The 56,500-nt window shown below is 70.4% G+C and carries 55 protein-coding genes (1 of these 55 cut by a window edge); 38 read left to right on the forward strand and 17 right to left on the reverse strand.

Translation table 11 applies throughout. The features are described 5' to 3' along the window. The first annotated feature begins 20 nt into the window (after positions 1 to 20). A complete protein-coding gene (locus JI751_RS19130) occupies positions 21 to 920 on the forward strand; it encodes a hypothetical protein (RefSeq protein ID WP_201940231.1) in 900 nt (299 codons plus the stop codon). Between the two features lie 403 nt (positions 921 to 1,323). Continuing rightward, the gene (gene ileS, locus JI751_RS19135) at positions 1,324 to 4,533 is read left to right on the forward strand and encodes an isoleucine--tRNA ligase (protein ID WP_201940232.1); all 3,210 of its coding nucleotides are present in this window, start codon (positions 1,324 to 1,326) and stop codon (positions 4,531 to 4,533) included. A gap of 4 nt (positions 4,534 to 4,537) precedes the next feature. Here ileS and JI751_RS19140 read toward each other — a convergent pair whose 3' ends face one another. Continuing rightward, positions 4,538 to 6,448, reverse strand: a complete 1,911-nt coding sequence (locus JI751_RS19140) for a PKD domain-containing protein (RefSeq protein ID WP_201940233.1) — start codon at positions 6,446 to 6,448, stop codon at positions 4,538 to 4,540. 88 nt (positions 6,449 to 6,536) lie between these two features. On the opposite strand from JI751_RS19140, the gene dapE reads away from it, so the two are divergent. The 5 genes from dapE to JI751_RS19165 are packed head-to-tail and all read left to right on the forward strand — an operon-like array spanning position 6,537 to position 9,849. Further along, a complete protein-coding gene (gene dapE / locus JI751_RS19145; protein ID WP_201940234.1) occupies positions 6,537 to 7,604 on the forward strand; it encodes a succinyl-diaminopimelate desuccinylase in 1,068 nt (355 codons plus the stop codon). Beyond that, positions 7,601 to 8,371, forward strand: coding sequence for an LOG family protein (locus tag JI751_RS19150; protein WP_201940235.1), 771 nt, complete (start codon positions 7,601 to 7,603; stop codon positions 8,369 to 8,371). The genes dapE and JI751_RS19150 overlap by 4 nt, the downstream gene beginning before the upstream one ends. Continuing rightward, on the forward strand, positions 8,368 to 8,664 hold the full coding sequence (locus tag JI751_RS19155; RefSeq protein ID WP_201940236.1) for a DivIVA domain-containing protein: 297 nt from the start codon (positions 8,368 to 8,370) through the stop codon (positions 8,662 to 8,664). The genes JI751_RS19150 and JI751_RS19155 overlap by 4 nt, the downstream gene beginning before the upstream one ends. A 16-nt stretch (positions 8,665 to 8,680) precedes the next feature. After that, entirely contained in the window at positions 8,681 to 9,103 is a 423-nt protein-coding gene (locus JI751_RS19160; protein WP_201940238.1) for a hypothetical protein, read from the forward strand. Then, entirely contained in the window at positions 9,100 to 9,849 is a 750-nt protein-coding gene (locus tag JI751_RS19165) for a M14 family zinc carboxypeptidase (RefSeq protein WP_201940240.1), read from the forward strand. The genes JI751_RS19160 and JI751_RS19165 overlap by 4 nt, the downstream gene beginning before the upstream one ends. On the opposite strand, the gene JI751_RS19170 is transcribed toward JI751_RS19165, so the two are convergent. After that, a complete protein-coding gene (locus JI751_RS19170; RefSeq protein WP_201940241.1) occupies positions 9,834 to 10,631 on the reverse strand; it encodes an enoyl-CoA hydratase/isomerase family protein in 798 nt (265 codons plus the stop codon). The genes JI751_RS19165 and JI751_RS19170 overlap by 16 nt on opposite strands. Positions 10,632 to 10,805: 174 nt before the next feature. Here JI751_RS19170 and JI751_RS19175 point away from each other — a divergent pair, with 174 nt between their 5' ends. Genes JI751_RS19175 through JI751_RS19185 form a run of 3 tightly spaced genes read left to right on the forward strand, consistent with a single transcriptional unit; the run spans position 10,806 to position 12,861 of the window. Then, entirely contained in the window at positions 10,806 to 10,973 is a 168-nt protein-coding gene (locus JI751_RS19175; protein ID WP_082602897.1) for a DUF3117 domain-containing protein, read from the forward strand. Between the two features lie 2 nt (positions 10,974 to 10,975). Beyond that, positions 10,976 to 12,523 carry a leucyl aminopeptidase family protein gene (locus JI751_RS19180; protein ID WP_201940243.1) on the forward strand — a complete coding sequence of 516 codons (1,548 nt, stop codon included), beginning with the start codon at positions 10,976 to 10,978 and terminating at the stop codon, positions 12,521 to 12,523. Beyond that, entirely contained in the window at positions 12,523 to 12,861 is a 339-nt protein-coding gene (locus JI751_RS19185) for a hypothetical protein (RefSeq protein ID WP_201940245.1), read from the forward strand. Before JI751_RS19180 ends, JI751_RS19185 begins: the two co-directional genes overlap by 1 nt. A 115-nt stretch (positions 12,862 to 12,976) precedes the next feature. On the opposite strand, the gene JI751_RS19190 is transcribed toward JI751_RS19185, so the two are convergent. Continuing rightward, positions 12,977 to 13,636 (reverse strand): O-methyltransferase, encoded by a 660-nt coding sequence (locus tag JI751_RS19190; RefSeq protein WP_307814386.1) that lies wholly within the window; start codon positions 13,634 to 13,636, stop codon positions 12,977 to 12,979. Between the two features lie 200 nt (positions 13,637 to 13,836). On the opposite strand from JI751_RS19190, the gene sigE reads away from it, so the two are divergent. From sigE to JI751_RS22035, 3 genes are read left to right on the forward strand one after another with little or no spacing between them, the layout of a single operon-like run. Continuing rightward, the gene (gene sigE / locus JI751_RS19195; protein ID WP_307814387.1) at positions 13,837 to 14,406 is read left to right on the forward strand and encodes an RNA polymerase sigma factor SigE; all 570 of its coding nucleotides are present in this window, start codon (positions 13,837 to 13,839) and stop codon (positions 14,404 to 14,406) included. After that, positions 14,406 to 14,930: an anti-sigma factor family protein gene (locus JI751_RS19200; RefSeq protein WP_201940248.1), complete on the forward strand. Its 525-nt coding sequence runs from the start codon at positions 14,406 to 14,408 to the stop codon at positions 14,928 to 14,930. The genes sigE and JI751_RS19200 overlap by 1 nt, the downstream gene beginning before the upstream one ends. Then, positions 14,927 to 16,423, forward strand: coding sequence for a S1C family serine protease (locus JI751_RS22035; RefSeq protein ID WP_201940249.1), 1,497 nt, complete (start codon positions 14,927 to 14,929; stop codon positions 16,421 to 16,423). Before JI751_RS19200 ends, JI751_RS22035 begins: the two co-directional genes overlap by 4 nt. 42 nt (positions 16,424 to 16,465) lie before the next feature. Here the strand turns inward: JI751_RS22035 and JI751_RS19210 are convergent, their stop codons facing one another. After that, positions 16,466 to 16,726, reverse strand: a complete 261-nt coding sequence (locus tag JI751_RS19210; RefSeq protein WP_201940250.1) for a helix-turn-helix domain-containing protein — start codon at positions 16,724 to 16,726, stop codon at positions 16,466 to 16,468. Positions 16,727 to 16,827: 101 nt separating this feature from the next. Between JI751_RS19210 and JI751_RS19215 the strand changes: the two genes are divergently transcribed. The 3 genes from JI751_RS19215 (at position 16,828) to JI751_RS19225 (ending at position 19,723) form a co-directional block, all read left to right on the forward strand. Beyond that, positions 16,828 to 17,505 (forward strand): CpaB family protein, encoded by a 678-nt coding sequence (locus JI751_RS19215; protein WP_201940251.1) that lies wholly within the window; start codon positions 16,828 to 16,830, stop codon positions 17,503 to 17,505. Between the two features lie 4 nt (positions 17,506 to 17,509). Further along, positions 17,510 to 18,760 (forward strand): CpaE/TadZ family protein, encoded by a 1,251-nt coding sequence (locus JI751_RS19220; RefSeq protein ID WP_201940252.1) that lies wholly within the window; start codon positions 17,510 to 17,512, stop codon positions 18,758 to 18,760. An 84-nt stretch (positions 18,761 to 18,844) separates the two neighbouring features. Then, positions 18,845 to 19,723 (forward strand): calcium-binding protein, encoded by an 879-nt coding sequence (locus JI751_RS19225; RefSeq protein ID WP_201940253.1) that lies wholly within the window; start codon positions 18,845 to 18,847, stop codon positions 19,721 to 19,723. Here JI751_RS19225 and JI751_RS19230 read toward each other — a convergent pair. Further along, the gene (locus JI751_RS19230) at positions 19,686 to 21,062 is read right to left on the reverse strand and encodes a hypothetical protein (RefSeq protein ID WP_307814388.1); all 1,377 of its coding nucleotides are present in this window, start codon (positions 21,060 to 21,062) and stop codon (positions 19,686 to 19,688) included. The genes JI751_RS19225 and JI751_RS19230 overlap by 38 nt on opposite strands. After that, on the reverse strand, positions 21,059 to 21,439 hold the full coding sequence (locus JI751_RS19235; protein ID WP_236666574.1) for a hypothetical protein: 381 nt from the start codon (positions 21,437 to 21,439) through the stop codon (positions 21,059 to 21,061). Before JI751_RS19235 ends, JI751_RS19230 begins: the two co-directional genes overlap by 4 nt. A gap of 208 nt (positions 21,440 to 21,647) precedes the next feature. On the opposite strand from JI751_RS19235, the gene JI751_RS19240 reads away from it, so the two are divergent. Genes JI751_RS19240 through JI751_RS19255 form a run of 4 tightly spaced genes read left to right on the forward strand, consistent with a single transcriptional unit; the run spans position 21,648 to position 25,260 of the window. Beyond that, the gene (locus tag JI751_RS19240; protein WP_201940255.1) at positions 21,648 to 23,078 is read left to right on the forward strand and encodes a WS/DGAT/MGAT family O-acyltransferase; all 1,431 of its coding nucleotides are present in this window, start codon (positions 21,648 to 21,650) and stop codon (positions 23,076 to 23,078) included. Next, entirely contained in the window at positions 23,075 to 23,419 is a 345-nt protein-coding gene (locus JI751_RS19245) for a DUF6912 family protein (RefSeq protein WP_201940258.1), read from the forward strand. The genes JI751_RS19240 and JI751_RS19245 overlap by 4 nt, the downstream gene beginning before the upstream one ends. 32 nt (positions 23,420 to 23,451) lie before the next feature. After that, complete coding sequence (gene pruA / locus JI751_RS19250; RefSeq protein WP_201940261.1) at positions 23,452 to 25,080, forward strand: L-glutamate gamma-semialdehyde dehydrogenase; 1,629 nt, start codon at positions 23,452 to 23,454, stop codon at positions 25,078 to 25,080. A gap of 3 nt (positions 25,081 to 25,083) precedes the next feature. Further along, the gene (locus tag JI751_RS19255) at positions 25,084 to 25,260 is read left to right on the forward strand and encodes a hypothetical protein (protein ID WP_201940263.1); all 177 of its coding nucleotides are present in this window, start codon (positions 25,084 to 25,086) and stop codon (positions 25,258 to 25,260) included. Here the strand turns inward: JI751_RS19255 and JI751_RS19260 are convergent. Next, positions 25,253 to 25,894: a maleylpyruvate isomerase N-terminal domain-containing protein gene (locus tag JI751_RS19260; protein ID WP_236666575.1), complete on the reverse strand. Its 642-nt coding sequence runs from the start codon at positions 25,892 to 25,894 to the stop codon at positions 25,253 to 25,255. The genes JI751_RS19255 and JI751_RS19260 overlap by 8 nt on opposite strands. Further along, a complete protein-coding gene (locus JI751_RS19265; RefSeq protein WP_201940267.1) occupies positions 25,891 to 26,364 on the reverse strand; it encodes a DUF2505 domain-containing protein in 474 nt (157 codons plus the stop codon). Before JI751_RS19265 ends, JI751_RS19260 begins: the two co-directional genes overlap by 4 nt. A gap of 151 nt (positions 26,365 to 26,515) precedes the next feature. Here JI751_RS19265 and JI751_RS19270 point away from each other — a divergent pair, with 151 nt between their 5' ends. Further along, a complete protein-coding gene (locus JI751_RS19270; protein WP_201940269.1) occupies positions 26,516 to 31,399 on the forward strand; it encodes an NAD-glutamate dehydrogenase in 4,884 nt (1,627 codons plus the stop codon). A 79-nt stretch (positions 31,400 to 31,478) separates the two neighbouring features. Here the strand turns inward: JI751_RS19270 and JI751_RS19275 are convergent, their stop codons facing one another. Both JI751_RS19275 and JI751_RS19280 read right to left on the reverse strand, forming a co-directional pair. Further along, a complete protein-coding gene (locus tag JI751_RS19275) occupies positions 31,479 to 32,249 on the reverse strand; it encodes a sulfite exporter TauE/SafE family protein (RefSeq protein ID WP_201940271.1) in 771 nt (256 codons plus the stop codon). Further along, positions 32,246 to 32,959 carry a FadR/GntR family transcriptional regulator gene (locus tag JI751_RS19280; RefSeq protein ID WP_201940273.1) on the reverse strand — a complete coding sequence of 238 codons (714 nt, stop codon included), beginning with the start codon at positions 32,957 to 32,959 and terminating at the stop codon, positions 32,246 to 32,248. The genes JI751_RS19275 and JI751_RS19280 overlap by 4 nt, the downstream gene beginning before the upstream one ends. Before the next feature lie 115 nt (positions 32,960 to 33,074). On the opposite strand from JI751_RS19280, the gene JI751_RS19285 reads away from it, so the two are divergent. The 4 genes from JI751_RS19285 (at position 33,075) to JI751_RS19300 (ending at position 38,068) form a co-directional block, all read left to right on the forward strand. After that, a complete protein-coding gene (locus tag JI751_RS19285) occupies positions 33,075 to 34,430 on the forward strand; it encodes an SLC13 family permease (protein ID WP_201940275.1) in 1,356 nt (451 codons plus the stop codon). 16 nt (positions 34,431 to 34,446) lie between these two features. Further along, positions 34,447 to 35,622 carry a CaiB/BaiF CoA transferase family protein gene (locus JI751_RS19290; RefSeq protein WP_201940277.1) on the forward strand — a complete coding sequence of 392 codons (1,176 nt, stop codon included), beginning with the start codon at positions 34,447 to 34,449 and terminating at the stop codon, positions 35,620 to 35,622. Positions 35,623 to 35,683: 61 nt separating this feature from the next. Further along, positions 35,684 to 37,147 (forward strand): carboxyl transferase domain-containing protein, encoded by a 1,464-nt coding sequence (locus JI751_RS19295; RefSeq protein WP_201940278.1) that lies wholly within the window; start codon positions 35,684 to 35,686, stop codon positions 37,145 to 37,147. Positions 37,148 to 37,177: 30 nt separating this feature from the next. Further along, positions 37,178 to 38,068, forward strand: a complete 891-nt coding sequence (locus tag JI751_RS19300; protein WP_201940280.1) for an alpha/beta fold hydrolase — start codon at positions 37,178 to 37,180, stop codon at positions 38,066 to 38,068. A gap of 31 nt (positions 38,069 to 38,099) precedes the next feature. Here the strand turns inward: JI751_RS19300 and ku are convergent, their stop codons facing one another. Then, positions 38,100 to 39,023, reverse strand: a complete 924-nt coding sequence (gene ku / locus JI751_RS19305; RefSeq protein WP_201940282.1) for a non-homologous end joining protein Ku — start codon at positions 39,021 to 39,023, stop codon at positions 38,100 to 38,102. 96 nt (positions 39,024 to 39,119) lie between these two features. On the opposite strand from ku, the gene ligD (JI751_RS19310) reads away from it, so the two are divergent. The 5 genes from ligD (JI751_RS19310) (at position 39,120) to JI751_RS19330 (ending at position 42,487) form a co-directional block, all read left to right on the forward strand. Beyond that, complete coding sequence (gene ligD / locus JI751_RS19310; RefSeq protein ID WP_201940478.1) at positions 39,120 to 40,034, forward strand: non-homologous end-joining DNA ligase; 915 nt, start codon at positions 39,120 to 39,122, stop codon at positions 40,032 to 40,034. Beyond that, positions 40,031 to 40,939: a non-homologous end-joining DNA ligase gene (gene ligD, locus JI751_RS19315; RefSeq protein ID WP_201940284.1), complete on the forward strand. Its 909-nt coding sequence runs from the start codon at positions 40,031 to 40,033 to the stop codon at positions 40,937 to 40,939. The genes ligD (JI751_RS19310) and ligD (JI751_RS19315) overlap by 4 nt, the downstream gene beginning before the upstream one ends. Before the next feature lie 118 nt (positions 40,940 to 41,057). Next, entirely contained in the window at positions 41,058 to 41,204 is a 147-nt protein-coding gene (locus JI751_RS19320; protein WP_201940286.1) for a hypothetical protein, read from the forward strand. A 21-nt stretch (positions 41,205 to 41,225) separates the two neighbouring features. Continuing rightward, positions 41,226 to 41,921: a response regulator transcription factor gene (locus JI751_RS19325; RefSeq protein WP_236666576.1), complete on the forward strand. Its 696-nt coding sequence runs from the start codon at positions 41,226 to 41,228 to the stop codon at positions 41,919 to 41,921. Continuing rightward, positions 41,918 to 42,487, forward strand: coding sequence for a GNAT family N-acetyltransferase (locus tag JI751_RS19330; protein ID WP_201940480.1), 570 nt, complete (start codon positions 41,918 to 41,920; stop codon positions 42,485 to 42,487). Before JI751_RS19325 ends, JI751_RS19330 begins: the two co-directional genes overlap by 4 nt. Here JI751_RS19330 and JI751_RS19335 read toward each other — a convergent pair. Then, positions 42,430 to 43,959, reverse strand: a complete 1,530-nt coding sequence (locus tag JI751_RS19335; RefSeq protein ID WP_201940289.1) for an MFS transporter — start codon at positions 43,957 to 43,959, stop codon at positions 42,430 to 42,432. The genes JI751_RS19330 and JI751_RS19335 overlap by 58 nt on opposite strands. An 87-nt stretch (positions 43,960 to 44,046) precedes the next feature. Between JI751_RS19335 and JI751_RS19340 the strand changes: the two genes are divergently transcribed. From JI751_RS19340 to JI751_RS19365, 6 genes are all read left to right on the forward strand, one after another. Continuing rightward, complete coding sequence (locus JI751_RS19340) at positions 44,047 to 44,712, forward strand: TetR/AcrR family transcriptional regulator (RefSeq protein WP_201940291.1); 666 nt, start codon at positions 44,047 to 44,049, stop codon at positions 44,710 to 44,712. Positions 44,713 to 44,963: 251 nt separating this feature from the next. Beyond that, positions 44,964 to 46,214 (forward strand): TadA family conjugal transfer-associated ATPase, encoded by a 1,251-nt coding sequence (locus tag JI751_RS19345; protein ID WP_201940292.1) that lies wholly within the window; start codon positions 44,964 to 44,966, stop codon positions 46,212 to 46,214. Further along, the gene (locus JI751_RS19350; RefSeq protein WP_201940300.1) at positions 46,214 to 47,068 is read left to right on the forward strand and encodes a type II secretion system F family protein; all 855 of its coding nucleotides are present in this window, start codon (positions 46,214 to 46,216) and stop codon (positions 47,066 to 47,068) included. Before JI751_RS19345 ends, JI751_RS19350 begins: the two co-directional genes overlap by 1 nt. After that, positions 47,065 to 47,997: a type II secretion system F family protein gene (locus JI751_RS19355; protein ID WP_201940302.1), complete on the forward strand. Its 933-nt coding sequence runs from the start codon at positions 47,065 to 47,067 to the stop codon at positions 47,995 to 47,997. The genes JI751_RS19350 and JI751_RS19355 overlap by 4 nt, the downstream gene beginning before the upstream one ends. A 51-nt stretch (positions 47,998 to 48,048) precedes the next feature. Beyond that, positions 48,049 to 48,924 carry a hypothetical protein gene (locus tag JI751_RS19360; protein WP_201940304.1) on the forward strand — a complete coding sequence of 292 codons (876 nt, stop codon included), beginning with the start codon at positions 48,049 to 48,051 and terminating at the stop codon, positions 48,922 to 48,924. After that, a complete protein-coding gene (locus JI751_RS19365) occupies positions 48,924 to 49,436 on the forward strand; it encodes a Panacea domain-containing protein (RefSeq protein ID WP_201940306.1) in 513 nt (170 codons plus the stop codon). Before JI751_RS19360 ends, JI751_RS19365 begins: the two co-directional genes overlap by 1 nt. A 197-nt stretch (positions 49,437 to 49,633) precedes the next feature. Here the strand turns inward: JI751_RS19365 and JI751_RS19370 are convergent, their stop codons facing one another. After that, positions 49,634 to 50,449: a hypothetical protein gene (locus tag JI751_RS19370; RefSeq protein ID WP_201940308.1), complete on the reverse strand. Its 816-nt coding sequence runs from the start codon at positions 50,447 to 50,449 to the stop codon at positions 49,634 to 49,636. Between the two features lie 133 nt (positions 50,450 to 50,582). Here JI751_RS19370 and JI751_RS19375 point away from each other — a divergent pair, with 133 nt between their 5' ends. Further along, positions 50,583 to 50,939: a hypothetical protein gene (locus JI751_RS19375; RefSeq protein ID WP_201940316.1), complete on the forward strand. Its 357-nt coding sequence runs from the start codon at positions 50,583 to 50,585 to the stop codon at positions 50,937 to 50,939. 101 nt (positions 50,940 to 51,040) lie between these two features. Here the strand turns inward: JI751_RS19375 and JI751_RS19380 are convergent, their stop codons facing one another. From JI751_RS19380 to JI751_RS19395, 4 genes are all read right to left on the reverse strand, one after another. Beyond that, complete coding sequence (locus JI751_RS19380) at positions 51,041 to 51,940, reverse strand: tyrosine-type recombinase/integrase (RefSeq protein WP_201940323.1); 900 nt, start codon at positions 51,938 to 51,940, stop codon at positions 51,041 to 51,043. A 197-nt stretch (positions 51,941 to 52,137) separates the two neighbouring features. Then, positions 52,138 to 53,343: a hypothetical protein gene (locus JI751_RS19385; protein WP_201940325.1), complete on the reverse strand. Its 1,206-nt coding sequence runs from the start codon at positions 53,341 to 53,343 to the stop codon at positions 52,138 to 52,140. Positions 53,344 to 54,193: 850 nt separating this feature from the next. Continuing rightward, entirely contained in the window at positions 54,194 to 54,850 is a 657-nt protein-coding gene (locus JI751_RS19390) for a hypothetical protein (protein WP_201940327.1), read from the reverse strand. A 68-nt stretch (positions 54,851 to 54,918) separates the two neighbouring features. After that, positions 54,919 to 55,083: a hypothetical protein gene (locus JI751_RS19395; RefSeq protein ID WP_201940329.1), complete on the reverse strand. Its 165-nt coding sequence runs from the start codon at positions 55,081 to 55,083 to the stop codon at positions 54,919 to 54,921. Between the two features lie 581 nt (positions 55,084 to 55,664). Between JI751_RS19395 and JI751_RS19400 the strand changes: the two genes are divergently transcribed. Next, on the forward strand, positions 55,665 to 56,500 hold the 5' portion of the coding sequence (locus JI751_RS19400; RefSeq protein ID WP_307814391.1) for a DNA cytosine methyltransferase. 298 nt of this gene lie beyond the right edge of the window; the window shows 836 of its 1,134 coding nt (coding positions 1-836); it begins with the start codon at positions 55,665 to 55,667; its stop codon lies beyond the right edge, outside the window.

The raw sequence follows: 56,500 nt of genomic DNA on the forward strand, positions 1-56,500 counted from the left end.
CGACCGGGTGCGGGCTCGTCGTGCCTGCCGACGTACCGCAGACACCCGACCAGCGGGCGGTCGAGGCGGCAGCGGTGCTGAAGGACGATGAGGCCGTCACTGGTTGGGCGGCACTGCGCTGGCTCGGCGGCACCTGGTTCGACGGGACCTTCGGCGGCGTCCGGCTTCGGCCGGTGACGGTCGTGGCGCGGAGGAACGTGCGGGCGCAGACCGGCTTCGCGGTCAGTCAGGAGTTCCTGCACCCCGACGAGATCGAGGTCGTCGATGGTCTCGCGGTGACGATGGCTGTCCGGTCCGTGACCTACGAGATGCGGTACGCCGACGGGCTGGGCGCGGCTATCGAGGCGATCGACATGGCCTGCTACTCCGACTTGGTCAGCATTGCCGAGGTGACCGCGTACGTCGGTCGGCTGGGTCCGGTCACCGGCGTCCAGCAGGCGCGTGACGCGCTGCTCGAGGCCGAGGAGAACTCGTGGTCGCCGCGCGAGACCGGAATGCGTGGCATCTGGACGCGACGAGCCGCCCTGCCGCGGCCGAGGTGCAACGTGCCGGTCTTCACCCTCGACGGCCACCATCTGGGGACTCCCGACCTGATCGATCCGCTCACCGGGCTCGTCGGGCTCTACCACGGCGACAGCCACCTCAGCCTCGTCGGCGCCTCGAAGGACAACCGCCAGGATGCGGACTTCCGCGACGTCGGTTTGGAGCCCGTTGCCATGTTCGCCACGGACTGGCACGACCTCGGTGCCTTCACCCGTCGGTTGCTCGCCGCGGCGGCCCGCGCTCGTCGTCGTACCGGCGAACGTGGCTGGACCATCGACCCGCCGCCCTGGTGGACACCGACCGACACCGTTGCCCGGCGGCGGGCGCTGGCCGACTGGCAGCGGGACCGTTACCTCCGCTACCGCGACGCTGCCTGACCGCAGGGTCGGTCGGGGTGCCTCTCGCCCACCCGGCCGGGGTAGTCCAGTGAGGGATGGCTGTCCGGAAGGGGTTGCGGCAGCCATCCCTCACTGGACTACCGCGGCGGGACGGCCAATTCCCGGTGGACTACCCGGCAGGGGGCAGGGCGGGGCCGGAACCAATTGGCGGGCGCGCCCGCGGTCGCCGTACGATCGCGGCAGGCGTCTGAGCCGTCATCAGCGGTGAGCCTCGGGAAGAACGGGTACGGCGATCCGGCCGCGGCCCCAGTAGAACCCGACGGGTACGGCCCGACACAGCCGCAACGAAGCGGGGATCCGAGGGATCCCAAGCGAGGTGGTACCGCGGTCAGCCGATCGTCCTCGTGGAGACACCCCACGAGTCGAGAGTCGAGCCAGCCAGATGACGTACCCCAAGGTCAGCCACACGGACGCGACCACGGTCGCGAGCAGCCCACGCTTCCCGGCGATCGAGGAGGCGGTGCTCGCGTACTGGGAGTCCGACGACACCTTCCGCGCGAGCGTCGAGCAGCGTGCCGCCGGTGACGACGGCAGCAACGAGTTCGTCTTCTACGACGGCCCGCCGTTCGCCAACGGCCTGCCGCACTACGGCCACCTGCTCACCGGCTACGTCAAGGACCTGATCCCGCGCTACCAGACGATGCGCGGGCACAAGGTCGAGCGCCGGTTCGGCTGGGACACCCACGGCCTGCCGGCCGAGCTCGAGGCGATGCGGCTCAACGGCATCAAGACCACCGACGAGATCGTCGAGCTGGGCATCGAGAAGTTCAACGAGGCGTGCCGCCAGTCGGTGCTGAAGTACACCGGCGAGTGGCGCGACTACGTCACCCGCCAGGCGCGCTGGGTCGACTTCGACAACGACTACCGCACCATGAACCCGGAGTTCATGGAGTCGGTCATGTGGGCCTTCAAGCAGCTCCACGAGAAGGGCCTGGTCTACGAGGGCTTCCGGGTGCTGCCCTACTGCTGGCAGGACGAGACGCCGCTCTCCAACCACGAGCTGCGGATGGACGACGACGTCTACCAGATGCGGCAGGACCCGGCCGTCACCGTCGGGTACGACGTCACGACCGACGGCCCGATGAAGGGCGTCAAGGTCCTCGTCTGGACGACGACCCCCTGGACGCTGCCGAGCAACCTCGCGGTCATGGTCGGCGAGGACATCGACTACGTCGTCGTGGAGTCCGACGGACCCACCGGCGCCACCGAGCGCTACCTCATCGCCGAGGCCCGCCTGGCGTCGTACGCCCGCGAGCTCGGCGACGACCCGGACGTCACCTGGCGCGGCACGGGTGCCGACCTGATCGGCCTGGAGTACGCCCCGCCGTTCAGCTACTACGCGGGCCACGCGAAGGCCTTCCGTCTGGTCCCGGCCGAGTTCGTCACGACCACGGACGGCACGGGGCTGGTCCACACCGCCGGCGCCTTCGGTGAGGACGACAAGGTCGTCACCGACCGCGAGGGCATCGAGGCCGTCATGCCGGTCGGCAAGGACGGGCGGTTCACGTTCCCGGTCGCCGACTACGAGGGCCTGCAGGTCTTCGACGCCAACCTCCAGATCATCGACCACCTCAAGGCCGCCACCAACGGCAGCGGCGAGACGGGCTCCGTCACACCCGGCACCGTGCTGGTCCGCCGCGAGACGTACGACCACTCCTACCCGCACTGCTGGCGCTGCCGGCAGCCCCTGATCTACAAGGGCGTCTCGTCGTGGTTCGTCGAGGTGACCAAGGTCAAGGAGCGGCTCATCGCGCTCAACCAGGACATCCGCTGGGTGCCCGACCACATCAAGGACGGCCAGTTCGGCAAGTGGCTGGAGAACGCCCGCGACTGGTCCATCACCCGCAACCGCTTCTGGGGCAGCCCGGTGCCGGTGTGGAAGTCGGACGACGAGCACTACCCGCGCGTCGACGTCTACGGCTCGTTCGAGGACATCGAGCGCGACTTCGGCCGGCTGCCGGTCGACAAGGACGGCAACCCCGACCTCCACCGCCCCTTCGTCGACGACCTGACGCGACCCAACCCGGACGACCCCACGGGGAAGTCGACGATGCGCCGCGTCACCGACGTCCTCGACGTGTGGTTCGACTCGGGCTCGATGAGCTTCGCTCAGGTGCACTACCCGTTCGAGAACAAGGACTGGTTCGACAACCACTTCCCGGGCGACTTCATCGTCGAGTACATCGGCCAGACCCGCGGCTGGTTCTACACGATGCACGTCCTGGCCGGTGCGATCTTCGACCGCCCGGCGTTCTCGACGTGCCTCAGCCACGGCATCGTCCTGGGCAACGACGGCCAGAAGATGTCGAAGTCGCTGCGCAACTACCCCGACGTCCGCGAGGTCTTCGACCGCGACGGCGCCGACGCGATGCGCTGGTTCCTCATGTCGAGCCCGATCCTGCGCGGCGGCAACCTCGTCGTCACCGAGCAGGGCATCCGCGACTCGGTGCGGCAGGTGCTGATCCCGCTGTGGAACAGCTGGTCGTTCTTCAGCCTGTACGCCAACGCGGCGGGCGGCGGCAGCGGCCACGAGGCCACCTGGCGGACCGACAGCGCGGACCCGATGGACCGCTACATCCTGGCCAAGCTGCGCGACTACGTCGCCGCGATGACCGACCAGCTCGACAACTACGAGGTGGCCGCGGCGTGCGACTCGACGCGCAGCTTCCTCGACGTGCTGACCAACTGGTACATCCGGCGCTCGCGCGAACGCTTCTGGGACGAGGACGCCGACGCCTTCGACACCCTCTACACGGTGCTCGAGGTCGTCTGCCGGGCCACCGCGCCGCTGATGCCGCTCACGACCGAGGAGGTTTGGCGCGGTCTCACCGGCGAGCGCTCGGTGCACCTCACCGACTGGCCGTCGGCCGACGACCTGCCGGCCGACGACGCGCTCGTCGCGGCGATGGACGCCGTCCGTGACGTCTGCTCCGCGGGCTCCGCGCTGCGCAAGGCCGCCAACCTGCGCAACCGCCTGCCCCTGCAGTCACTCACCGTCGTCGTGCCCGACGCGTCGGGTCTCGCCGGATTCGACCGCCTCGTGGCCGACGAGCTGAACCTCAAGGAGGTCCGGCTCCTCGACCTCGACACCCCCGAGGCGGCGTCGTACGGCGTCGAGCAGCGGCTCACCGTCAACGCCCGCGCGGCCGGTCCGCGCCTCGGCAAGGACGTGCAGCTCGCCATCAAGGGATCGAAGACCGGCGACTGGTCAGTCGCCGACGACGGCACCGTGACCTCGGGCGGGCTCGCGCTGGTCGAGGGGGAGTACGCCCTCGACACCGTCGCGGGTGACGCGTCCGGTGGTACGGCGACCGGCGTGCTGCCCCGCGGCGGCTTCGTCGTGCTCGACACCGAGGTGACGCCCGAGCTCGAGGCGGAGGGCACCGCCCGCGACCTGGTGCGCGCGGTCCAGCAGGCCCGCAAGGACGCCGGCCTCGCCGTCTCCGACCGCATCGCGCTCACGGTCTCCGCGCCGGCGGACGTCCTCGACGCGGCCCGGACCCACGAGGCGCTGCTCACCGAGGAGACGCTCGCGACCTCCGTGACCTACGCCGACGCGGCCGAGGTGGGCGTGGCGGTGGCGAGGACCTGAGAGGTCAGCGCACGACCCGGAGGCGGAAGCTCGCCTTCGGGCTGGTGCCGACCGCGTTCTTCGCCGTCACCACGACCTTCCAGCGTCCCGGAGCGAGCACCTTGCGGGCCGAGAGGCGGGCACGGATCGTCACGCGGTTGCGGCCGGCGTCCAGCTTCTTCACCAGCGTGACCCGCTTGCTCCCCGCCTTGCGGAAGGTGAAGGTCACCTTCGCGGCGGTGTTGAGGGTGATCGTGGCCCTGGCCTTCTTCGCCACGCGGGCGTCGGAGCCGACGGCGCGGATCTTCTTCGGGCTGAGCCGTGCCCGGTCGATGAACGGCCTGATCCGGGTCGTCGCCCGGCAGGTGAAGGTGCTCGTGTAGGAGCAGGCCGTCGCGTTGCCGACGCTGTCGGTGAGCACGACCCGCACCGGCCTGGTGCCGGTCGTGCCGGCGTACGACACCGAGGTCCCGCTCGCGGTGGTGCCGTCGGGAAAGGTCCAGCGGGCCGACGCCACCCGCGACCACACGTCGTGCGCCGTCACGGAGAACGCCCGGCCCCGGGCGGCGATGCGCGAGGTCGTCCCGGTGATCCCGGTGACGACCGGACCGGCGGCGTCGAGGCCGCGGGCCTGGACGATCCAGCCCGCGTCTGCCTTGCGCGACCAGGCGGCGGTGACGTTGCCGGACGGGTCGACGGCGACCTGCGGGTGCTGGGCATCGCCACGCGCAGACAGCTCGATCGGCTCGGACCACTCACCCTGCGCCGGGCGGCGCGCGGCCTCGATGACGCGCCCACCGGCCAGGTCGCGTGCCCAGATGGCGGTGGCGTTGCCGGCGAGGTCGACCGCGACCTGCGGGTCCCACGAGTCGTCCGCGGGGGCGGACAGCAGGACCGGGGCGCTCCACGCGCCCCCGGCCGGTCGCGACGCGCTCGTGACGACCCACCCGGAGCCGTCGTTCTGCTGCCAGAGCGCGGTGGTGTTGCCCTGCCGGTCGACGGCGATCGCTGGGGTGTCGAAGACGTCCCCGCTCACGAGGTCGAGAGGAGCGGTCCATGCCCCGCCGGGAGCGCGCGAGGCGGTCTGCACGCCGTACGCGCCTCCCGCGAAGCTGCCCCACACCGCGGTGGCGGTGCCGGACGGGTCGACCACGACCCGCGGGTTGGCGCGCGGCCCGGCGGCCGCGGAGAGCTGGACGGGCGCGCTCCACGCGCCGCCCGCGGGGCGGGTGGCTGCCTGGAGCGTGGCCCCGGCGGACCACACGGCCGTCGCGTTGCCGGCGGGGTCGACGGTGACGTCGGTCGTACGGGCCGGGCTGCCGGCAGGCGACAGGTCGACCGGGGTGCTCCACGTGCCGTCGGCGGCCTGGGTGGAGGTCTGGACCGTGAAGCGCCACGGCTGGCCGGGCACCGCCTCGAAGCGGGACCACGTCGCGGTCGCCACGCCGGTCGGGTCGACGGCCACCTGCGGCACGTCCGGCTGCGAGCTCAGGTCACGGCTCGGGTCGCTCGACAGGGTGACCGGCTCGCTCCAGGTCCCGCTCGCGGAACGTGACGAGGCCTGCACCACGCTGCGGTCGAGCTCGGAGCTCCGCCACACGGCGGTCGCGCCACCCGAGGGGGCGACGGCGACCTGCGCGAAACCGATCTGGGCACCCGTGGCGATCACCACCGGCGCGCTCCACGTGCCTCCGACGGGCCGGTAGGACGTCTCGACGATGGTGCGGGTGCCGTCGTAGCGCGACCAGACGACGGTCGAGCTTCCGGCGGCGTCGGTGCCGATGGACGGCGTCTGGGCTCCGGGTGCCGAGAGGTCGGCGAAGAGGTTGGTGACCGGGCGCCAGGTCGGCGCCGCGCCGGCCGGTGGCGTGACGAGAGCTGCACCCAGCAACGCCGTCACGATCACCAGGACCAGTCGTGTGATGACCCGTGTCATTGAAGTTCCCCCATGCTCTCGACGCCGGTGTGCCCGGGCGCGCCACACCCTATGACGCAGCGGAGGGCCTGCTGGTTGTATTGACGCCATGAAGCTCGACCTGACCGCCGACGTCGTCACCCTCACCCAGCAGCTCGTCGACATCGAGTCGGTCTCCCACCACGAGCAGGAGATCGCCGATGCGGTCGAGGCCGTGCTGGCGACCCTCGGACACCTGACGGTGACCCGCCGCGGCCACACGCTGGTGGCGCGCACCGAGCTCGGCCGGGGCGAGCGGGTCGTCATCGCCGGACACATCGACACCGTCCCGCTCAACGACAACCTGCCCTCGCGCCTCGAGGACGGCATCCTCCACGGCCTGGGCAGCTGCGACATGAAGGGCGGCGACGCGGTGATGCTCAAGCTCGCCGCCGACCTCACCGAGCCCAACCGCGACCTCACCTTCGTCTTCTACGAGGCCGAGGAGGTCGACTCCGTCCACAACGGCCTGCGCAAGCTCACGGAGAGCGACCCCGCCCTGCTCGAGGCCGACTTCGCGATCCTCATGGAGCCCAGCAACGCCGCCGTCGAGGCCGGCTGCCAGGGCACGATGCGCGTCGACGTACGCACGACCGGCGAGCGTTCGCACAGCGCGCGGAGCTGGAAGGGCGTCAACGCCATCCACCTCGCCGCACCCGTGCTGGCCCGGCTCAACGACTACGTCGCCCGCCAGCCCGAGATCGACGGCCTGACCTACCACGAGGGCCTCAACGCCACCGGCATCCGGGGCGGCGTCGCCGGCAACGTGATCCCCGACGAGTGCGTCGTCGAGGTCAACTTCCGCTTCGCCCCCGACCGCAGCGAGGCCGACGCCGAGGCGTTCGTCCGCGACTTCTTCGAGGGGTACGACGTCACGGTGACCGACATCGCCGCAGGGGCGATGCCCGGCCTCGACCGCCCGGCGGCGAAGGAGTTCCTCCAGGTCGTCGGCGGGCAGGTCGGGCCGAAGTTCGGCTGGACCGACGTCGCACAGTTCACCAAGCTCGGGATCCCGGCGGTCAACTTCGGCCCCGGCGACCCGATGTTCGCGCACAAGCAGGACGAGCACGTGCCCACCGAGCACATCGAGCGGTGCGAGCGCATCCTGAAGGACTGGCTGACGGGGGACACGGCATGAGCGACGACACGCACCGCCGGGTCAAGGGCCGCGAGATCGAGCGACGTGGCCAGGTGCGGGAGGGCAGCACCACCGACCAGCGCCTGCTCGACTCCCGCGGACCCACGGACTGGGTGCACACGGATCCGTGGCGGGTGCTCCGCATCCAGTCGGAGTTCGTCGAGGGGTTCGGCTCGCTGGCCGAGCTCGGCCCGGCGATCGCGGTCTTCGGCTCCGCACGGACGCCGACCGACCACCCGTTCTACGCCATCGCGGAGGAGGCCGGCCGCAAGCTGGCCGAGGCCGGCTTCGCGGTCATCACCGGCGGCGGTCCGGGCGCCATGGAGGCCGCCAACAAGGGGGCGTGCGAGTCGGGCGGGGTCAGCGTGGGGCTCGGCATCGAGCTGCCCTTCGAGTCCGGGCTCAACCAGTGGGTCGACAAGGGCATCAACTTCCGTTACTTCTTCGCCCGCAAGACGATGTTCGTGAAGTACTCCCAGGGCTTCGTGGTGCTGCCCGGCGGCCTCGGCACGCTGGACGAGCTGTTCGAGGCGCTCACGCTCGTGCAGACGCAGAAGGTGACGTCGTTCCCGATCGTGCTGATCGGCACGGCCTACTGGAAGGGCATGTTCGACTGGCTCCGCGAGACGGTGCTCGCCGAGGGCAAGATCAACGCCACGGACCTCGACATGATGGTCGTGACCGACGACGTCGACGAGGCCGTGGCGCTGATGGTGGCGGCCCGCGAGGACCGCTGGCCCACTCCGGCACCGGGGCGTCCCGAATGATGTGGCTGTTCGCGATCCTGATCGTCCTCGCCATGGCCGGGGTCGCGGTCGTCGCGTCCGGCCGCGGCGGGTCGATGGCACCGGCCTACGACGACCGCCCCGACCTCGACCTGCCCGCCGACCGTCCCCTCGCCGCGCGCGACCTGCGGTCCGTACGGTTCCCGCTCGCGGTCCGTGGCTACCGGATGTCCGACGTCGACGAGCTGCTCGCGCGGTTGGCGACGGAGCTCGAGGACCGGGGCGGACCGGACGAGGGCGGGCCGACCACGTCTGGCGACCGCGACCCCGGCTAGGGCAGACTCCTCCGACATGTCGTTCCCGATCGTCGTGTGGATCCTCACGGCCCTGGCCGCCGTGGCGATCGTGCTCACCCGACTTCGCATGCGCTCCGCGGACGCCGCCGGTCGGTTCTCGATCAGCCGCCGCCTCCCGCTGGTGCACTTCGCGGCGGGAGTCGTGGCCCTCGTCCTGTGGGTCGGGGTGCTGGTGGCGCCGGAGGACAGCCTGCTCGGCGGGCCGCTCTTCGGCATCCTGGCCATCGCCGCCTGGTGGCTCACGGCGGTGTGCGGCCTGCTGATCCTCATGCGGTGGCTGCCGGCCAAGGGCCGGCACGCGCCGGAGGCGTCCGGCGACAGCTGGAGCGACGGTCCGGGGCTCTCGCTCCTGGCCCACCTCGGCATGGTCGTCGGCGTCCTCGTCTTCACCTACGCCTACCTCACCGCCGCGGTGTGATCGCCCGCAGCCTCGGGCTGGCCCTCGGGCTCCTGGTCAGCCTCCTCGCCGTCCCGGCGCCGGCACCCGCGGTGACCGTCGCAGTGGATGACCGGCCCGCGGTGGTCGAGGTCCGCACCATCGGGCACTCCGTGAGGGGCCGCCCGATCCGGGCCTGGCGGCTCGGCGAGCCGGGCAAGCGTCCCCTCGTGCTCGTGTCCACGATGCACGGCAACGAGCCGCACACCCGGCGCATCCTCGAGACGCTGCGTGACGGACGCGCGATTACCGGCATCGACCTGTGGGTCGTCCCGACCTACAACCCCGACGGGCTCGCCCGCGGGTCACGGCGCAACGCGCGCGGCGTCGACCTCAACCGCAACTTTCCCTACAGGTGGGCCGACCTCGACGGGAGCTACGAGTCCGGCCGCCGTCCGGCCAGCGAGCCCGAGACGCGCGCGATGATGGCGTTCCTGGCCGAGATCGACCCCCGGCGGGTGATCAGCTTCCACCAGCCGCTGCACGGCGTGGACACCGACACCAAGGACACCGGCTTCGCCCGGCGGCTGGCGCGTGCGCTCCGGCTGCCCCGTACGTCGCTCGACTGCGGCGGTCTGTGCCACGGCACGATGACGATGTGGTTCAACCACCGCTTCGACGGCTCCGCGCTCACCGTGGAGTACGGCGCGCGGCCCTCGCGCCACCGGATGGCGGTCCAGGCGCCACGCCAGCTGCTGGACGTGCTGAAGGCTCAGCGACCCCGGTAGACCGGCTTCTCCTTGGCCACGAACGCATTGACCGCCGCGAGGTGGTCCGCGGTGCCCCCGGTGAGCGCCATCTTCTCCGCCTCGAAGGCGAGCGACTCCTCCAGCGGGTGCGAGGCGGAGTAGGCCACGGCCTGCCGGATCGAGCCGAACGACACGGTGGGCCCGTCCGCCAGCTGACGCGCCAGCTCCTCGACGGCGCCGGCGAACTCGTCCTGCGTGACGACCCGGGTGGCGAGCCCGAGCTCGAGCGCCTCCGCGGCGGACACGGTGCGCGGGAAGTAGAGGAGCTCCATCGCCCTGGCCCGCCCGACCAGGCGCGGCAGCGTCCAGCTCGACCCGGTGTCGCAGGACAGCGCGACGCCCGCGAACGAGGTGTTGTAGCCCGCCGAGTCGACGAGGATCCGGAAGTCGGCGGCGAAGGCCAGGCTCGCCCCCGCGCCGGCCGCGACGCCGTTGACGGCCGCGATGACCGGCTTCGCCATGGTCGAGAGGGCCAGCACGATCGGGTTGTAGTGCTTCTCGACGGTGTCCGACAGGGGGACGTCGGCCTCGCCCGTCAGCCCGGCGAGGTGCTCCTTGAGGTCCTGACCGACGCAGAACGCGCGGCCGCTGCCGGTGAGCACGACGCACCGCACCTCCGGGTCGTCGGCGACCCGGGTGACCGTCTCCAGCAGCAGGTCCTTGGTGGCCACGTCGAGGCCGTTCATCGCCTCGGGGCGGTTGAGCGTGATCGTGGCGACGGCGTCCGCGACGTCGAGCAGGACAGGGGGAGAGCTGGTCATGGGACGCAGTCTGCCCGACGACGAGCGGGCGTCAGCGCGCCCTGTGGTGCCGATCACGCGGGTCATGAGGGATAATGGGAGCGTACGACGCCTATCGGGGCGGCCAGTCACGACTCAGCCGCTCCGATTCGCATGTGATGAGCCACCCAAGGCTGAACAGGAAGAGGTGCGCCGATGGCCGCCATGAAGCCCCGCACGGGCGACGGACCGCTCGAGGTCACCAAGGAAGGCCGCGGCATCGTCATGCGCGTCCCCCTCGAGGGTGGTGGGCGGCTCGTGGTCGAGCTGAACGCCGATGAGGCAACGGCTCTCGGAGACGCCCTCAAGGGCGTCGTCGGCTGATCGTGGCGTCCACGAGCCGATCGACAGCACAGCTGCCGCAGCAGGTCTCGCCGCCCCAGTTCGCGCTGAGCCCGGCGCTGCCGCACCAGATCGGCGGCGCTGAGGTCTGGGCCTTCCCGGTCGTCCCCGACCCGGCCGGACCGCTCCTCGGCCCCGGTGCCGACGAGGCGTCCGAAGCCCTCGGCGTCGACCTCCTCGCCGCCCTCGAGGCGGCCCGCGGCACCGGCCGCGCCGGTGAGGTCACCACCGTCCCGGTCGGCAGCGCCGACCGCGACGACGACGTGGTGCTCGTGCTCCTCGTCGGTGTGGGCGAGGGCTCGGCCACCGATCTCCGCCGCGCCGGGGCGGCCGTCGCCCGCGCGACCAAGGACCGCGCGAGCGTGGTGACCACGCTCGCCGCGATCGCCCCCGACGAGGGCCTCGGCGCCTTCGTCGTCGGCGCGATGCTGGCCTCGTTCTCCTTCCACTGGCGCTCCACGGGCCCGAAGGAGCGCCCGGTCGCGCGCATCGTGCTGGCCGACATCGACGACGACGGCGCTGACGACGAGCTCGCCCGGGCCATCGCCCTCGGTGGAGCGGGCTGGCGCTCGCGCGCCCTCGCCACCGTCCCGGCCAACCTCAAGACGCCCGCCTGGCTCGCCGAGCAGGCGGTGGAGGTGGGCGAGACGGCCGGCCTCGACGTCACCGTGTGGGACGAGCACGCGCTCGCCGAGGAAGGCTTCGGCGGCCTGCTCGCCGTCGGCGGCGGGTCGGTCAACCCGCCCCGCCTGATCCGCATGGACTACGCGCCGCCCGGCGCCAACCGGCGTACGCCGACGGTGGTCCTGGTCGGCAAGGGCATCACCTTCGACACCGGCGGCCTCGACATCAAGCCCAGCGAGGGCATGCTGACGATGAAGCGCGACATGAGCGGCGGTGGCGCCGTCATCGCGACGATGGCCGCGCTGCGCGACGTCGACTGCCCGGTCCGCGTGGTAGGCCTGGTGCCGGCCGCGGAGAACTCGGTCAGCGCCTCCGCGATGCGACCCGGCGACGTGATCACGCACTACGGCGGTCGCACCTCCGAGGTCAACAACACCGACGCCGAGGGCCGACTCGTCCTCGCCGACGCGATGGCGTACGCCGTCTCGGAGATCGCCCCGAAGGCACTGCTCGACATCGCCACCCTCACCGGGGCGATGAAGGTGTCCCTGGGCCAGTGGACCGGCGGCTACTTCGCCAACGACGAGGCGCTCGCCGGGCACGTCGAGTCCGCCGCCGGCGCGTCCGGCGAGAACGTCTGGCGGATGCCCCTCGTCGCTGACTACGAGGAGAAGGTGACGTCCAAGATCGCCGACGGCGACAACGCCGCCGGCGGCGCGGGCGCCATCACCGCCGCCCTGTTCCTCCAGCACTTCGCGGGCGACGTCCCGTGGGTGCACGTCGACTTCGCCTCGGCCGCAGAGTCGCCGGCCGACCGCCACGAGTGGACCGCCGGACCCAGCGGCTGGGGTCCGCGCCTGCTGCTGACCTGGCTCGGCTCCGAGGACCCGCTGGAGGGCATCGCCTGATGCTCGGGCTCACCATCCGGTGGTCCCTCGAGGGGGCGCCCGAGGGCGTGGAGGACGAGCTGGCGAGCTTCGTCGCCGAGACCTCCCACGCCCGGTTCACCGGCATGTCCGGGCTGCGCTGGAAGACGTGGCGGACGGTGCGCGGGGAGTGGTTCGAGGGGTCCTACGTCTTCGCGACCAGCGAGGCGCGCGAGGAGTTCCAGCGCACCTTCACCGAGGGTGCCGCGGAGTCTCCGGGGTCGCGGATGATCGGGTCGTCGCCGATCCTGATCGAGGCCTGCGACGTGGTCGCCGTGGCCGAGGGCTGGGACGGCTTCGAGGCCTCGCCCCGCTGCTGACGGCGGTGCGGGCAAGTCTCCGGATATCCGGGGACCTAGCTGCTTACAGGTAGAGATCTGTACCTCTAAGCGGGCAAGTCACCGGATATCCGGTGACTTGCGAGGGCGCCTGAGGTCAGGCCTCCGGGGCCCACTCCTTCTTCGCGACCAGCAGGCCGTCGCCGACGGGCAGGAGGACCGGCACGAGCGACTCGTGCTCGAGGATCGTGCGACCGAGGTCGCGGATCGTGACCGTCTCCTCGTCGCGCTGCGCCGGGTCGGCCACGCGGTCGTGCCACAGGGCGTTGTCGAACGCCACGATGCCGCCGGGGCGCAGCAGCCGCAGTGCCTCCTTGAGGTAGGCGGCGTACTCGCGCTTGTCGCCGTCGCAAAACACCAGGTCGTAGTGGCCGTCGGTGAGCCGGGGGAGCACGTCGAGCCCCGCGCCCGCGATGGTGCGGGCCCGGTTGCCCGGGATGCCGGCCTCGGTGAAGGTCTCCTTGGCGAGCCGCTGGTGCTCGGCCTCGATGTCGACCGTGGTCAGGACGCCGTCGGAGCGCATGCCGCGCAGCAGCCACAGGCCGGAGACGCCGGTGCCCGTGCCGATCTCGACGACCGCCCGGGCGTCGAGCACGGAGGCGAGGAAACGGAGCGCGGCGCCGGCGCCGGAGCCGACCGGGGTCACCCCGACCTCCTCGGCGCGGCCGCGGGCGGCGGCGAGGATCTCGTCCTCGGCCACGAACGACTCGGCATAGGTCCAGCTCGCGGGCTTGATCGGCTGCGTGGGGGTCGGCACGGACGGGACTCTAGTCGGACTTCAGCGGGAACACACCGGGCACCTCGCTCGTTGAAGGCGGTACGCCGCCGCGCGGGGCCACACGTTTCTTGGCCCTTGCGCATGAGGTTCACAGCGAACTCTCAGGCGGGGTACCTAGCGTCAGGAAGGACGGCGAGCACCCGTTGCAGCTGAGGTCGAGGAAGAACGAGGGGTCACCCGTGGGTGAGCAGGTCCAGACCGATGGGATCGTCGTACCGACGTGGGACGAGGTCGTCGAGCAGCACTCCGACCGCGTCTTCCGGCTGGCCTACCGGCTCACGGGCAACCGTCCCGACGCCGAGGACCTCACGCAGGAGGTCTTCGTCCGCGTCTTCCGCTCCCTCGACTCCTACACGCCCGGCACCTTCGAGGGCTGGCTGCACCGGATCACGACCAACCTGTTCCTCGACGGCGCCCGCCGCAAGCAGCGGATCCGCTTCGACCCGCTCTCCGACGAGCGCGCCGCGCGGCTCACGAGCTCGGCGCCGGCGCCGGAGCTGGCTCTCGCCGACCAGACCTTCGACGACGACATCGAGATCGCCCTCGCCACGCTGCCGCCGGACTTCCGCGCCGCGGTGGTGCTGTGCGACGTCGAGGGACTGAGCTACGAGGAGATCGCGGAGATCCTCGACGCCAAGCTCGGCACCGTCCGCTCGCGCATCCACCGCGGTCGCAGCATGCTGCGCAAGGCGCTCGCCCACCGCGAGCCCGCCGCCGGCCGCGAGCGCTACCGGGGAGTGGTGTCCTGATGACGCACCTCGGATCCCGCGTCAGCGCCCTCGTCGACGGTCGCCTCGACCCCGACGAGGAGGAGCGCTGCTGGAACCACGTCCACGGCTGCCACACCTGCCGTGACCTCGTCGAGCACGAGGGCTGGGTGAAGACCCAGCTCGCCCAGCTGTCCTACGGCGCCTCGCGCCCCTCGCACGACTTCAAGTCGGCCCTGGTCGGTCGCTGCTCCGAGCTCTCCACGCAGCCCGGTGCGCTCGCCGGCGCGACCTTCCCCACGGCGGGGACCCACCGCTCGCGCCGTGGGCTCGTCGCCATCGGGGGCGGGGCCGCCAGCGCCTGCGTCGTCGGCGTCCTGGCGCTCGGCGTCGCCGGTTCGCCGCGGATCGAGCCGCGGCCGCCGGCCACCGACCTGAGCCGTCCCGTCGGCCCGGTCGCCCCGGTCGGCGGGGTCGACGACCGCACGGCGCGCGGTCCCGCCTCACCCTCCCGGATGCCCCTGGCCGAGCGCCTGGTGGCGATCCGGGAGAAGATTGCTCCGTGAGCGACGAGCACCAGCCCGACGAGCCGACGTCCGAGTCCACACCGGGCTCGTCACCAGACGCCGAGGAGCCCACCCAGCCCCTCGCCGGCTGGCGCCCCACCGACGCCGACGCCCAGCCGCAGGGCCACGCCTACGGGCAGGCCGCGGACGCGCCGAGCCAGCCGAGCCAGCCGAGTGAACCCGGCCCGCCGCCCTACGGCAGCACCTACGGCGAGCAGCCGCGCGCGCACGATCCCCGGCCCGAGCCGCCCACGCAGCCCCAGCCCGTCCAGCAGGCTCCCGAGACGCTCGCCTTCGGTCGCCCCGGGCCGCCCGGACCCGCAGGACCCCCCTACTTCGGCCCCGGGCCTCGTCCCTACCCGCCGGTCGACTACGCCCGCCCGGTCCCGCCCCGCAAGGTCGCGCTCTGGGTCTGGCCCGCCGTGGCCGCGCTCGCCCTGGTCGTCGGCCTGCTCGGCGGGCTCGCCGGTGGCGCGCTCCAGGACGAGCTCGCCTCCCAGCGCGGGACCAACGACAACGGCCTCGACGGCGTACGCACCCAGTCCGCCGCGCCGCTCGACGCCGACAACGGGTCCGTCCCGGCCGTCGCGCAGGCGCTGCTCCCCAGCACCGTGCAGATCGTCGCGGAGTTCGACGGCCAGGCCGCCGGCGCCACGGGCTCCGGCTTCGTGCTCGACCGCGAGGGCCACGTCGTCACCAACAACCACGTCGTCGCCTCGGCCGCCGAGGACGACGGCCCGATCGTCGTCATCGACCACGAGGGCGTACGCCACGAGGCGTCGGTCGTCGGTCGCAGCGCGGTCTACGACCTGGCGGTGCTCGACGTCGACGGCGCCGAGGGGCTCGAGCCCGCCGCGCTGGGTGCGTCCCAGGCGCTCCACGTCGGCGACCCGGTCATCGCGTTCGGCGCCCCGCTCGGGCTGAGCCAGACGGTCACGTCCGGCATCGTCAGCGCCCTCGACCGTCCCGTCACCACGTCGGGCGAGTCCGACGACGAGTCCTCCTACATCAACGCCGTGCAGACCGACGCAGCGATCAACCCGGGCAACTCCGGCGGGCCGCTGGTCAACCTCGCCGGCGAGGTGGTCGGCGTGAACTCGGCCATCGCCACCAACGGCGGCTCGTCGGGCGAGGCGGGCAACATCGGGGTGGGCTTCGCCATCCCGATCGAGCAGGTCATCACGACCGTCGACCAGATCCTGCGCACCGGCAAGGCGGAGTACCCCGTCATCGGCGCCCAGGTCCGTACGGGCGGCGAGCCGGACTCCCAGGGCGCGACGATCACCGAGGTCATGCCCGACACCCCGGCCGAGCGCGCCGGCCTGCAGAAGGACGACGTCATCACGGCGGTCGACGACCAGCCGGTCAACGACGGCATCGCCCTCATCGTCGCGATCCGCACGCACCGCCCCGGCGAGACGGTGGAGATGTCGGTGGTCCGCGGCGGCGACGAGCAGGTCGTCGAGGTCGAGCTCGACGGCAAGGTGGGATAGGCCCCCACGTGGTGGCAGAAGGTCCTCGGGAACGGCTCGGGGCTAGTCGGACGATCCCGGCTCGGCGTCCACGAAGGGGTGCCGGTCGACGAACTCCTTGGTCTCGGCGTACATCCGCTGGATGAACTCCTCGAGCTGGACCGCCTCGACGCGCCACTGACCTCGGCCGCCGATCTTGATGGCCGGGAGCTCGCCGCGGCGGACGAGCGCGTAGACCTGCGCGCTGGAGGTGTTGAGCGCCTCGGCGACGTCGGCGAGCGTGAGGAAGCGGGGGGCGCGAGGCTCCGGGCGGTCGTCGGCCATGGGGCCCATCCTCCCACCGGCGGCCCGGTCGGCGGAGCCGCCCGGCCGCAGCCTGTGGAGAGACAGGTGTGAATTCGCGCGCGTGCGGACATGATGACCTCGTGTCTCGGAACAAGTCTCGGAGCGGTCCGCGCGCGCCCGGCGCCCTCGACGTCCCACCAGCCACCCGATCGGGGTCGGCAGGATGGCGCGACCCGCGCCTCTGGGTCGGCGTCGTGCTGGTCACCGGCTCGGTCGTCGCCGGTGCCCGCCTCCTGTCCACGGCCGACGACATGACCTCGGTCTGGGCGGCGTCGTCCGACCTCGCGGCCGGCCAGACGATCACGGCCGACGACCTGCGGTCCACCCGGCTCCGTTTCGACGACATCACCGATGCCCAGCGCTACCTCGGGGTCGACGACGAGCTCCCTGCGGCTCTCACCCTCACGCGGCCGCTCGCGGCCGGCGAACTGGTGCCGGCGGCCGCGCTGGGGGAGGAGGTCGACGACGGATCGGTCGACGTCTCGGTCGCCGTCGCCGCGGAGCACGTGCCGACCGACCTCGGTCGCGGCTCGCGCGTCGACGTCTGGGTGATCGGGGAGGACCGCGGCTCACGCTCGGAGGCCGAGCTCGTGCTCGCCGACGTCCTGGTCGTCGACGCCCCGGTGGTCACCGAGTCGTTCGCCTCGGCGACGACGCGGCAGCTGGTGCTGGCCGTGCCCCAGGACGACGAGGAGTCGCTGGGCGTGGTGCTCGCCGCCAGCGGCGACGACCGCGTGCGCGTGGTCGGGCGAGGCTGACGCCGTGATCTGCGTCCTGCTGCTGGCGGCGGGTGAGGCATGGGAGTCCCCGGCGCTGGCCGACCTCGAGGCCCACCCCGGGGTGGTGGTGCTCAAGCGGTGCGTGGACGTCGACGACCTCCTCGCCTCGGTCACCAGCGGCCAGGTGGACGTCGCCGTGGTCGCGCTCGACGCACCGGGCCTCGACCCCGCGAGCGTCGCCCACCTGCGCCGGCACGCCGTACGCCCCGTCGCGGTGACCTCGACGCGGTCCGACGACCTCGACGTGCGTGAGCACGCCCAGCGCCTCGGCATCGCAGCCGTCGTCGGCGCGGGCGAGCTGGCGACGCTGCCCGAGGTGGTCACCGCCGTCGAGGAGGGCGACACCCGTGCGCGTGGTGAGGGTGGCGACGCCCTCGCGCCGTCCGGTCCCGAGCCGGTGGTCGACTCCGGGCGGATCGTGGTCGTGTGGGGTCCCGCCGGCGCCCCGGGTCGTACGACCGTGGCCACCAACCTGGCGTGGGAGGTCGCCCGTCGTCAGGTCGGCGTGGTCCTGGCCGACCTCGACCCCTACGGCGGTTCGGTCGCCCAGCAGCTCGGCATCCTCGACGAGGTGTCGGGGATCCTGTCCGCGTCGCGACTCGCGGCGTCGGGCCAGCTCGACGAGCGCTTCGCCTCGGTGTGCCGCGGGGTGGGGGAGCACCTGGCGGTGGTGACCGGGCTGCCGCGCGCCGACCGGTGGCGCGAGGTGCGCGCGGCCCAGGTCGACCAGCTGCTGGAGCGCGCGAGCACCACCGGGCACGTGGTCGTGGACACCGGGTTCAGCCTCGAGGACGACGCCGGCCAGGACTTCGGTGGGCGTCCCGGCCGCAACGCGCTGACGCTCGCGGCCCTCGACCTGGCCGACGAGGTGGTCGTCGTCGGAGCGGCCGACCCGGTCGGGCTGGCCCGGCTGGCGCGCGGGCTGGTGGACGTCCGCGACCGGCTCGGCGGCGTCCCGGTCCGGGTCGTCGTCAACCGGATGCGCGGCTCGATCGGGTGGTCGGAGAAGGAGATCGCCGGCATGGTCGAGGGGTTCAGCCGGGTCGCCGGGCTCCACTTCCTGTCCGAGGACCGCGCCGGGCTGGACCGCGCACTGGTGTCCGGCAGCCCGCTGGCCGAGGTCGGCGACTCCGCGCTCGTGCACGGGATCACCGCGCTCGCCGACGCCGTCTTCCCGACCTCGATCCGACCTGTGAGCGGCAAACGGAGGCAACGCCGAAGTAAAAGTCGGTAGAAATTCCCCAAATCCTCAAGGTTCGTCGTACTTTTAGACCTGATCCTTGAGGAGAACCCCGTGCTGCGACCTTTTCGTGTCGGCGTGCTTGCGCTGACCGCCCTTGCCCTCACTGCGACGCCCGCCCTCGCGGCGAAGCAGGCGCGCGGCACCACGGGCAACGACATCATCAACGGTCGAGCCCGAGCGGACTTCATCATGTCGCTCGGCGGGCGTGACAGCGTCAAGGGCTTCGGCGGCGACGACAAGGTCTACGCGGGCAACGGCAACGACACGGTCTACGGCGACGACGGGAACGACTGGATCACCGCGCAGCCCGGCAACGACTGGGTCGCCGGAGGTGCCGGCAACGACAAGATCGACGGCGGCTCGGGCGACGACAGCGTCTACGGCGGCGACGGCGACGACATCCTCGCGGCCAACGTCGGCAACGACGTGCTCTACGGCGAGGCGGGCAACGACCTGCTCGGCGGCAACGACGGCAACGACCGCCTGTTCGGCGGCGACGGCTCCGACAAGCAGATCGGTGGCGCGGGCGACGACTGGATCGACGGCGGTCCCGGCGACGATGGAGCCATCCAGGGCGGAGCCGGCAACGACGTGCTGATCGACGGCGAGGGCAACGACTGGCTGGTCAAGGGTGACGAGGGCGACGACACCGTCTTCCTCGGTCCGGGCGCCGACAAGGTCTTCTCCGAGCAGGGCAACGACACCATCTACGTCCTGCCCGACGGCTTCGTCGACAAGATCCGCTGCGACGACGGCACGCAGGAGAACGGCGCCGCCGACCGCGTCGTCTTCGTCGGCTACCGGGACCCGCTCGACGTGGTCGACCCGTTCGGCAGCTGCGAGATCGTCGAGGTCGTCGAGGCGCTCCCCGGGGGCTGGCCCTACGGTCCGGTCAGCCTGTCCGACGGCCGCGTCATCACGCAGCGAACAGCAGGTAGAGACCTCCCACGGTGAATCCCACCATCGCCACGAGCAGGGGCAGCTGACCGGTCAGCTGGTGCCGCCGCGGCAGGAGCCTGATCGCGCGGTCGTGCGCGGCGACCACGCCGACGACGTGGCCGAGCGCCACGGCGACGACCTTGGTCACTGCCAGGAACGTCGGGTGCTCCGAGAGCCAGTAGTTGATCTGGAGGTCGGCCGTGCCGAGGTAGTTGTCGCCCCGCGAGAACGGGTCGCTCAGCTGCACCAGGGTGCGCTGGCCGTACTCGACGAGGTAGGTCAGGTAGTGGGCCACGATGTAGCCCACGATGATCGGCACGACCGAGTGGGCGAACAGGGACGGCAACGCTCGCCGGGGCGTGTCGCTCGTGACGCCGGTGGCCATCGTGGCGATCGTGAGGACGATCGCGACCCCGGCGGAGAACGCGATGAGCGCGACCGTGTCGGGCAGGATCCGTGACGCCGACAGCGACTGCACGAGCTTGAGCCACGGCGTGGACTCGCGGAACGAGTCGAACGCCGTGCTGCCGAACAGCACGCCCACCACGGCGACCAGGCCGGGCCGCGCCACGACCGTGTCGAGGTTGGCCAGGGGGCTGCGCAACACCAGCTGTCCCTTGCCCTGAGGAGGTCGCCCAGCGACCGTCTCGAAGGGTTCGCGGCGCCCCCAGATCGAGAGCTTGGCGACCAGCGAGGAGTAGACCTCGAACGGGTCGGCCCGCGCGAGGAAGGTCGTACCCCACACGGCGGAGCCGATGAGCATGATGCCGAGGTAGGCCGCACACCACAGGCGCACCGGACCGAGAGCCGTCGAGGACGGGTAGACCAGCTCGAGCCACACGAAGGCGAAGAGCCCGACGGCAGCGGGCCAGTAGCCGAGACGCTCGGGGTAGGGCCGCAGGCCCTCGCCGGCGGGCACCCCGGAGATCTTCGCGAAGAGCATGCTGATCGTCCGCGCCGGGCTGATGGCCTTGAAGAACGGCCCGAGGAGCAGCGACGCCGGCACGAGGCCCACCCACAGCAGGACGTAGAACGTCCCGAGGAACGGGTTGATCAACGAGTCCTTGCCGAGGACGGCCGCCGCGCCGACGTAGAGGAAGACCACCATCCCGAACACCCGGCCGGTGATCGCGAGCCCGGGCGAGGAGACGAGCCGGTCGAGCCACTCGGGCGCGGGGCGGCCGCTGGTGGCCGCGTCGTAGCGCGGTTCGCGCCACGCGATCGCCAGCACCGTGAAGGAGATGACCAGCGCGGCGACCGCGCCGGCGATCGCCAGCTCCGACGGGATCGGCAGGTCCTTCGCACCGCCGAGGCCGTGGGCGGAGATCGAGCCGCCCACGCTCAGCCCGGTCACCGGACTTCGAGCTGGAGCAGGACCACGTCGGGCTCGTGGCTCTCGACCTCGACGACGCCGGGACGGTCGATCACGAGCTCGTGCTCGGACGTGCCGGCGTCGTAGGCGATCTCCTGCTCGGGGGTGCTGTGCACGTGGAGCTCACCGGCCTCGTCGGACTCGATCGTGAGCACCAGCGTCTGGTCGACCCCGAGCTCGACCCGCTCGCCGTTGGGGGTGAACTCGTCGCCCTCGCGCGTCACCGTCACCGCGACCGTGTCCCCGTCCTGGGTCGCTCCCTGCGAGCTGCTCGGCGGATCGGCGTCGTCGCTCCCGCAGGCGGTGAGGGACATCGCAAGGACCAGGGCGAGGGGAGCGGCAAGGGTGGACAGGCGCATGTCTGCCAGAATCCCATGCGGAGCAAGATCGCCGACGAGAGGGCACGCATGAGTGAGCGGAGCGAGCGAATCATCGAGCGCCGCGTGACTTGTGCCTCAGGCGCGCACGGAGCGAAGCGAGTACGTGCATGAGTGAGCGGAGCGAGCGAATCATCGAGCGCCGCGTGACTTGTGCCTCATGCGCGCACGGAGCGAAGCGAGTACGTGCATGAGTGAGCGGCTGAGGCCGCGGGACCTGGCCATCCTGGCCGCTGAGTCCCCCACGACGCCGATGCACAACGCGACCGTCGAGATCTTCGACCCCGGTGCGTCCGGCTTCGACCACGACCGCCTCGTCGACCTGATCGCCGACCGGATCGCCTTCGTCCCGCGCTACCGCCAGCGCCTCCAGGTGGTGCCGGGTCGGCTCGCCAACCCGGCCTGGGTCGACGACGAGAACTTCGACCTCGGCTACCACGTACGCCGCTCCGCGCTGCCGCGGCCGGGGACGATGGACCAGCTCCGCGAGCTCGTCGCCCGCATCGCGTCCCGCCCGCTCGACCGGAGCCGCCCGTTGTGGGAGGTCTACTTTGTCGAGGGGCTCGCCGAGGGCCGGATCGCCCTGCTGACCAAGAGCCACCAGATCCTCGTCGACGGTCGCGAGACCGTCGACATCGGCCAGGTCCTGCTCGACACCTCGCCGGACCGGTCGACGCTCGGTCACGACGACGACTGGCGCCCGCGGCGTACGGCCGGTCCCGTCGCGGCCGCGCTCAACGCCGTCACCGACAGCATCGAGAGCCCCAGCACCCTGTGGTCGACGACGCGCGCCAACGCGGAGTCCGTCGCCCGTCAGGCCTCCGCCACGGGTGGCCGGATCGCCGAGGTCGCCAGCGCGCTCGCGGGCCGCGGCCCCGTCCACTCGACACCGGTCCACCGCAAGCTCTCGCAGCAGCGCCGGTTCGTCACGGTCCGCACCGAGCTCAAGGACTATCGCAAGATCCGCGAGGTGCACGGCGGCACGGTCAACGACGTCATCCTCGCGACGCTCGCGGGCGGGCTCCGCGGCTGGCTGATGACGCGTGCGGAGTCGATGGGCGGTTTGAGGACGATCAAGGCGATCGTGCCGATGTCGGTGATCGACGCCGAGCTCGAGGCGACGTCGCTCGGCACCCAGATCACCGGCCACCTCGTGAACCTGCCGATCAGCGAGCCCAGCCCGGTGGTGCGGCTCCACCAGGTCAGCTACGACCTCAAGGCCCACCGCGACAACGGCCGCAACGTGTCCGCGCGGCGGCTGTCGGGGATCGCCGGGTTCGCGCCCACGACCTTCCACGCGCTCGGCTCCCGGGTCGCGGCCGCCGAGCCGCGCGGGGCCTTCCACGTCTCGATCACCAACGTGCCCGGCCCCCAGTTCCCGCTCTACGCCGATGGCGCCCGGATGCTCGAGTCCTACCCGGTGCACCCGCTCCTGCCCGACCACCCGCTGGCGATCGGCGTCACGTCCTACGACGGCGGCGTCTTCTACGGCATCACCGCCGACCGCGACGCCGTACCCGACGCCGACGTGCTCGGCCAGTGCGTGCTCGAGTCGCTCGAGGAGCTCAACGACTCGGCCAGCGACTCGCGGCCCCGCGCTCCGAGGGGACGCAAGAAGTGACGCGCCGCTACCTCCCCACCACGCTCCCGCGCCTCGCGGAGGAGTGGGACGGCACCGCGCTCGACGCGACGGGCGCCATCGTGGCGGTCGACGACGGCGAGGAGACCGAGTACGCCGCCCTGATGACGGCTGCGGACGCCTCGGCCGAGCTGCTGCCGGGCCTGCCGGACGGCCGTCGTCGACGCGTCGTGGTGGTCGTCGAGACGGCGACCGCAGACGCCCCGGTCGCCTGGCGCGACGTCGTCGCCGTGCACGTCGACGACCGTGACGACGCGGATCCCGACGACGACCTCGCGTGGTGGGCGACGCAGGAGGTCGGCGACCTCATCTCCCGCCTTTGAGGGGCGCGCCCGTCTCTGACACGATCAGCCGCATGGACGCGATCACCTTCCCGCCGGCCCCGACCAACGAGCCGAACCTCACCTACGCCCCGGGCAGCCCGGAGCGCGAGGCGCTCATCACCGAGCTGGCCGTCCAGGAGAAGAAGCAGCACTCCTACCGCGCGGTTATCGGCGGCAAGCGGCGCAACGGCGGCGGCGCCGAGATGAAGGTCGTCCAGCCCCACGACCACGCCCACGTCCTGGGCACCCTGAAGAACTCGACGACCAAGGACGCCGAGGCCGCCATCAAGGCCGCCACCGCCGCCGCGCCCGACTGGCGCGCGATGCCCTTCGACGAGAAGTGCGCGATCATCCTCAAGGCCGCCGACCTGCTGGCCGGCCCGTGGCGCCAGCGGCTCAACGCCGCGACCATGCTCGGCCAGTCGAAGACGGCCTTCCAGGCCGAGATCGACGCCGCCTGCGAGCTCATCGACTTCTGGCGCTTCAACGTCCACTACGCCAAGCAGATCCTCACCGACCAGCCGATCGCCAACAGCCCGGGCATCTGGAACCGGACGGACCACCGCCCGCTCGAGGGCTTCGTCTACGCGATCACGCCCTTCAACTTCACCGCCATCGCCGGCAACCTGCCGACCGCGCCGGCGCTGATGGGCAACACCGTCATCTGGAAGCCGTCGCCGACCCAGCAGCACGCCGCGTCGTTGACGATGGAGCTCCTCGAGGAGGCCGGCATGCCGCCCGGCGTCATCAACATGCTCCCCGGTGACGGCCTCGACGTCTCCAAGGTGGCCCTGACCCACCGCGACCTCGCCGGCATCCACTTCACCGGCTCGACGCCGACCTTCCAGCACCTGTGGTCGACCATCGGGCAGAACATCGCGGGCTACCGCACCTACCCGCGGATCGTCGGCGAGACCGGCGGCAAGGACTTCATCGTCGCCCACCCGTCGGCCGACCCCGACGTGCTGCGCGTCGCGATGATCCGCGGCTCGTTCGAGTTCCAGGGCCAGAAGTGCTCGGCCGCCTCGCGCGCCTACGTCCCCCGCTCGGTCTGGAACACGATCAAGGACCAGCTGATCGCCGACACCGAGGCGCTGTCGATGGGCGACGTCACCGACCTGTCCCACTTCATGGGCGCCGTCATCGACGACCGCGCGTTCGCCAAGCACAAGGCCGCGATCGCCCGCGCCAAGCGCCGGAAGCACCTCACCGTCCTGGCCGGCGGCCAGGTCGACGACTCGGTCGGCTACTTCGTGCGGCCGACCATCGTCGAGTCGACCGACCCGACCGACCAGATGTTCTCGGACGAGTACTTCGGCCCGATCCTCGCCGTCCACGTCTACGAGGACGACCGCTTCGAGCAGGTCGTGGCGCAGATGGAGTCGTTCGCGCCGTACGCCCTCACCGGCGCGATCATCGCCCAGGACCGCGCGGCCATCGCCTGGGCCCGCAAGACGCTCCGCTTCGCGGCGGGCAACTTCTACATCAACGACAAGCCGACCGGTGCCGTCGTCGGCCAGCAGCCCTTCGGTGGCGGTCGCGCGTCGGGCACCAACGACAAGGCCGGCGCGGCGGTCAACCTGCTGCGCTGGACCTCGCCCCGCTCCATCAAGGAGACCTTCGTCCCGCCGAAGGACCACCGCTACCCGCACCAGGGCTGAGGCGTGCTCCGACCCCTCGTCGCCACGGTCTGGCACATGGGTGCGCTGCACCCGTTCGAGCAGGCGCTGACGATCCTGCTCGCCTTCGGGCCGTTCGTCGTGCTGGGAGTCGTGGTGTGGCTGCGCCGGCGTGAGGACGCCTCCGAGGAGTCCGAGCGCGGCGGCCCGCCCGTCAGCTGAAGACCGGGATCCGGGCCCCGCGGAGCTCGTCCAGCTCGTCCTGCGTCGGCTCCGCGCGCCCGGTGCCGACCAGCGCCACACGCTCGTCGCTCCACCCGAGCGCCCGATCGAGCAGCCCCTCGACCACGCACCGCACCTCGACCAGACCGGCCTGCGTGGGTGGGGCGGCACCGCCGAGGTGGGCGACGAGGTCGAGGTGGTGGAGGGTCGCCTCGACGGCCAGCGTGCTGGCGAGGTCGCGCGCGCCGATGGCGTGCCCCTGGGTCAGGACGACCGTCGCGTCGGGCAGGTCGGACACGGCCCGCACGGCTGCTGACGAGGCCTCGAGGTAGCGGTCGCGCAGCGCGGTGAAGGTGTGGAGCCCGGCCTCCACGCGGGTCATCCGCCGGTTCCGCTCGTCGGTGTCGGGGTCGCTGCCCCACGCGCGCCAGTACGCCACCGCGTCGCAGTCAGCACTCCGGTCGGCCGGCGTGTGCGCCGCGACCAGTCCACGGACGGCATCCGCGTGGAGGTGCCACACCAGGTCGTGCACGGTCCAGCCCACGCACGCGGTCGCCACCCAGGCGTGGTGCTCTTCGAGCTCCTCGACGACCGAGGCGAGCGCGGCGTAGGTCTCGCGCAGCAGGTCGGTCATGGACGGGCGAGCCACTCCCGGCCGACCTTCTGCTCGACGTCGAGGGCAGCGGAGAAGATCCCGGCGATGAGCTGCTCGATCTTCCCGCCGACCAAGGGGATCTTGACCGTAAGGTCGAGGTCGATCGTCTCCGTGGTGGTGCCGCCGGACTCGACGAGCTCCATCGTCCCGACGGCCTCTCCCGGCTTGCCGGGGATCGTGAGGCGTACGTCGGCGGACGTCGGCGAGGTCCAGTTCTCGGTCTGCACGATGAGGATCTCGTCGCCCACGAACTTCTTCGCGAAGGACGGGATGTCGTCGGCCGAACGCACCTGCTCGATGGTCACGACGTCACCGTCGATGACCGCCGATCCACGCACGACGCGCTGCCTCTCGAGCACCTCCTCGCGGAACCCGGTGTCGTCGAGCATCGCCGCGACCGCCTCGGCCGTGGCGTCGTACGTGAGCTTCTTGGTGAGCTTCGTGCTCATCGGGTCACCCGCATCTCCGTGTCGTCGTGGGTCCGTCGACAGGACCCGGATCCTGCCCCATCATGGACTGAACGACGGCCGCCCGGAGAGCGTTACGCGCCGGTAGGGACCTGTGTTGTGACCGTCACTCGACGGGTTCTATGGTCGGTGCGTGGCGACGCCCGAGGAGACCAAGGACCAGCAGCTCGACGAGGCGACACGGACACGGCCTGATTGGGGTGACCTGCTCCGTGCCTACTACCGGCACGTCTCTCCCGAGGAGGTGGCCGAGCGTTCCCCGGAGGACCTCCTCGGCGCCCTGGTCTCGCACCGCGACCTCGCCTCGTCCCGTCCCCAGGGCACCGCGGCCGTCCGGGTCGTCACGCCCACCGTCGCCGAGTCCGGCTGGTCCTCGGCCGGTCGCTCGGTCGTCGAGGTCGTCACCGACGACATGCCGTTCCTCGTCGACTCCGTGACCATGGAGCTCAACCGGCTCGGGCACAACGTGCACTCCGTCATCCACCCGCAGCTCTCGGTCGAGCGCGACATCACCGGCGAGCTCCAGCACGTCCACGCGCACGAGGTGACGGAGGACCCGAAGGACAGCGGTGACGCCGTCGAGTCGTGGATGCACGTCGAGATCGACCGCACCGACGACGAGGAGGCCGCCGAGATCACCGAGGGCGTCCAGCGGGTGCTGCGCGACGTCCGCGAGTCGGTCGAGGACTGGGCCAAGATGCACGCCCAGGTGCTGGACGTGGTCACCGGGCTCAGCGACGACCCGCCGCCGCTCCCGGACGCCGAGGTGCGGCAGGGACGCGACTTCCTCACCTGGCTGTCCGACGACCACTTCACCTTCCTCGGCTACCGGGAGTACCACCTCGAGGCCGACGAGGACGCCCCCGACGAGTGCGGCCTGCGCGCCGTCCCCGGCTCGGGGCTCGGCATCCTGCGGCACGACCAGGACCTGTCGAGCGCGTTCGCCAAGCTGCCGCCGATCGCGAAGGCGAAGGCCCGCGAGAAGGCGCTGCTCGTGCTGGCGAAGGCCAACTCGCGTGCCACGGTGCACCGCCCGGCCTACCTCGACTACGTCGGCGTGAAGACGTTCGGCCCGGACGGCGAGGTCGTCGGCGAGCGCCGCTTCCTCGGCCTCTTCTCCAGCGCCGCCTACACCGAGTCGATCACCCGGATCCCGGTCCTGCGCGAGAAGGCCGCCGAGGTGATGGCCCGCGCCGGGTTCGACCCGCGCAGCCATGCCGGCAAGGCGCTGATGGACACCCTCGAGAACTACCCGCGTGACGAGCTGTTCCACACCTCCCCGGAGGAGCTCGCGCCGGTGGTGCAGGACGTGATGTTCGCGCGCGAGCGCCGGCAGCTCCGGGCGTTCGTGCGGCGCGACACCTACGGCCGCTACGTCTCCGTGCTCGTCCACCTGCCCCGCGACCGCTACAGCACGGCCGTCCGCGAGCGGTTCTCCGACATCCTGCGCGAGCAGCTCGGCGGCGAGCACGTCGAGTTCACCGTCCGGGTCAACGAGTCGACGACGGCGCGCGTGCACTTCGTGGTGCACCCGCCCAAGGGCGGCACCATCCCCGAGATCGACGTCACCGACCTCGAGCGCCGCCTCACCGAGGCGTCGCGCTCGTGGCGCGACGACTTCATCACCGCGGTCGTCAACGAGCACGGCGAGGGCGACGGCTCCCGCCTGGCGCGCGCCTGGGCCGACGCGTGGCCGGAGGCCTACAAGGAGGACTACTCCGCGCAGCGGGCGTCCGCCGACCTGGGCCGGATCGAGGCCATCGAGGGGGAGCAGGGCATCGACCTCGCGCTCTTCGACCAGGACGAGGAGGGTGGCTCCTACCGTCGCGGCGAGTCCCGGCTGAAGGTGTTCCGCGTCGGCGAGCCGCTGTCGCTCAGCACGATGCTGCCGATGCTCACCTCGATGGGCGTCGAGGTCGTCGACGAGCGGCCCTACGAGCTCGTCGGCTTGTCGCGGCCGTCCCACATCTACGAGTTCGGGCTGCGCCACGGTCGCGTGCTGCCGCCTCACGAGCGGACGCTGTTCGCCGAGGCGCTGCGCGCCGTGTGGGACGGCTACAACGAGATCGACGGCTTCAACCAGCTCGTCCTCGCGGCCGGGCTGACCTGGCGCCAGGCCACGGTGCTGCGGGCGTACGCCAAGTACCTCAAGCAGGGCAACTCGCCCTTCGCCCTCGACTACATCGAGGAGGCGCTGCGCAGCAACGTCGACATCACCCGGCTGCTCGTCGAGCTGTTCGAGTCGCGCTTCGACCCGGGTCGCGGCGACCGCGCGCTCGACGCCGACGCCGAGGCCCGCGTCGCGAAGATCGAGGCGGTCGAGGAGCGGCTCGCGAAGGCCCTCGACGACGTGGTCAGCCTCGACCACGACCGCATCCTGCGGTCCTACCGCACCCTGATCAGGGCGACCCTGCGCACCAACTTCTTCCAGCGGACCACCTCCGCCGGCGGCGTCCACCCCGCCGTGCCCTATCACAACTACATGTCCTTCAAGCTCGAGCCGTCGGCCATCCCCGACCTGCCCGAGCCGCGCCCGCGCTACGAGATCTTCGTCTACAGCCCGCGCGTCGAGGGCTCGCACCTGCGCTTCGGTGCGGTCGCCCGCGGTGGTCTGCGCTGGTCCGACCGACGCGACGACTTCCGTACGGAGGTGCTCGGGCTGGTCAAGGCGCAGATGGTGAAGAACACCGTCATCGTGCCCGTCGGCGCGAAGGGCGCGTTCTTCTGCAAGCAGCTCCCCGACCCGGGCGATCGTGACGCGTGGCTGGCCGAGGGCGTCGACTGCTACAAGACCTTCATCTCGGGCCTGCTCGACATCACCGACAACCTCGTCGACGGCGACACCGTGCCGCCGCGCGAGGTCGTACGCCACGACGGGGACGACTCCTACCTCGTGGTGGCCGCCGACAAGGGCACCGCGACGTTCTCCGACATCGCCAACGGCGTGGCCAAGGACTACGGCTTCTGGCTCGGTGACGCCTTCGCGTCCGGCGGCTCCGTGGGCTACGACCACAAGGCGATGGGCATCACCGCCAAGGGTGCGTGGGTCTCGGTGCAGCGGCACTTCCGCGAGATGGGCGTCGACTGCCAGGCCGAGGACTTCACCGCCGTCGGCATCGGGGACATGTCCGGCGACGTGTTCGGCAACGGCCTGCTGTGCTCCGAGCACACCCGCCTGGTCGCCGCCTTCGACCACCGCGACATCTTCCTCGACCCGGCGCCCGACGCCGCGTCGTCCTACGTCGAGCGGCAGCGGCTCTTCGACCTCCCGCGCTCGAGCTGGAAGGACTACGACACCTCGCTGATCTCCGAGGGCGGCGGCGTGTGGCCCCGCTCCGCGAAGTCGATCCCGGTCTCCGCGCAGGTGCGCGAGGTGCTGGGGCTCGGCGCGGACGTCAGCGCGATGACTCCGGCCGAGCTGATGAAGGCGATCCTCGTCGCGCCGGTCGACCTGCTCTGGAACGGCGGCATCGGCACCTACGTGAAGTCGTCGGAGGAGACCAACGCCGACGCGGGTGACAAGGCCAACGACGCGATCCGGGTCAACGGCGAGGACCTGCGCGCGAGGTGCATCGGCGAGGGCGGCAACCTGGGCTTCACGCAGCTGGGCCGGGTGGAGTACGCGCGCTTCGGTGCCGGCGGCAACGGCGGCCGGATGAACACCGACTTCATCGACAACTCCGCCGGTGTGGACACCTCCGACCACGAGGTCAACATCAAGATCCTGCTCGACCGGGTCGTCCGCTCGGGCGAGATGGACGAGCCGGGACGCAACGAGCTGCTCGCGTCGATGACCGACGAGGTTGGCTCGCTCGTCCTGCGCGACAACTACGAGCAGAACCTCGCCCTCGCCAACGCCGAGGCCCACGCGCCCTCGCTGCTCCACGTCCATGAGGAGTGGATGCGGGCCCTGGAGAAGCGCGGGGTGCTCAACCGCGAGCTCGAGGGGCTGCCCTCGACCCGGCAGGTGCGGCGTCGCCTCGACCGCAAGCAGGCGCTGTCGGCGCCCGAGCTCTCGGTGCTGCTCGCCTGGACCAAGATCGTGCTGGCCGAGGAGCTCATCGACTCCGACCTGCCCGACGACCCCTACCTGCGCGAGGACCTGCTGGCCTACTTCCCGCAGCGGATGCAGGCCGACCTCGAGTCGGAGATCGAGGACCACCCGCTGCGCCGCGAGATCATCGTGACCCAGGTCGTCAACGACCTCGTCAACGGCGCGGGCATGACCTTCTGGCCGCGGCTCCAGGGGGAGACGGGTGCCAGCCCGGCCGACCTCACCCGCGCCAACTTCGTGGCTCGCGAGATCTTCGGCTCGCTGCCGCTGCGCCAGGAGATCGCGGCCCTGGACAACCAGGTTCCGGCCGAGCGGCAGACCCGGATGCGGATCGAGATGCGTACGCTCGTCGAGCGCGCCTCGCGGTGGCTGGTCACCAACCGGCGCCCGCCCCTCGACTCCCGGGCGACGGTCGACTTCTTCCGTGAGCGGGTGCAGGCCGTGATGGCCGCGCTGCCGTCGGTGATGAGCGGTCGCGAGCTGGACGACTTCCGGGCCCGCGAGTCGCGGCTCAGCGACCACGGGGTGCCGGCCGACCTCGCGTCACGGGTGGCCGTGCTCGCGTCGGCGTACGCCGCCCTCGGGATCGTGGAGACCGGCGACCGGCTCGGCATCGACCCGGTCGAGGTGGCGCGCGTGCACTACGCGCTCGGCGAGCGGCTCGGGCTCCCGGCGCTGGTCGAGCGGATCTTCGCGCTGCCCCGCGACGACCGCTGGCAGACGATGGCCCGCGCGGCGGTGCGCGACGACCTCTACGGTGTGCACCAGCAGCTCACCGCGCAGGTGCTGGAGTCCACCAGCGCCGACGACCCCGCCCCGGTGCGGGTCGCGGCGTGGGAGGAGTCCGACGCGGAGCTGGTCGGTCGCTCGGCCGACACGCTCGAGGAGATCTGCCGCGAGGAGACCGCCGAGCTGGCGCGCCTCTCGGTCGGGCTCCGGGTGGTGCGCGGCCTGCTGTCCTGAGCCCTGGAGGTCGAGTGCGCCCGCGGCACTGGTCGCCGCGAGGCCCCGCACTCGACCGGGCGAGAGTCGTCGAGGAGGGTCAGAAGAGCAGGAGCGCGGCGACGACGCCGGCCGCGACGACCGCCCAGCGGAAGACCGCGTCGGGCAGCTTGCGACCGATCCGGGCGCCGACGTAGCCGCCGACGAGCGATCCGGCGGCCAGCACGGCGGCGACGTCCCAGCGCGGGTCGGCGACGACGACGAAGATCAGGCCGGCGACGATGTTGCCCACCATCAGCGACAGCGTCTTGAGCCCGTTGACGACCCGCAGCTCGAGGTCGGTGCCGAGCCCGAGGACGGCCACCATCATCACGCCCGCGCCGGCTCCGAAGTAGCCGCCGTAGACGCCGGTGATCGTCGCGAAGAACGTCGTCGCGGGCGACATGTGGCGCCGCTCGGCGAGCTGCTCTCCGTGCTGGCGCTCGTGGCGGGCGCGCAGCCACACGGCGATGCGCGGCTGGGCACCCACGAGCAGGCAGGTGAAGAGGATGAGGTACGGGACGACGGCCTCGAACACCCCGGGCGGCAGGCCCAGCAGCAACGCAGCGCCGGCCACGGCGCCGACCGCGCAGACCAGCACGATGACGTACGCGATGCGGCCGGCCTCCTTGACCTCCGCGCGGTAGCCGACGACCCCGCCGAGGCCGGCGGGGATCATGCCGAGGGTGTTGGAGACGTTGGCGACGACGGGTGGCAGGCCGAGGGCGACCAGCACCGGGAAGCTCAGCAGGGAGGCCACGCCCACGGTCGAGGACAGGATGCCGGCGCCGAGCCCGGTCACCAGGACCAGGAGCGCCTCGACTGGGGTCACGGCTGCTCGCGGAGCAGCGCGACGTCGCTGACCATCGCCACGTGCGCGTGCATGGCGGCCGCCGCAGCCTCCGGGTCGCCGGCGCGGATCGCCTCGGCGACGGCGCGGTGACCGGCGAGCGAGTCCTGCGGACGACCGGGCTGACCGAGCGACTCGAGCCGCGTCTCGCGGATCAGGTCGCCGATCTCGTCCATCAACCGCGCCAGCAGGAGGGAGTGCGAGGCCGCGGTCACGGCGCCGTGGAACCGCTCGTCACCCTCGACGCCGCGGCCGCCGGACTCGACCTCGGAGGCCATGAAGGCCAGTGCGTCGTCGATCCGGGCCATGTCGTCGTCCGTACGGCGGGCGGCGGCGAGCGCCGCGATCTTGGTCTCGAGGGCATCGCGCGTCTCGATGATCTCGGGCAGCCGGTCGGCGTGGCTGCGGATCGCCTCGACGATGCGGGTCGACTGGCGATGGCCCGCGGTGACGACGGTGCCGTCCCCGTGGCGTACCTCCACCACGCCGATCACCTCGAGCGCGACGAGCGCCTGGCTGAGCGTGGCGCGGCTGACGCCGAGCCGCTGGGCGAGCTCGCGCTCGGGAGGCAGCCGGTCGCCCGCGGTGAGCCCGTTGTCGCTGATCCACGCCGAGATCTGGCCCGCCACCTGCTCGTACAGGCGGGTGCGCAGGAGCCGGGGAGGGAACGACGGCTGGCTCTGGTCGGACATGAGGACAGCCTATTGACTGCTGGCTCATTGTGCTATTGGCTAGGCCACTGAGCCAGCGCGTGACGAGGGTCACCCCCCGACCCAGCGGTGCCGGCACGACTCGGAGGTGTGGACCATGGGTCCGGAGTGGATTGCGATCCTCGCGCTGGTCGCCCTGTTCGTGGTGGGCACGCTGCTGCCCATCAACATGGGAGCGCTGGCCTACGTCGCCGCGTGGCTCGTGGGCATGTACGCCCTCGACCTCGACGAGAAGGAGATCCTGGCCGGCATCAGTGCCGACCTGGTCCTCACCCTCATCGGCGTCACCTATCTCTTCGCGATCGCGAGGCAGAACGGCACGGTCGACCTCATCGTGAGGAAGGCCGTGGCGTCCGTCGGCGGCCGCGTGGCGCTGATCCCGTGGGTGATGTTCGCCGTCACAGCCGTGATCACCGCCATCGGCGCCGCCAGCCCGGCCGCCTGCGCGATCATCGGCCCGATCGCCCTCGGCTTCGCGGGCCGCTACAAGATCAGCCCGCTGATGATGGGCATGATGGTCGTCCACGGAGCCCAGGCCGGTGGCTTCTCGCCGATCTCGATCTACGGCACGATCACCAACTCCGTCATGGAGGACGCCGGTCTCGGCGCCTCGCACCTGACGATCTTCTTCTCCAGCCTCGCGGTGAACACCCTGATGGCGGCGATCCTCTTCGTCGTCCTCGGCGGCCGCAAGCTCATGTCCGTCCGGATGGACGCCGACGGCGAGCTCGTCCACGCCGGAGGCGGTACGACGTCCGCTGCCGGCGAGGCGCGCGTGCACCCCGACCGGTCGGACGCCCGCTCGGCCACCGGCGCCACCCCGACCACCGGCACCCCGAACCCCGGCGACGCGGGCAGCACGCTCGAGCACACGCTGACCCTGCTCGCCTTCCTCGCGGTCGCCGTCGTCGCCCTCGTCTTCGACAAGAACATCGGCTTCGCCGCGATCACCGCTGCCGTGGTGCTCTCGGTGCTGACCCCGAAGGCCTACAAGGACACCGTCAAGCAGATCGCCTGGCCGACCGTCCTCCTGGTCGCCGGCGTGAGCACCTACGCCACCATCCTCACCACCGCGGGCTCGCCCGAGTTCGTCGGCACGTGGGCCGCCGGCCTCGGCGCGGCCGCCATCGGCGCGCTGATCCTCTGCTACGTCGGCGGTGTCGTGTCGGCGTTCGCCTCCTCGACCGCCCTGCTGCCGGTGATCATCCCGATCGCGATCCCGCTCGTCGCCGAGGGCGGCCTGTCCGCCGGCCTCTTCGTCGCCGCGCTCGCGGTCAGCTCGACGATCGTCGACGTGAGCCCGTTCAGCACCAACGGTGCGCTCATGCTGGCCAACAAGCCGGACACGATCGACGAGAACACCTACTACCGCCAGATCCTCACCTACGGAGCGATCGTGACCCTCGTCGGCCCGCTGCTCGTCTGGGCAGCCCTCGTCCTCCCGGGATGGTGACCCCCTCATGACAGAGATGACCGGACCCCTCTCCGACCTCCTCGTCGTCGACCTGACCCGCGCCCTCGCCGGGCCGCACGCCACCCAGATGCTCGGCGACCTCGGCGCCCGGGTGATCAAGGTGGAGTCGCCCGGCAGCGGCGACGACACCCGCGGGTGGGGGCCGCCCTTCGTCGGCGAGCCCGACGCTCGGCAGTCGACGTACTTCCTGTGCACCAACCGCAACAAGGAGTCCATCGCGCTCGACCTCAAGGACGAGGCCGACAAGGCCGTCCTGGTCGGCCTCGTCGAGCGGGCGGACGTGCTGGTGGAGAACTTCCGCACCGGCGTGCTCGAGCGGCTCGGCCTCGGCATCGAGGACCTGATGCGCCGCAACCCGCGCCTCGTCGTCCTCTCGATCACCGGGTTCGGCCACGACGGGCCGGAGGGCGGCCGCGCGGGCTACGACCAGATCGCCCAGGGCGAGGCCGGCCTGATGTCGCTGACCGGCTCGGGGCCCGACGACCCGCAGCGCGTCGGCGTACCGATCGCGGACCTGCTGTCCGGGATGTACGGCGCCTACGGCATCCTCGCCGCGCTCCACGAGCGCGACGTGACCGGCAAGGGCCAGGTCGTGCGTACGTCGCTGCTGGCGTCCGTCGTCGGCGTGCATGCCTTCCAGGGCACGCGCTGGACCGTCGCGGGCGAGGTCGGCCGAGCGCAGGGCAACCACCACCCGTCGATCGCGCCCTACGGGCTCTTCCGCTGCCGCGACGGGGCGGTGCAGATCGCGCTCGGCAGCGAGGGGCTGTGGAAGCGGTTCTGCGGCGGCTTCGGGATCGACCCCGAGGCCGACGGGCTCGCCACCAACCAGGAGCGGGTCGCCCAGCGCGAGCGCGTGATCGAGGTGGTCGAGACGGCCTTCGCCGACTGGGACGCCGAGCCGCTGCTGGCCCGGCTTGCCGAGGTCGGCGTGCCCGCCGGCAAGGTGCGCTCGCTCGACGAGGTCTACGAGTGGGACCAGGTCGCCAGCCAGGGCCTGCTCGTCGACGTCGAGCACCCGACCCTCGGTGGTCTCACGCTGCCCGGGCCGCCGCTCCGCTTCTTCGACGCGGCCGGCGACGAGGTCACCCGCAGGGACCACACGGCCCCGCCGCTGCTCGACCAGCACGCCGACGAGATCCGCGCCTGGGTCGGGGGCGGCGGCGCATGAGCACACCCCACGACGTTCTTCTCCTCCGCTGCGCTCCTCCGAACAACGCCGCGGGGACCCCATGACGACGCACCGCTGGACCGCCCGCGAGCTGCTCGACCTCGTGCTCGACCCCGGCACCTTCACGTCCTGGGACGAGCCGATCGACCTGTCGTACGCCGACGCGTCCCCGGATCCCGGCTACCGCGTCGTCCTCGAGGCCGCGGCGGCGAAGGCCGGCACCGACGAGTCCGTCCTCACCGGTCGCGGCGCGGTCCGTGGTCGACCGGTGGCCGTCGTGGTCAACGAGTTCGGCTTCCTCGCCGGCTCGATCGGCCGTGCCGCCGCCGACCGGATCACCAGGGCCGTACGCCGTGCCACTGCGGAGGGGCTGCCGCTCCTGGCCAGCACCGCGTCCGGTGGCACCCGGATGCAGGAGGGCACGCCCGCCTTCGTCCGGATGGCCGAGATCTCCCGCGCGCTGATGGAGCACCGGGCCGCCGGGCTGCCCTACCTCGTGCACCTGCGCCACCCGACGACCGGTGGCGTCTACGCCTCCTGGGGCTCGCTCGGGCACGTCACCGTCGCCGAGCCCGGTGCGCTGGTCGGCTTCCTCGGCCCCAAGGTCTACGAGGCCCTCAACGGCCGGCCGTTCCGGCCCGGTGTGCAGGTGGCCGAGAACCTCGCCGCCGCCGGCGTCATCGACGGCGTGGTCGCGGCCGAGGACCTGCCCGCGATGGTCGACCTCGCGCTCGCCGTGCTCGTCGACGCCCCCGGCCCGGGCGTGCTGCCCGTCCGCGCGACGCAGCCGATCGGCGACCACGCCGCGTGGGACAGCATCGAGCGCACCCGGCGTACGGACCGGGTCGGGCTCCGCGACCTGCTCGCCCACGGCGCGCGCGGCACCCTCCAGCTGCGTGGCACCGACGAGGGCGAGCGCGACTCGACGGTGATGGTCGCGCTGACCCGGCTCGACGACCAGCCGTGCGTCGTCGTCGGCCAGGACCGGGCCCGTCAGACGCCCGGCCACGCGATGGGTCCGGGTGCCTTGCGCGAGGCCCGTCGCGGCATGCGGCTCGCCGAGGAGCTCGGTCTCCCGCTGGTCACCGTCATCGACACCCCGGGTGCGGAGCTGTCGCCCGATGCCGAGGAGCGGGCCATCGCCGGTGAGATCGCCCGGTGCATCGCCACCCTCACCACGATGACGGTGCCGACGGTGTCGGTGATCCTCGGCCAGGGCTGCGGGGGAGGGGCGCTGGCCTTCCTGCCCGCACAGGCGGTCCTCGCCACCGAGCACGCGTGGCTGTCGCCGCTGCCGCCCGAGGGCGCGAGCGTCATCGTGCACGGCGACACCGACCACGCACCCGAGATGGCCACCCGCCAACGGGTGCGGGCGAGCGACCTGCTCGCCGACGGGATCGTCCAGCGCGTCGTCCCCGAGGTCGACGGCGAACCCGCCCGCGACCTCGCCGTCGCGGTGGCCGCCGAGGTCTCCGCACTGCTCCGCGAGATGACCGGACGCACACCCGTGTCCCGCGCCTCCTGACCGCCTGGGAGCGCGTGCCATGCTCGCGACATGGCGGACTACCTGACCCTGGACGACGGCCGCACCCTCGAGCACCTCGAGGGCGGCGACCCCGACGGGTTCCCGCTCGTCTACCACTCCGGTACGCCGAGCGGTGCCGTCGCGGACGAGCACCTGTTCGCCGCGGCGGAGGCCGCCGGCCTGCGGCTGGTGACGTACTCCCGACCCGGCTACGGCCACTCGACGCCCCGCGGCGGTCCCGACCACGTCATCACCCCCGTCCTAGCCGACGCCGACGACACCGCGGCGCTGCTCGACCACCTCGGCATCGGTGAGTTCGTCACGCTCGGCTGGTCGGGCGGCGGGCCGCGGGCGCTGGCGTGCGGGGCGGCGATGCCCGGTCGTTGCCGCGCCGTGTCGCTGCTGGCCGGCGTGGCGCCGCTCGACGCCGACGGCCTCGACTGGCTCGCCGGGATGGGGGAGGAGAACGTCCGCGACTTCGAGGCCGTGCAGGCCGGACGCGAGGCCTACCGCCCGATCGCCGAGGAGCAGGTCGAGGAGCTCCGGTCGGTCACCGGTGACGACATCGTCGCCTCGTTCGGCGACCTGGTCGACGAGGTGGACGCCGCGGCCCTCACCGGGGACTTCGCCGAGACGGTGGCGGCCTCCTTCCGCCACGCGGTGGAGCAGGGAGCGGTCGGGATGGTCGAGGACACCCTCCAGATCGTCGCGCCGTGGGGCTTCGACGTCCGCTCGCTCGCGGTGCCCGTCGCCGTCTGGCAGGGCGAGCACGACCGCATGGTCCCCTACGCCCACGGCCAGTGGCTGGCGTCGGCGATCCCCGGCGCGCGGGCCCACCTCTTCGCGGACGAGGGCCACCTCTCCCTCGTGGCCCGGATCGACGAGATCCTCGACGACCTGAAGGCTCTGGCCGGGATCTAGCTCGTCGGACGTGCGGCGGACGACCCCGAGGTCAGCTGGCCTTCTTGGCCTGCTTCTTCGCAGCGGTCTTCTTGGTCGTCGCCTTCTTGGCGGCGGCCTTCTTGGCCGGGGCCTTCTTCGCAGCCGCCTTCTTGGCGGGCGCCTTCTTCGCAGCCGGCTTCTTCTCGTCCCCGTCGTCCTCGCCGCGCGCGGTCTTGGCCGCGGCGACCGACTTCTGGAGGGCGGCGAGCAGGTCGACCACCTCGCCCGAGGTCTTCGTCGACGTCTCGGTGCGCTTGATCTCACCGCCGTCGATCTTCGACCTCACGAGCGCCTCGACGGCGCCGGCGTAGTCGTCCTCGAACTCGGTGGCGTCGAAGTCGCCGGCCAGGGTCTCGACGAGCATGTGCGCCATCTTGACCTCCTGCGGCTTCACGTCGCCGGTCTCGACGGAGAAGTCGGGCGTGCGGATCTCGTCGGGCCACATCATCGTCTGGAGCACGATGACGTCGTCCTTGACGCGCAGCACCGCGATGCTGGTGCGCTGGCGCAGGGCAACGGTGACCACGGCCATGCGGTCGGCGTCGAGGAGCGCCTGGCGGAGCAGGGCGTACGGCTTGGCGCCGGCGCCCTCGGGCTCGAGGTAGTAGGACTTCTCGAAGAGCAGCGGGTCGATCTGCTCGCGGGGCACGAACTTCTCCACCGCGATCTCGCGCGACGACGTCGACGGCAGCTCGGCCATGTCATCGTCGGTGAGGATGACCATCTCGCCGTCCTCGGTCTCGTAGCCCTTGGCGATGTCGGCGTAGGCCACCTCCTCGCCGTCGAGGGAGCAGACCCGCTGGTACTTGATCCGGCCGCCGTCCTTGGCGTGGACCTGGCGGAACGAGACGTCGTGGCTCTCGGTCGCCGCATAGAGCTTCACCGGGACACTGACCAGGCCGAAGGAGACGGCACCCTTCCAGATCGCGCGCATGACGTGACGATAGCCGTCACCTCGGACACTCGTCTCCCTGCGAACGGATGACCAGCGGCGACGGTCGGGGGTGCCACACTGGCCTTCGTGCGCCCGATGCTCGCCAGCAGGACCGACCGCGTGCCGACCGGCGCGCAGTGGCTGCACGAGGTGAAGTGGGACGGCGTCCGCGTGCTCGTCGACGTCCGCGACGGCGTCGCCCGGATGACCAGCCGCAACGACAACAACGTGACCGCGGCCTGGCCGGAGCTCAGCGCCCCGCCCCTCGGCGACCGCGACCTGATGGTCGACGGCGAGGTGATCGCCCTCAACGAGCGCGGCCTCCCCGACTTCCGCGTCCTCCAGCACCGCATGCACCTGCGCAACGCGAAGGAGGTCGCCCGACTCGTGAAGACCGTCCCCGCGACCCTCATGGTCTTCGACCTGCTGCGCCTCGACGGCGAGGACCTGACCGGCCGACCGCTGGAGGAGCGCCGCGCCCTGCTGGAGGAGCTGCCCCTCGGTGACACGACGTGGCAGGTCCCGGCGGCGTACGACGACGGGGACATGCTGTTCGCGGCCACGCTCGCCCAGGGGCTCGAGGGCGTCGTCAGCAAGCGCCGCGCCTCGCGCTACCGCTTCGACGCACGCAGCGAGGACTGGCGCAAGCTCGCCCACCGGCACCGCGGCTCGTTCGTCGTCGGCGGCTGGCGCCCCCAGACCGGTACGGCGAACCGGCTGGCGGCGCTGCTCGTCGGCGAGCAGACGGCCGACGGGCTGCTCTACCGCGGCCGGGTCGGCAGCGGCATCGCCGGCCTGACCAGCAAGCGGCTCGCCGACCTGCTCGCGCCCCTGGCCAGCGACACCAACCCGTTCGCCGACGAGGTGCCGCGCGTCGACGCCGACGGCACGTTCTGGGTCGAGCCGCGGGTCGTGGTGGACATCGACACCCACGGCCTGGGCTACGACCGCCTCCGGCAACCGTCCTTCCAGGGCGTGCGCGACGACCTGACCCCGGAGGACCTGGCATGACCCCCGCTGCGGGCACCGAGGTGCACGTCGACGTCGAGGGCCGCACGCTGACGATCAGCAACCTCGACAAGGTGCTCTACCCGCGCACCGGCACGACCAAGGGCGAGGTGCTCAACTACTACGCGCAGGTCTCGCCGGTCCTGCTGCCGCACCTGAAGGACCGCGCGGTCACCCGGATCCGCTGGCCCAACGGCGTCGAGAAGGCGAGCTTCTTCGAGAAGAACGCCCCGGCCGGCACGCCGTCGTGGGTGCGTACGGCCGAGGTGCCGACGACCGGCTCGCGCACGGGCAAGGGCGACGGCACGATCCGGTTCCCGATCTGCGACGACCTGGCCACGCTCACCTGGCTGGCCAACCTCGCGTCGCTGGAGCTCCACGTGCACCAGTGGACGGTCGAGGAGGACGGCACGCCGCGCAACCCCGACCGGCTCGTCATCGACCTCGACCCGGGCGAGCCCGCCGGGCTGCACGAGTGCGCGCAGGTGGCGCTGATGGTGCGCGACGCCCTGGCCGAGCGCGACCTGGGCTGTACGCCGGTCACGAGCGGCAGCAAGGGCCTCCACCTCTACGCACCGATGGACGGCAGCCTCGACAGCGACGGCACGACGGCGCTGGCCAAGGAGGTGGCCGAGACGCTGCAGAAGGAGCACGGCGACCTGGTGACCAGCGTGATGACCAAGGCGAAGCGGCCCGGCAAGGTCTTCCTCGACTGGTCGCAGAACTCCGGCTCCAAGACGACGGTCTCGCCCTACTCCCTGCGCGGCAAGGAGCGGCCCACCGCGGCGACGCCGCTGTCGTGGGAGGAGGTCGAGGCGGGCGCCGAGGACGACCTCGCCCTCGACCAGTTCACGATGGGTGAGGTGCTGGAGCGGATCGCGGAGCTGGGCGACGTCTTCGAGGCGTGACCTCACGCGGTGGGTGATGCCCGCATCGGCCCGAAGGTGTCTGTTGCCGCCCGGATCTTTGACGGGATGTGACCGTCGTGAGGGTCGGGCGTGGAGTGGTGCAACGGATCCTTGACACATGTCCCGCATCCTGCTGATCCCCGTCGCCGTGCTCCTCGCGGCCGGTGCCGTGGTCGTCGGACCCGGCGAGCAGGCTCCCGCGGTTCCGTCGCAGACGGTCGTGACGCCGTCCACCGACTTGGGGTTTCAGCACACCGCGCGCTGACAGTGCACATATGCTCTCCGCATGGTGCACGACGTGTTGGTGGTTGAGGACGAGGAAGACATCGCCGTCCCACTCATGCGCACGCTCGAGCGCGAGGGCTATGACGTCACTCGGGTCTCGGGCGGAGCGGACGCTGTGGAGTTCGTCGTCGGCGAGGCTCCCGCGGTCGTGATCCTCGACCTGGGCCTTCCCGACATGGACGGCATCGACGTCTGCCGGCAGATGCGCTCGAGCGGCTACCAGGGCGGCATCATCATGGTCACCGCCCGCGCCGGCGAGCTCGACCGCGTGGTCGGTCTCGACGTCGGCGCCGACGACTACCTCGCCAAGCCCTTCGGCCTCGCCGAGCTCCTCGCCCGCGTGCGCGCCCTCCTGCGTCGCAGCGCGATCGTCGTCAGCAGCGACACCACCGTCACCACCGCGTCGGGCCTCAAGATCGACGCCGCCTCGCGCCGTGTCCACCTCGGCGAGCGCGAGCTCGCGCTGACGGCCAAGGAGTTCGACGTGCTGGCCGTCCTCGCTTCGCACCACGACAAGGTCGTGCCCCGCGAGACGCTGATGAACCAGGTCTGGGACCAGAACTGGTACGGCTCGACCAAGACCCTCGACGTCACCATCGGTCGTCTCCGCAGCAAGCTCGAGGCCGCCGAGGCGGGGGAGCGCGTGGTCGCCATCCGCGGCGTCGGCTTCCGCCTCGAGACCGGGACCCCCGCCTGACGCGGACCCGGGAGACCGACCGTCTCCACCTCAGGCCGTACGTCGACGACGACGCGCCGCGGGTCCTCGACATCCTCAGCCGCCCGGACGTCATCCGCTTCCTGGGCAGCCCGGTCCCGATGGCGGACCTCGATGCCGCGCGGGAGTGGATCGACTCCAAGCGCCGCCGGGAGGCGGCCGACCCGTTCGACCTCGCCCGCGCGGTCGTCGTACGGGCGACGGGGGTGGTCGCCGGCACGGTGTCCGTCTCGCGCTGCCACCGCCGCGGCACCGGCGAGTTCGTGGGGGAGTACGAGGTCGGCTGGACGCTGCACCCCGACTCGCACGGCCACGGCTACGCCACCGAGGCGGCGAGGGCCCTGCTCGACCAGGTCGTCGAGCAGGGCCTCCCCGAGGTGTGGTGCGGCGTCTTCGTCGGCAACGACGCGTCGTGCCGGGTCGCCGAGCGCCTGGGCCTGACCTACGTCGGCGTCGGGCCGGACCCCTGGTGGGACGGCGACAGCCACCTCTACCGGGTGAGCGCGGGCGACTGGTCGGCCAGCTCGCCCTCGGCCAGCGGGTCGTAGCGGTTGCCGGGCAGCACCGCCCAGGCGAACACCGACCCGACCAGGCACATCAGCCCGATGACCAGGCTGCCGCGGGACAGCCCGTCCATGAAGGCGACCTCCATCGCACTGCCGACACCGGGCACCTGCGCGGCGAGCGCGTCGGTGAAGCCGACCGATCCCCGCGCGGCCTCGAGGGTCGCCGGGTCGAGCCTCCCGTCGAGCAGCTCGACCAGCTTGGCGCCGTACAGCGAGGAGAAGAGCGAGCCGACGACGGCGACGCCGAGGGTACCGCCGAGCTCGCGGGTGGCGTCGTTGACTGCTGAGCCGACACCGGCGCGGGCGGGCGGCAGCACCTGCATGATCGACTCGGTCGCCGGCGTGCTGATCAGGCCGAGGCCCAGGCCCATCATCACCATCTGCGGGACGATCACGGTGGCGTAGTCGACGTCGACGTCCATGGTCGAGATCCAGAGGAAGGCCGTGCCGAGCAGCGCCAGGCCGGTGCCCACGACGGCCTTGGTGCCGATGCGGGGTGCCAGCTGCGCACCGACGACGGAGGCGATCGCGATGGAGATCGCGACGGGGAGGATCCGCAGGCCGGTCCCGAGTGCGGAGTAGTCGCGCAGGAACTGGAAGAACTGCGTGATCAGGAAGATGAAGCCGAAGAGCGCGAAGAAGGCGATGGTCACCGCGGCGCAGGCCGCGCTGAAGCGGCGGTCGAGGAAGAGCGTGACGTCGAGCATCGGGTGCTCGGCGGCGCGCTCGACGGCGACGAAGACCAGCAGGAGCAGGACCGCGACGGCGAAGCCGGTGAGCGTCGTGGCCGACGACCAGCCGTGCTCGGGTGCCTCGATGATCGTCCAGGTGAGCGAGCCCAGCGCGCCGACCGAGACGGCCAGGCCGCGCAGGTCGAGGGGAGGTACGCCCGGGTCGCGCGACTCCGGCACGAAGGCGAGGGTCATCGCGATCGCGACGACGCCGACCGGGACGAGCGCCCAGAAGACGGCGTGCCAGGTGAAGTGCTCGAGCAGGAAGCCGCCGGTGATCGGACCAAGTGCGACGCCCATGCCGACCGCCGCGCCCCAGATGCCGAGCGCGGTCGCGCGCTCGCGGCGCTCAGTGAAGGCGTTGGCGATCACCGACAGCGTCGTCGGGAAGATCAGCGCGGCGCTCATCCCCATCACGAAGCGGAGCGCGATGAGTGCCTCGACGCTGTCGACGAGGGCCGCCACGCCGCTGGCGACGGCGAACGACGCGAGGCCGAGGACGAGGGCGGGGCGCCGGCCGAACCGGTCGCTCAGGCTGCCCATCGCGAGGACGAGCGCGGCGAAGGCGAGGTTGTAGCCGTCGACGACCCAGAGCAGGTCGCGGGTGCCGGCGTCGAGCTCGCGAGCGAGGCTCGGGAGGGCGACGTTCACGATCGTGGTGTCGAGGTTGATGGTCAGTGCGGACAGGCAGACGGTGGCGAGGAGAGCGGCTTTGCGGTTCATGGTGGCTCCGGTCAAGGGAATGTAGACGGCGGTAACATCAGGGTGCACCGATATGTGACCGCTGTCAACATCGACTAGGGTGAACACGTGGCGACCACCCCGTACCACCACGGCAACCTCCGCGACGCGCTCGTCGAGGCCGCCGTCGAGGTGGTGCGCGAGGGAGGGCCCGAGGCGCTGTCGCTCCGCGAGCTGGCCCGGCGGGTCGGGGTCAGCCACGCCGCCGCGTACCGCCACTTCGCCGACCGTGAGGCCCTCGTCGACGTGGTGGCCGAGCAGGCGCTCGCGGGCATGGTCGCGCGGGTGCACCGCCGCCTCGACCGGGTCGAGGAGCCCGACCCGGTGACGACGGCCCGGCGGCGGCTGGTGGAGCTCGGAGCCGGGTACGTCGACTTCGCCCTGGCCGAGACCGGCCTGTTCCGGCTGCTCTTCACCGCCTACCCCGACCCGCCCGACGGCAAGGGCGACGGCGGCGACGAGCCGGGGGAGGACCCCTACGGCCTGCTCAACCACGCCCTCGACGACCTCGTCGCGGTCGGCTTCATCGACGCCGGCCTGCGCGCCGGCGCGGAGGTCACCTGCTGGTCGGCGGTCCACGGCTTCGCGGTGCTCAACGTCGAGGGGCCGCTGCGCGGGCTGACGGCCGAGGAGCGCGACGCGACCCTCTCGAGCCTGCTGCTCGGCATCGACCGCGCCTTCGGTGCCGGCGGCACCTGGCCGTCCTTGGCGCCGGTCGCCCTCGACCCGTCCTGACGGCGCGCGCTGCGCGGACACGTGTCCGAGAGATGGCCCTCGATCAGACATTCCCGAGGCAACGTCGCGGACACGTGTGACAGTCCGGGGCGCTGGCGTCGACCGTGCGGGGTCGTCGCAGGTTCTCCACAACCTTTGCCGACGGTCTGGTTTCCGCAGCGGTTGTCATGGATAACTGGACACCAGCAGGATCTCGGGGAAGCAGGCACGACATGGCAGTGGACCGTCTGGCGAAGGATCGACCGTCGCCCATGCATGCCCACGACGACCTCGTCCTGCGCCTCGACGGGCAGGTGCGCGAGCGGGTGCGCCGCGAGGGCGTCGACCCGCAACGTGAGGCGCTTCTCGTACGCCGCATCGCCGAGGACGTCGTGCGCGACCACGACGACCTCAGCCTCACCGGCGCCGTCGCGCCGATCGCCGACGACGGCGCGATGGTCGGCGAGCTCGTCGCCCGGATCTCCGGCTTCGGCCCGCTGCAACCGTTCCTCGACGACCCCGAGGTCGAGGAGGTGTGGATCAACTCGCCGGAGCGGGTCTTCATCGCCCGCCGCGGCCGGCACGAGCTGACCAACCTCCGCCTCGACGCGGCGCAGGTCAACGAGCTGGTCGAGCGGATGCTCAAGTCGAGCGGCCGCCGCCTCGACATCAGTACGCCCTTCGTCGACGCGATGCTCCCCGAGGGTCACCGCCTCCACGTCGTGCTGGAGGGGATCACCCGCGGCTTCACCGCGGTCAACATCCGCAAGTTCCTCCTGCGTGCGCACCGGCTGTCCGACCTCGTCGCGCTCGGCACGCTGACCCCGCAGGCCGCCTCGTTCCTCGAGGCGTCGGTGCGTGCCGGTCTCAACATCCTCGTCGCCGGGGGCACCCAGGCCGGCAAGACGACGATGCTCAACTGCCTGGCCGCCTCGGTGCCGGGTGGCGAGCGCGTGGTCAGCGCGGAGGAGGTCTTCGAGCTGCGCTTCAGCCACCCAGACTGGGTGGCGTTGCAGACCCGGCAGGCCGGGCTCGAGCAGACCGGCGAGATCGTGCTCCGCGACCTGGTCAAGGAGGCGCTGCGGATGCGGCCGAGCCGCATCCTCGTGGGCGAGGTCCGGGCGGCCGAGTGCCTCGACCTGCTGCTCGCCCTCAACTCCGGCCTGCCCGGGATGTGCACCCTCCACGCCAACAGTGCGCGCGAGGCGCTCGTGAAGATGTGCACCCTTCCCCTGCTGGCCGGCGACAACATCTCGGCGCGCTTCGTGGTCCCGACGGTGGCGACATCGGTCGACCTCGTGGTGCACCTCGGCCTCGGCGCCGACGGCGTACGCCGCGTCAACGAGATCGTGTCGGTGCCCGGCCGGGTGGAGGCCGACGTGATCGAGGTCGAGCCGATCTTCGTCCGCAGCGGAGGCGAGCTGCGACGTACGGGTGGGGTGCCGGCGCGGATCGAGCGCTTCGAGCGCGTGGGCATCGACGTGCACGCACTGCTCGCCTCGGACATGGCAGGTGACCGCTGATGGGCGCCCTGGTCGGGCTCGGGGTCGGGGTCGGGCTGCTGTTGATCTGGTCGGCGTTCGCCCTGCCTCGGACTCCCCGGCCGGTCACGCCGACGTCGTCCGCGCTGCGTCGCCTGCTCGGCCGGGCCGGCCTCGGCGACGTCACGCCGGCGAGTGTCCTGTCCCTGTGTGCGGTCCTGCTCGCGGTCGCGTTCGCCGTCGTGCAGGCGGTGTCGCGAACGGTTCCGGTCGCGTTCGTCTTCGCCGCGATGGCGGCCTACGTGCCGATCGCCGTGCTGCGCCAGCGCGCCGCTCGGCGGCTGCGTGACTTCGCCGAGGTGTGGCCGGAGGCGGTCGACAACCTCGCCAGCGCCGTACGCGCGGGCCTCTCCCTCCCCGACGCGGTCGCCGCCCTGAGCACGTCCGGCCCCGAGGCCCTGCGCCACGACTTCGCCCAGTTCGCCCTCGACTACCAGGTGACCGGACGCTTCGGCGAGTGCCTCGACCGGCTCAAGGAGCGGCTCGCCGACCCCGTCGGTGACCGGGTGATCGAGGGGCTGCGGCTGGCGCGCGAGGTCGGCGGTGGCGACCTCGGCCGGCTGCTCCGCAACCTCTCCGGCTTCCTGCGCGACGACATGCGCACCCGCTCCGAGCTCGAGTCGCGCCAGGCCTGGACGGTCAACGGTGCCCGCCTGGCGGTGGCAGCGCCGTGGATCGTGCTGCTGCTGATGTCGTTCCAGACGACGGCCATCCGCAGCTACGCATCGCCCGGCGGCGTGCTGGTCCTGGGGATCGGCTTCGGCGTCTGCGTGCTGGCCTACGCCGCGATGATGCGCATCGGCCGGCTGCCCGTCGAGAAGCGGATCCTGTCGTGAGCGCGACGGTGTGGGGCGGCCTCCTCGGCGGGCTGGCGGGGCTGGGTCTCCTCCTGGTCGTGACGAGGGTCGCGGTGCTCCGGCGCCCACAGCTCGCCGTCCGGGTCCTGCCCTACGTGCGCGACGTACCGATGCGCGACCAGGGTCCCGGCCTGCGTCCGGTCTCGTCTCCGACGTCCGCGGCCGCCGGCATCTTCGGCCCGGTGCTGCGATCGGCGGCGGACCTCGTCGAGCGGATGCTCGGCGGCAGCACGTCCGTGCGCCGTCGACTCGAGCGTGCGGGCCTCGACCGCACGGTGCAGGAGTTCCGCATCGAGCAGGTCGTCTGGGGGCTGGTCGGTTTCGCCGCCGCGGCCGCGATCAGCCTGGTGCGGGCGCTCGGTGGGGTGGGCGGCGTCGGGTCGGCGGTCGTCTTCTGCGTCCTCGGCCTGGCGTTCGGCGTGTTCGCCCGTGACAACCGGCTCGGCACGCAGGTGAAGAACCGCGAGCGCCAGGTGCTCACCGAGTTCCCCACGATCGCCGAGCTGCTCGCGCTGTCGGTCGCGGCGGGGGAGAGCCCCGTGTCGGCCCTCGACCGCGTGGTCCGGCGCAGCCATGGCGCACTGTCGGAAGACCTCTCCCGCGTGCTCGCCCGGGTGCGCACCGGCGAACCCGTCGGCGTCGCCTTCGAGTCGCTCGCCCGATCCACCGGCCTGCCGATCGTCGCCCGCTTCGCCACCGGGATCACGGTCGCGATGGAGCGAGGCACGCCGCTGGCCGACGTGCTGCACGCCCAGGCGGCCGACGTACGCGAAGCCGGGCGCCGCCTGCTGATCGAGACGGCCGCGCGCAAGGAGATCGCGATGATGGCGCCGGTCGTCTTCTTCGTCCTGCCGGTGACCATCCTCTTCGCCTTGTGCGTGAAACCGGTACATGAGGTATACGCGTAGATCAGTGCGTGGCGTCCAGCTGTGACCGAGGCTGCCTCTAACATGACGCGCGTGGCAGACAGGGCGCTGGAGAAGTCTGGGGCGGGAGACAACGATGCCCCGCGGTCGGATGGAGGGAGCTCAGCGCCGGCTCTGCTCGCGTGGCTGAAAGTCGAGTGGCACCAGCCGACGCTTGCTTTTGGCGCGGCGGTTGGCCTCGTCTCCAGCGCAGCCACGGGTCTGACGATGGCCGTTCTGATCGCGATAAGCGTGAGTGCGACCGTCCTGGGCTCGTTGCGAGTGTTCAAGCGGCACTCGGACGTCATGACCTTGACAGAGAGGCTCGGGACGGCCAACGATCGGGTTTTCGAGCTCGAGAGGGAGCTCGCCGGCACCCAGAATCTGATGAAGGAGATGCTGTGGGCGCTCCTGACCCTGGTTCGTGACGAGATGCAGATGGGGTACGACGAGCGGATCAGCGTCTACGTCCACCTGGAGGATCTAAGAGCGTTCCAGATGCTGGGGCGATCGTCCCTCAATCCGGATTTGGCCAGAGCTGGTCGAACGGTCTACGAGGACAGTGTCGGTGTCATCGGTAAGACTTGGACCGTGAAGAGCGAGGTAGTCGAGGGGGACCTGCCTCCGTGGTCCGGCGACGGACGAAGTTACGTCGCTGAGAACATGGCGCGCTTCGGGCTCCCGGAGGACAAGTGCCGGCGATTGAACATGAAGAGCCGCTCGCTGATCGGGGTGCGGTATCCCGCAGATACCGCGGGCTCGCGTCCGGTCGGGGTGCTCATTCTGGAGAGCAACTCGCCTGACTGGGCGACGGAGGCTCGGTTGGAGCAGTTGAAGCAGTCAACGAGTTGGGCAACCCTCCAAGCGTATCTTCACAGTCAGAGGGATGAACTCCCGCTCATGTCGGGCGCGAAGGGTAAGGGTTTCTAATGAGCGATCTAGAAAGTCTGGTCCTCTACTTCTGCAAGCATTATCCACACAAGGATGAGCTTTCGAAGGCTCGTCTGACGAAGATGGTTTACCTTGCCGACTGGCGTTCTGCGATTACTGAGCGCAAGCAGTTGAGTGACCTGAGATGGACCTTCAATCACTATGGGCCATACGTCGATGACGTAGTCGAGGCGGCAGAACTGTCGAGGTTCCTGAGGATTCGCGAAACGACAAACATGTATGGCAGTCGCAAAGAAGTAGTCGAGGCAACTGTCGATGCACCTGAGCCTTCACTTTCAGGTAATGAGAGGTTGATCTTGGATCATGTGATCCAAGAAACGCAGAGGCTGGGGTTCAACGATTTCATAAAGCTCGTCTACTCGACCTACCCGATTGTGACGCGTGCCCGCTATCACACTTTGGACTTGGTCGAACTCGCCGGAGAGTACGAAGAGCTCCAGGCAAACCTCGCGCACGACGCGAGTATGGACAACGGGTTTCGACCAGCCTAGAAGGCACTAGCGCGAGAGACGTCCATGCAGTGCGGCCCACGCTCAGCGAGTCGAGTATCTGGGGTAAGCCTGAGTCTCCCGGGCTAGATGTTCCGGCCCGACGAGTCCCCCGTGCTTACGTGACCGCCGCGCATTCGACTATTGGCGAATCGAGTTTTTGACCGCCAGACGTTGCAAAAACTCATAGCGTGGGGGCCCTACTCTTGGTCGGCCTTAGGCTCAGGCTCGAGCTCGCCGAGTGACTTTGCAAATCCGGGACGTGCGCGCAACCAATCCGTTCGGCTTCCTGCCTCTTCTGCGATCTCCATAGCGAACTCGCTCTCTTTGTCACGCACCAAGTCTTCGTAAGCCAACGCGTACTCCGCGATGGTTTTGCTGGGATGAGGCAGGCTGTCATGCCGCAAGAACGCCGCCAGAAGTTCGTGAGCCTCCTCACCGCAACGACGCGCAATCGTGTAAACGGAGTGGTAGTGGTAGGGCGTCCCGTACTGCACCCCCGCCTCCATCTCATCAGCTGCGCCAAGGAGATCCGCAAGCCCGACTATGCGAACACGCAAGTCCGCTGGAAGGTAGGCGGCCTGAGCGGAAATCTCTTCGAAAAGGCCGCGGAGTTCTGCAGATGCTTGACGCTCCTTCCGGTCGTCAGCAAAACGGCTGCGCGCTACGGCAGGTACGAGTTGAACGGCTCGGCTCACGGCCTTATCGATCTCCTCACTCGCTAGCTCCTCGCGTCGTCGCGCCTCGGCCAGGTGTGCGCGCTGCTCTTCGCGACGCTCCTGCTCACGTTTCCATTCGTCTTCACGCTGCTCGCGTTCCACTTGGCGGGCTTCCTCGCGGTTCTCGCGTGACATCTGCCGAACCTCGTCGCGACCCTCGCGCGCCTTCGCTCGCTCTTCAGCCTTTGCTGCCGCTTGCGACTCGACATGCCCCCGAGTGAACTCGCGTAGGGCCTGGGCTATCAAGGTCGCAACGAGAGTGACGGCTGCTGTTACAACGATCGTTGCGGCATCCATCTGGTTCCCCTCTCAACTAAGGTCGGAACAGCGTAGGTCTGCTAAGCATGAGTCGGGCCCGTTGCACGAGATCGGCCCGGGCGCGTCTGTCCTGCGTCTACACACCAACTCGCATAACACACAGGGGATCACGGTGAAGGACAACATCCGCAAGGCGGGGCAGTTCGTCCACGGGGCGCTTCAAGAGGCCGCCCAGCAAGGACGGAGCGACTACGGAGATGATCAGTACTTCCGGGGGTTCAGAAATGCGGCCGGCATTACATTCCGCAGCATCCAGTCCAAGACGGATGTGATGAAAGAGCAGATGAAGTCTGGTAGTGGGCTAACGAAGACGGAACAAGCTGTCTTTGCTCACCTGAATGAACTGCTGATCGAGATCGAGGCGGAGTGCAACAAACACTGGGCCGGTACCGGACTGGACTGGCGTCCGAGACCACCGGTGGTCAAGGGACCAGTCGGTTTCGCTGCTCGTGATGAGCAAGACGATTGAGGTCGCTCGACGCGGGAGACCAGCGAATACGGGTGGGGGAGGACCCCCTCGCGAGTTGACGCAGACCGCTGCTACTTAGCAGCCAGGATCGTGCCACGGTTTCAGGGTCGAGCATCGATTAAGGCGGATGGCTCATTGTCCCCGCCCGACACCGGCCCCGAGAGAAATGCGACGAGCGAGTGCACGGCGTGGTCATCGAGACTCGTCCTGTTGCGGTCATAGTGCATGGTGGTTCGAGGGTCCGAGTGCCTAGCGAGGTCTTGAACCTTGCGAAGTGACGCTCCGGACTCCAGCGCGTTGGTGATGGAACTGTGACGCAACAGGTGTGGGGTGACACGGGTGGAGATGCCTGCTTGTCGAGCCAAGTAGCCGACGACCCGGTAGATCCCTCGCCGACATAGGGGCTGCTGGTCTTGTCCGCGGAGCAGTTGACCCTGTGTGCGGCCTTCAGCGGCCGCGTCGAGTGCGCGGAGTACCGGCACGGGAAGCGGCATGCGCGCAGGCACGTATCCCTTGCCGGTGAACTGCAGGATGCGATGTCCTCGGACCGTCTGTTGGTAGTCCTCGATCTGAATGGAGCACGCCTCACTTGATCGCAGGGCAAGGCACGCGAGGAGGTATGCGACGGCGCAGTCCCGCGCCGACCGCTCGGCTCCGGCGTCGAGGAGGGCGCGCATCTGTTGACGGTCGAGGCCGATCGTGTCCGTCACGCCTCTGGATAGCCGTGGTCGACGTGCCATGGCGGCGGGGTCCCTGGCAATTACCTCCTCGTTGTAGGCGAAGCGGTAATACCCGCGCACTGGGCACAGGGCCGTGTGGACGGTGGAGATCTTCTGGGCCAGATCTTCGTGGAGGTACTTGATGTAGGTCTCGATGTCGGTCCGTCTGACATGTAGCGGTTCCAGTGAGTTGTCGGAGCACCAGCGGAGCCAACGGTCCAGCTGGTAGGTGTAGGTCAAGAGCGTGTTGTTGGAGTAGGGCAGCAGGTAAGCGTCTCGCACTTGGCGAGCCTCGTTAGAAATGTGCATGAACTAGCAGGCAACGCGCGCCGCGCAAGCGCAAGGACCCAGACGACACCTGGGGCCTGCCGCGCAATCGCGACAGGCCCTAGGTGAGATCAGGACAGGGCCTGCCGAGCGATTCTCGGCAGGCCCCGCATACCTACTGCCTATTCAGCGGCCTTGGTTCTCTGGTGGACTCAGACGACGGGGGTAACAGTGGTGGATCGCAGGGTGGCACGCAGGTAGTGCGCGTGTGTTGCCTCGTAGCCAACCTTGTGTGCGTCCACGGGGCCGTCGTTGCTCATGGCCAGAAGAGTGCGGACCTCGCGGTCTTCCACAGGCACGGTGGTCTCCTCGGGAGAGACGCGGTCTAGGCGCTCGCAGAGGCCAACGCCTGGGAAGAACGCGCCGTCGCCGAGCGTCTTCAGGATGGCGTCGATCTCCTCAGAGCTGGTGCGTCCCTGCTTCTCCTTGTGCGTCTCGACCAGGACGGAGAGGTCGAGCACTAGAAGGCGCTCGCCCAGGTCGTCGACGTCGTTGGAGACCACGCTCGCCTCATGGTTGAGCACGGTTACGAAAGAGGTGCGATGTGCACCGTCGATCCGCGAGGCGGACGGCGTCTCGTCGTGGTAACGGCACGCGGCAGCGATGTCAGCCGTGACGGTCGCTCCAACGTTGCGGAGGCTCCACGGGTCGATCTTCGCGAGGAACGGCAGACCCGCAAGGCCAGAGTGAAGCTTGACGCGAATCTCCTCCAGCGCCCCGTGGTGTGACGAGCTGACATTGCCGACGATCTCCATGCCGACGCTGATGCCTGCGGCAGCCTTCTCCAGCCGGTCGGCCGAAAGGCTGGTGTAGAGGGCCCCTCGATACCAGCGAACCTTAACTACGCCGGTGGAGGAGATGCTGCCGTCCTTGTTGAGAGCCGTCGCGTCGGACTGGATCACCAGTGCAAGAGGAAGTTCCTCCTGTGCTGGCTTGTTGTTGCCGACGTCACGGAATGTGGTGACAACGGTCGCTCCCGGCAGGGCTGCGCGGACGACCTGAGCCAACACTTCGGCGGCGAGCTTGTCCACGGACACGACCGCCTTCTCGGCCTGTCGAGCCTTGGCCTGTGCTCCAGTGAGTCGCAGTTCTGCGCGCCGCAGAGCCGAGAAGGCCTCGGCGTGATCGGCGGCAGTGAACTCCTCGGAGAGCGCGGAGAACGAGTCCTCGATGTCCTCGAAGGCTGCCTCGGCGTTCCCGTGCTCGATCTCCGCGTCGGCTGCGGCGAACAGGGCATTCTCGCGAGTGATCTTGCTCAGCCGGTACTGCTCGATCGCCTCAGCTTCGCGGCTGGCGATCAGCTTTTCCAGCGTCGGGCTGACCGGGGGGGCGATGGTTGTCGTGGTCTGGGCTGTCATGGAACTCCTTATGTTCGATCTTGGGATGAGACAGCCCCCGTCGGATGGCGGGGGCCAGGTGGTGTGGTGGATCAGTCGTGCGTTCCGTGCCTGGGTCGTGTGCGGGCCTACGGGTGGGCGTCACGGCCCCCTGAGTGCTCGGGGTTCGCTGGGTGTCCCAGCGCGCTCCCCAAGAGCGCGTTATGGCCTCCGGGCGGACTGCCGGTCAGAAGCGGCCGTGAGCTGTGTAGTTGCCGCATGAGCGGACGCGGGCGTCGATAACGTGTTGTGCGACGGGGCTCACCTTCGTCCCGCATCGGCATCGACAGAGGACCTGTGTCGATCCGACTTGGGGGAGAGCCAGGACCGTCAGCCATCCGTACTCCGAGCCGACGGCGAGGTCCGCGAAGCCGATGCGTCTGATGTCGGGTTTCGATGGGGCCCACGGGAGTGAGTCGATCGCTCTTGGCATCCGCTCGCGTGGGATTCGCTCGTCAGGCATGGCGGGTCGACGAACTGCTGCCTTGTCCATCCAGATCGGGCGCTGAACGACACCGATCGTCGAGCGGGTGCTGCCTTGATGGTTGGTCGTGTTCATCTGAATCTCCTTCGTGCGTTGGTGAAAGATGCCGTGTCGGCGACAAGGCATGTAGCGATGTGGTCGCCGTGACTGCGCGTGAGTCAGCAGGACTCACGGACGGCAGCGGGCATGCTGGAGCTCGGGCGCTCCGCGCTGCCACCTCGATGGCTGGAGAGCAACCACCGGGGGCTGCATCGGCGAGGCGCATGCACCGGCGTTCGCAGCAGGGGGAAAGCCAGGACCAGAGCGAGCGCAGCGAGCGATGCTGGCTGGTGAGCCAGTCGCCTACGACTACCCCGAGTGGCGATGTGGGCGGCTGTACGACGATGACCTGTCGGTCGACAGGTACTCGCCAGTGAGGTGATCGAAGCCCTGCTCCTCGCTCTCGCGCCGGTGAGCGTTCTCGGCGTAGTCAGCGAACCTGCCTGCGGGCGTCCTACCTGAGAGCTGAACTACCTCTCCACCGCGAATGTCCGGGCCTTCTTCATCATCGAAGGGCGGGCACTCCAGCATGTTCCGCTGGAACTCGTCCTCATCTACTGCCGGTGAGCGGGATGGATGAGTAGTTGTTGTTTGAGTAGTTAACTGAGTAGTTGGTATGCCGTTATCGGCATCCACCCGAGTGCCGTTATCGGCATCCACCCGTATGCCGTTTTGGGCATCCGCTTCGATCGCCCGTGTGCCGTGGTTGGCATCTACCCTCCAGAGTCGAGGAGGCACCAAGGCGTACTCGTCAGCCGTGCGCGAGCCGAGCATGCCGCAGCTCACGCGGTCCAGCACGTTGAGCCGCCGCGCCTTCGCCAATGTGGTCGACACCGTGTGTGGCTTGCTGCCAGCCTCACGAGCGAGACGCTTGATACCGGGGTAGATCTTCCGTCCGGTATTGGTGTCGGCGTGGGTTGCAGCGGTGAGCAGAATCCCCATCTCGGTGGAGGTGAAGACCTTCACGGGCAGATTCACGCCGCGAACCGCGGTGAGCCACTCGAAGAGGATCGGGACACTCGCTGCCGGCGCTGTCACTTGTCTCGACCGCAACAGTTCATGTTCACCACGTCGAGCAAGGCGATGCCGCCAGCGATCTGACCAATCCTGTCGGCGTGAGCGTCCGTTTCACCGCCGATCGCCGCTTTCGAGCCGTCGATCTGCAGTACGGTCCCGTCGGCCTCCTGCTTGGTGCTCATGTTGTCTCCCCTCGGTTGTCCTGGTTGGTTGTTGATCCCTTCTGGTTGCCCGTGAGGGCATGACGAACTGCTCGCCAAACGAGCGAGGCCGTGAACGTGTCGTAGGACAGTTGTTACGCGGCGTCGCCAAGCAAGGCGTGCCTCCAAGCCGGAGGCTCGACCGATCTCGACTCCCTGACCTGACGACCGACCGCGAAACATCGTTGCTGGCGGATCGATGTACGTCTTCGGGGAGTGGTGGCCAATCTAGTGCTCAGTTGCGACACAAACCCTGACTCGCTTCGCACGACTTGCTCTAGTAAGCCGCAGGGACAGGAACGGTGACTCACAGACTGAGTCGACCGTTCACGCTCCCTCGGCGGTCAGAACAGAAACTTACCCAGTTGGTCGGACAGGAACCCGGCGTTGAGGTCGAGGGGAGGCCATCAAGACCGAATCTTGGTGTGAACCGCCTAGGACGATCGACGGCTGCGAGCTCGGTGTCGCCGACGCGGCCTCATGGCATCGAACAGGCGTTCTATCGGCGTGTGGTGCATCCCCGACGCTGAACCGGGCGATACGGTCGCCGTGTGTTGACGTCTGTGACCACCCCGACCTCTCTGACCGCCGCCGAGTTCTTCGCAGGTATCGGCCTCGTCAGAATGGGGATGCAGTCGGCCGGAATCGACGTGGTCTACGCGAACGACATCGAGCTGACGAAGCAGGAGATGTACGCCCAGCAGTTCGGGGCAGACGCGTCCGAGCACTTCGAACTGCGAGACATCGGCAAGGTAGCAGGCTCAGAACTGCCCCGAGTTGACCTGGCTTGGGCGTCCTTCCCTTGCACGGATCTGTCGCTAGCCGGCAACCGTAAGGGTCTCGAAGGCGTGCAGTCCGGAACTTTCTGGCACTTCACCCGCATCCTTCGCGAGATGGGTGATGAGCGTCCCGCAGTTGTCGCGCTAGAGAACGTCGTGGGGTTCGCGACGTCACACGGTGGAGCGGACCTCGTGGCCGCAATCCAAGAGTTGAACGACTTGGGCTACTCGGTGGATGTCCTCACCCTCGACGCGCGACGTTTCGTGCCGCAGTCCCGGCCGCGACTGTTCCTCGTCGGAGCGCTGGAGGCCCCTGAGGACGTTGCTGATGAGGGCAGTGAACTTCGCCCCGACTGGCTCCAGATCCCATACGGCGACCCGAATCTACGGATGCACCGTGCCAACATCCCCGCTCCTCCCGCACCTCTCACCAGCGGCTTGAAGGACGTGGTTCAGAAGCAGGGTGTGGAGTGGTGGGACTTCGAGCGCAGCACTCGCTTCATGGATTCACTCTCACCGTTCCAGGCGGAGCGCCTCGACGTGTTGAGGCGAAGTAAGACTGTCAGCTACCGCACGGCCTACCGCCGAACTCGGAACGGGGTAGCCGTGTGGGAGGTTCG

This window comes from Nocardioides baculatus (assembly GCF_016735675.1).
Lineage (GTDB): Bacteria > Actinomycetota > Actinomycetes > Propionibacteriales > Nocardioidaceae > Nocardioides > Nocardioides baculatus.

Coding starts and splice junctions, on each gene's coding strand:
- ileS (WP_201940232.1), top strand. CDS start 1,324: ATGACGTACCCCAAGGTCAGCCACACGGACGCGACCACGGTCGCGAGC.
- JI751_RS19140 (WP_201940233.1), bottom strand. CDS start 6,448: ATGACACGGGTCATCACACGACTGGTCCTGGTGATCGTGACGGCGTTG.
- dapE (WP_201940234.1), top strand. CDS start 6,537: ATGAAGCTCGACCTGACCGCCGACGTCGTCACCCTCACCCAGCAGCTC.
- JI751_RS19150 (WP_201940235.1), top strand. CDS start 7,601: ATGAGCGACGACACGCACCGCCGGGTCAAGGGCCGCGAGATCGAGCGA.
- JI751_RS19155 (WP_201940236.1), top strand. CDS start 8,368: ATGATGTGGCTGTTCGCGATCCTGATCGTCCTCGCCATGGCCGGGGTC.
- JI751_RS19160 (WP_201940238.1), top strand. CDS start 8,681: ATGTCGTTCCCGATCGTCGTGTGGATCCTCACGGCCCTGGCCGCCGTG.
- JI751_RS19170 (WP_201940241.1), bottom strand. CDS start 10,631: ATGACCAGCTCTCCCCCTGTCCTGCTCGACGTCGCGGACGCCGTCGCC.
- JI751_RS19175 (WP_082602897.1), top strand. CDS start 10,806: ATGGCCGCCATGAAGCCCCGCACGGGCGACGGACCGCTCGAGGTCACC.
- JI751_RS19185 (WP_201940245.1), top strand. CDS start 12,523: ATGCTCGGGCTCACCATCCGGTGGTCCCTCGAGGGGGCGCCCGAGGGC.
- JI751_RS19200 (WP_201940248.1), top strand. CDS start 14,406: ATGACGCACCTCGGATCCCGCGTCAGCGCCCTCGTCGACGGTCGCCTC.
- JI751_RS19210 (WP_201940250.1), bottom strand. CDS start 16,726: ATGGCCGACGACCGCCCGGAGCCTCGCGCCCCCCGCTTCCTCACGCTC.
- JI751_RS19235 (WP_236666574.1), bottom strand. CDS start 21,439: ATGCGCCTGTCCACCCTTGCCGCTCCCCTCGCCCTGGTCCTTGCGATG.
- JI751_RS19240 (WP_201940255.1), top strand. CDS start 21,648: ATGAGTGAGCGGCTGAGGCCGCGGGACCTGGCCATCCTGGCCGCTGAG.
- pruA (WP_201940261.1), top strand. CDS start 23,452: ATGGACGCGATCACCTTCCCGCCGGCCCCGACCAACGAGCCGAACCTC.
- JI751_RS19260 (WP_236666575.1), bottom strand. CDS start 25,894: ATGACCGACCTGCTGCGCGAGACCTACGCCGCGCTCGCCTCGGTCGTC.
- JI751_RS19265 (WP_201940267.1), bottom strand. CDS start 26,364: ATGAGCACGAAGCTCACCAAGAAGCTCACGTACGACGCCACGGCCGAG.
- JI751_RS19280 (WP_201940273.1), bottom strand. CDS start 32,959: ATGTCCGACCAGAGCCAGCCGTCGTTCCCTCCCCGGCTCCTGCGCACC.
- JI751_RS19285 (WP_201940275.1), top strand. CDS start 33,075: ATGGGTCCGGAGTGGATTGCGATCCTCGCGCTGGTCGCCCTGTTCGTG.
- JI751_RS19290 (WP_201940277.1), top strand. CDS start 34,447: ATGACCGGACCCCTCTCCGACCTCCTCGTCGTCGACCTGACCCGCGCC.
- JI751_RS19295 (WP_201940278.1), top strand. CDS start 35,684: ATGACGACGCACCGCTGGACCGCCCGCGAGCTGCTCGACCTCGTGCTC.
- JI751_RS19300 (WP_201940280.1), top strand. CDS start 37,178: ATGGCGGACTACCTGACCCTGGACGACGGCCGCACCCTCGAGCACCTC.
- ku (WP_201940282.1), bottom strand. CDS start 39,023: ATGCGCGCGATCTGGAAGGGTGCCGTCTCCTTCGGCCTGGTCAGTGTC.
- ligD (WP_201940478.1), top strand. CDS start 39,120: ATGCTCGCCAGCAGGACCGACCGCGTGCCGACCGGCGCGCAGTGGCTG.
- ligD (WP_201940284.1), top strand. CDS start 40,031: ATGACCCCCGCTGCGGGCACCGAGGTGCACGTCGACGTCGAGGGCCGC.
- JI751_RS19320 (WP_201940286.1), top strand. CDS start 41,058: ATGTCCCGCATCCTGCTGATCCCCGTCGCCGTGCTCCTCGCGGCCGGT.
- JI751_RS19325 (WP_236666576.1), top strand. CDS start 41,226: ATGGTGCACGACGTGTTGGTGGTTGAGGACGAGGAAGACATCGCCGTC.
- JI751_RS19335 (WP_201940289.1), bottom strand. CDS start 43,959: ATGAACCGCAAAGCCGCTCTCCTCGCCACCGTCTGCCTGTCCGCACTG.
- JI751_RS19345 (WP_201940292.1), top strand. CDS start 44,964: ATGCATGCCCACGACGACCTCGTCCTGCGCCTCGACGGGCAGGTGCGC.
- JI751_RS19350 (WP_201940300.1), top strand. CDS start 46,214: ATGGGCGCCCTGGTCGGGCTCGGGGTCGGGGTCGGGCTGCTGTTGATC.
- JI751_RS19365 (WP_201940306.1), top strand. CDS start 48,924: ATGAGCGATCTAGAAAGTCTGGTCCTCTACTTCTGCAAGCATTATCCA.
- JI751_RS19370 (WP_201940308.1), bottom strand. CDS start 50,449: ATGGATGCCGCAACGATCGTTGTAACAGCAGCCGTCACTCTCGTTGCG.
- JI751_RS19385 (WP_201940325.1), bottom strand. CDS start 53,343: ATGACAGCCCAGACCACGACAACCATCGCCCCCCCGGTCAGCCCGACG.
- JI751_RS19395 (WP_201940329.1), bottom strand. CDS start 55,083: ATGAGCACCAAGCAGGAGGCCGACGGGACCGTACTGCAGATCGACGGC.